Here is a 57671-nt window from a genome sequence, read left to right as displayed (position 1 = left end):
TATTATCAGTACCCACGAGTTAGGTTTAGTGCAAGATCAAATGGATAGTGCGCTGATTTTAGGCCAAGGTCAGATGCTTGCCTCGGGGGATTTGCACAGTCTAAGGGCTGCCACCTCGCTGCCAAGCCTGATTGAGTTGCACCACGTCACGCCGCTGCAATATCAACAGTTGTTAAGCCAAGCCTTATTCGCATCACTGTTAGACCCCTCAGTCGCAGACCGAGTGTGCTTAAGGGTGCCAGATGCGCTAAAAGCCAAGGTGATACAACAATTACAGGGCTTCAAGATCCATGAGTTTTCCGTGGTGCCGCCAAGTTTGCAGGATATTTTCCATTTTTATATGGCAAGTCTTTATCCCCATGGCATGCCCAGTAGTGCCGCCTTTGGTAGTGCAAAAAACGTTAAATCGGAGTTAGTGGCATGAGTCAAATCCGTCACCTCGAACAGCCGTCCAGTTTAGCGAGTTACCGTCCGCCCATGGCGTTGACACTCATTCAAGTCGTTGCGGTAAAAGAATTTAAAGACAACCTGCGTAACCGCTGGTTATGGCTTATGGCGGGCATGCTGTTGATTTTGTCCCTGTGCGTGAGCTTTATGGGCAGTGCTGTGTCGGGCAGTTTAGTGGTATCTGAGAGCGCGCAAATCTTCTCGGGTTTAGTCACGCTCGCGGTGTTTATTTTGCCATTGGGCGCCATTTTACTCAGCTACGATAGCTTTGTCGGCGAGCGGGAGTCGGGCACCTTGCTGTTGTTGCTCACCTATCCCTTGGCACGTTGGCATTTGGTTTGTGGCAAATTACTCGGCCATGCCTATGTGATCGCCACTGCCTGTTTATTGGGATTTGGCTTAACGGCGATGTTGTTAGTTGCGCTTGGGGAAGCGCATACAAGACTGGCCCTAGTGACTGGCTTTATCCATCTGATTGGCAGTGGGATTTTACTGTCATTAGTATTTGTCTTGTTAGGTTACTGCGTGAGTCTGTGTGTGCGGGAAAAAGCCAAAGCCCTTGGAGTGCTACTGTTACTCTGGTTTGTATTGGTATTGGTTTATGATTTAGTGCTCTTAACCGCCCTCGTCAGCATGGCGGAAGTGCTTAGTCGTCACTTGTTTAACCTATTGATTTTAATCAATCCGACCGATCTTTTCCGAGCATTAAATCTGCTAGCAAACCCTGCAGAGACCCTGTCGGCTAAGAGTAGCCTTGTCCTCATCGCTCAATCGGGGATGGGCATCCCTTTAATGTACGGTTTGTTTGTCGGCTGGTTAGCGGTTTTATTACTGATTTGTTGTTTTATTTTTAATCGGCAAGAGGTGTAATTACTGGATATAAGTTTGAATATTGTTCAGTAAAACAATAAGTAAACTGAGTATAGAGTCACAGTATTTTATGTTGTTAAAAGGTAAAATCAGTCATCTTGATTTGGTAGCCACAAATCACGGTTGCTCTCGGGTGAAACTGAGTTTCACTGTGTTTGCCCGTTGTTAGCGCAATCATAGTCTATTGTTTTGGCTTAGTTTTGGGCGCTTAACATGCATAAAATTACTTCATACCTAATGCTAGATGAACAGGCCAAGCAGCTTGTTGACCATGTTCATGGAACCGAGATCGGTCTGACCTTTTCAGAAACCGCCGTACTCGTGCTGTTGCTGTCATCGCCGAATGCCATTTTTACCAAGGAAGAATTACTGCAAGTGGGCTGGCCTGATCGTGTGGTCGCTCCAACCTCCTTGACTCAGTGCATCAGTACATTACGAAAAAAATTAGAGCCTTATACCGAGGTTCAACTCAAGACTGTGGCGCGCCGCGGTTATCAATTGCATGTTTCTGAACAATCCCATGTGAAAATGTTGGCGATTAACGATGCCGATGCCATCCGCGATGCCATTGTGGGTGTATCGGTTTGGACTAAGGTCGCGGGCATCATTATGCTGGGTTTACTCCTAACCTTCGTTTGGTACTGGAGTGATCACCATGCTGTGGTTAAGCATGTTGCGAAATGGAATGCCGATAAGTATATCAGCCTTAATATTGGCGGAACGTTAGGCACGGCGCAGGTGCTGTATATTGATGACGAAGAACACTTGCACCCCTCGTGGTGGCAAAAACATTTAGCACCAGAAGGTAATCATATCAATGGATTACCTTATTTTAGTGCTTTTGCGTCTACGGATGGTCAAAACTATTCAATTGCGGTTTGTCCCGCGTTAGATGCTAAGGATTGTACTGGCAAAGGCATTATCAATATCACCTCGATTGATGCTAAACCCGCGGGCCTAAGCATGGCGGAATTTATTCCGCTTAGTAAAAAGATGGAAGAGCGCATTCGTTATAACCGTGTGGTCTTGCCTGTTGATGATAAAGGGGTGGGGGAACTGCTGGAACATAACTATCACGCCGATATCTATTTTCCGGTGGCGGGTGAGTTATTGGTTCGCACAGATCTCAGCATGTCGCTGGTGTACGAGGGGCAAAGTCGAGGCAAGTTTTATTCCACCTCATGCATTACCGATCAGGACTGTTTAACCACACCGATTAAGTACACGATTCGCGGCGATTTTGAGCAATATCAAACCCAAATAGGTGACCTTAATGTGGATGTTTTCCATGTCAAAGTGTCGCAAAAAGAGCTGACCAAACCCGATGAGGTAAGCCATTCGGCCATGCAGTTTTATCGTGCGATTCGTAAGCACGATATTCGCGATGAAGATCTGTTCTACTACCGGGTTTATCAAAATAAGGACACTGCAGTCTGGATCGTCCCGCAAATGGGGCAACTGCTGGCGTGGACGCAATACACACAAGTCAAACTCTAGTCCCTACCTTACTCAAACAGCCGATAGTCATCGGCTGTTTTGCTTTTAGGAGTGTATTAAAGACTTTGCATTAACTTTCCACCATAAAGCGTGACTTTCTTTTACATCTTGGCTTATCGCCAGTTACACTGCTTCGCCTATGCTCAGTCACGACCGAGCATTTCATAAGCCAAAATACAAGAATAACAACGGAAGGAGTCTCTTATGTCGGACCGCCTGATCCCCGCCTTATTACTGTCGACGACAGTGCTAACGGGACTCTCTGCCTGTGGTGACACCACCAAGGATACCGTCGCAACTGTGAGCGGCAATGTCGCTTCAACCCAAACCAGCACTGGCCAAAATGCCGAACAAGCCAGCGCCATGCCCATTGGCATTAACCTCGCAGCCATGTCGCCCAAGGTCAAACCCGGTGATGACTTTTATACCTACGCCAATGGCGAATGGATGAAAACCACAGAGATCCCTGCGGATCGCTCAAGCACGGGGGCGTTTTTAGTGGCTTTCCAAGAGACGGAAAAACACAAGACCAGCCTGATTGCTGAGTTAGTTAAGGCCGAACACGCCGCTGGCAGCGATGATGCGCGCATTGCCGATTTCTACAAGGCGTACACTAACACTGCGGCAATCGATGCGGCGGGCATGAAGCCAATGGCGGCCGACTTAGCCCGCTATCAAGCCATTATGGATAAACAGGGCTTATCGGCAGCGCTTGGTGCCAATCTGCGCGCTGATGTGGACCCACTCAATGCCACTGATTTTTTCACCGAAAACCTCTTAGGTATTTTCGTCACCCAAGGTTTAGCAACCCCAGGTGAAGTATTACCTTACTTTCTCCAAGGCGGTTTAGGATTACCCGAGCGCGAATATTATCTGTCGGACGATCCTAAAATGGTGGAATTACGCAGCGCTTACCGCGCCTATATCGAAACCCTGTTAACGGATGCCGGAATTAGCGATGCCGCTGCCCGTGCCGAGCGCATTTTTGCCCTTGAACACAAGATCGCTGCCGCCCACGCTAGCCGTGAAGACAGTGAAGATTTCACTAAGGCATCAGGTGTCTGGAGCCGCGCCGACTTTGACGCTAAAGCCCCAGGTATCGACTGGAGCGCCTTTTTAGCCGCCGCGCAGCTGGATAAGCAAGGCAAATTTGCCGCCTATCATGCCAGTGCCATTACCAACCTCTCGGCGCTGGTGGCCTCTGAGCCGCTGGATGCGTGGAAAGACTGGCTGGTGTTCCACCATATCAACAGCCATGCGGATGTGTTGCCGTCCAATATTGATAATGCATCGTTTGCCTTTAACGGCACTAAACTGTCGGGCACGCCACAGCAACGCAGCCGTGATAAGCGGGCATTAAGTGCATTGGATGAGTATTTAGGGGATGCCGTGGGCCGCGCCTACACCGAGCACTATTTCCCTGCCTCGGCCAAGGCCGAAGTCAGCGCTATGGTCGACAATATCGTGACAGCCTTTGGCAAGCGCGTCGAAAAACTCGAGTGGATGGACCCTTCCACCAAGCAGGAAGCCTTAGCTAAGGTCGCGACCATCACCGTTGGCGTGGGCTACCCCGATAAGTGGCGTAATTACGATGCCTATGCCGTATCGCCAACCAATGCCTACGCCAATGCCATCAATGGTGAGAAGGTGGAATATGCCCATCAACTCGCCAAAATCGGCAAACCTATGGATAAGGGTGAATGGTGGATGACGCCGCAAGTCGTCAACGCAGTAAACTTGCCAGTGCAAAACGCGCTTAACTTCCCCGCGGGGATTTTACAGCCGCCATTCTTCGATGCGAAGGCCGATGCCGCCTATAACTATGGCGCGATTGGCGCCGTGATTGGCCATGAGATCAGCCATAGCTTCGATAATAATGGCGCCGCCTTCGATTCGACGGGCGCTATGCGTAACTGGTGGACGCCGGCGGACTTTGCCCAGTTTGCTAAACAAGGCGAGGCACTGGCGAAGCAATTTGATGCCTACGCGCCATTCCCCGATCTGCATGTCAACGGCAATCTGACCTTAGGTGAAAACATTGCCGACGTAGCGGGCTTAGCGGCTGCACTCGATGCCTACCATGCCTCGCTTAACGGTAAACCTGCACCGGTTATCGATGGCTTTACTGGCGATCAACGCTTCTTTATCGGCTTCGCGCAAACTTGGGCAACCAAGATGCGTGACGAAGCCCTGCGTGCCCGCGTGGCGACCGATGGTCATGCCCCTGGCATGTACCGCGCGCTAACGGTGCGTAACTTAGATGCGTGGTACACAGCATTCGATGTGAAGCCCGGCGATAAGCTGTACTTAGCACCAGAGGAACGGGTAAAAATCTGGTAAGCCTAATGCGCTAAACGAAAGGGGAACATTATGTTCCCCTTATTTATTGAATGATTCATCCGGAAGCCGATTTTGTCGATGGATTAAGTCCTGTAAGATAGCGGTTTAGCATTTTCATTGCGATTAAGGGATGAGGCATGAGTGTAGAAAACCGCTATTTTTACGAGCCGAGCAAAGGACATGGACTGGCGCACGATCCATTAAATGCCATTGTCGCTCCAAGACCCATAGGTTGGATTTCATCTCGCAATGCACAGGGGCAACGTAATCTCGCGCCCTATAGTTTTTTCAATTGTTTCAACTACAAACCACCTATCATCGGCTTTGCCAGCACAGGCTGGAAGGACAGTGTTGCCAATATTGTCGACACCGGCGAATTTGTCTGGAACCTCACCACCCGCAGCCTTGCCGAGAAAATGAATCAAACTTCCGCCATGTTACCCCGTGGGGAGGACGAGTTTGCCTTTGCTGGACTCACCCCAAAATCGGGCACAATAGTCAAAGCCGAGCTGGTGGCCGAAAGCCCAGTGAACTTTGAATGTAAGCTTTCTCAATGCATTCAATTAACTGCCGCCAATGGTGACAAGATTGATACTTGGTTAGTGTTAGGTGAAGTGGTCGCTGTACATATCGCCAAGCATTTACTCGATAGTGACGGCGTGTATCAAACCGCCCTCGCCGAACCCGTGCTGCGGGCTGGCGGCCCATCGGCCTACTATGGGATCTCGGAAGCGTTACGGTTTGATTTACATAGACCACAAGTTTAGGGGGTGCTCAGCCGCCGCAGGGCTGGGTGTTTAACCCTGCGTTGGTTTATGGTTGTGGTGTTAAAGGTTTATACATTAGTAATTAAAAGCTAAATCAACGTCGTGGGGCTTCACCCCACACCCGACCAAGAGGGGATCAACAACAATTCCCTCTTGGATCTCCCTTGCCGTCCCTAGCGAAGTTACATGCATTGATTAGTGGCTTCGTGCTTATTCGAAAATAGCTAACGCTTCCGATGGGGCGTCCCTTCCCCCCGAAAGCTACGCAGACGTCCTGTCTGCGTCACGCGATTTTCTTCAGCGCCCTTCAGCAACTTCGCAGGGAGGTGAACTTCTGTAGACTCGGTGTATTGTTTATTCCCAAAGGGTTATGCAAATCCTATTTTTTTTCTGTTAGATCCTCTTGCCCCATCCAATCCAGAGGGGATGCCAACTCGACAAAGTCTTTATATTCATCCATACCGATATCTTCGAACTGATTTCTAATATAGAGAAAATTAGCCCACAAAAGAGCAGAGGCTTGGAATGGGTTAATACCTTTAGAGTTCAATTTATGATGTTCTTCGATAAGAGCCTTGCAAGTTTTCTCTAAATCTGTGTCCACTCTTTTCGGACGTTGTTGTGTCTCATTTAGAAACGCAAAGGTAGAACGCATTGTTTTGGAACCAAAGTGAGAAGAGAAAATTTCTTTCAGATATTTAAGTAACTCAAAACAATATGAGCCTGATGTGTAAGGTATGCTCATCGGGTTATAATATGGACCGTATGTAAACTGACGATCCGCATATTGCTGTGGGTCGAAGTTCATTTCAATAAGGCGGTTATGGGAACTTGTTGGTATGTAACTTTCTATCCACTCAGCTAAATAGATAGTTTTTGTACTATCACCTTTCTGGATAACTCGTTCAAACTTGCCATTTACGATTTCTTCAAAAAGTTCATTGTCCTTTTCTTTAATACAAAGCAAAGTCGACAACATCAATATATCGAGCTTGGAACCTCTGGGCATATTTGAAATAGTCGCCAGTATTCTATCGGTGATTTGAATGGCAGTACGCGCAGAGACCTTAAAGGCCTCAAGAACAATTGATATATTTTTAAGTGTTATTTTAGCATCACTATTTGGAGGGAATACTTCAATGTTGACTCTCTTTAAATAATCCTCTGAAAGCTTGTTGGCATCGCTGTGTACGTCTAAAAAATTTTCTAAATTAGGTGACTTGAGGCTATAACGACTATTGAAGAAGCGCCCGAGGTAAATTTTAGCGTCAAAACCCTCGCCATATACCGCTTTAACGGCATGCTGCAGCTGCTCAGTGTCAGTTGCAATCACAAATACAACCCCATCAATATCAAAAATATGTTTAATGGTTTCTAGCATTTCAACAGCATAGCTAGGCCTACAGCGGTCTAATTCGTCAATAAAAATGAAAGCGGGATAGCCATTTTTTTTATGGCCTACAACAGCTCCAACCCATTCAGATACACTTTTTTTTAGGCTATCAATCGCTTTGGATTTTGCATCATGTTCATCAATAAGATACTTAACTGCTTCTGAAGCAGCAAAGCTCATATCAATAGGGTTGCCATTTTTATCTAATAGATCTTGGCCATCTTCCCCCTTGATGTGACCGATATTTTCATTGTCGTCATCTGCATTCATAATTTCGACAGGATCAATGCCGACATATCGCTTAAATAATCCTCGACCAATACCGGGGGCCGCTGCCTTTAATAAGCCGATCAACGTACGAGGAGCTTTGAATACTGGAGAATTTTTATCTTTTCCTGCTTGCTTTCTTAATTGGTCAATGATGGATGAAATAACTGTCATTAAAGGGTCATCTGAGTAGTCCTTTTTCCATGCATCTACATATACGACAGGATAATGCTCTTTTAGGTCTTCGGACCAGCGCTTGAGAAAGTAAGTTTTGCCTGCTCCCCACTCAGCATTGAGATTAAGCACATAATTCCGTTTTTTGTCATCATCAGTTCTCTGGTCATCATAACCTTGAGATGCTAGCAGTTTAGTTAGAAAAGTAGCGTACTTTTCTCTTCCTAGCTTATCTTCTGGAAAGAATTCATCATCAATAATTTTTCCTTGAGACCAATCCAAGATAACTTGCTTAACCATTTAATTATCCGAACGTTATTATTTAATAAGTTCGGAGTTTATGACTATTTATGACAGGCTGCAAAATATATTTTTGACAGTTGATTGATACATCTTTGATGTTAAGTTTCCCGCATGTATAAAAAAGCAACTTATCAAGACATCCATCAAACTTATCAATACACCCATTGTTAAATCTCATTTATCAGTAATGATTGGACTGGCAGAATCTGTTTGAGTAAAAAAGATCGGGCTGGCATAACTCTTTTTTGCTTTTAAATCAGAGTCAGAGTCAAAGTCAAAGTCAAAGTCAAAGTCAAAGTCGTGGGGCTTCACCCCTAATTTTTAATCAAGAGTCGACCAAGAGGGGGCAACAGCAATTCCCTCTGGCCTCTTTGTGAGCAAGAGCCTTACTAAACAATGTCTATATCTAACTGCCAGTACATTATCCATAACTCTCGTTCATAACGCTGCTTTACAGCACTCTCCTAGCAAATTTACATGCTTTAGTGACTGAATTTAATATAAAAAACTACCTTAATGGTGGTTTTTTAACGAGTGCTTGATTAGTATTAACTCACTTTTATCTATTCAGTAACAGAGACCCCTATGGCAAAACATATCAGCTTTGGCACGCCAGTTAACGATGCCGAGCGTTGGGCATTTAGTTTACTTGCCGAAGAGCTTCCCGATGACTATTTGCTACTAACCAATGTCGAAATCCCAACGCAATCGGGACAGGCGATGGAAGTGGATGCCCTAGTTGTAGGGGAATGGGGAGTATATGTTGTTGATGTTAAAGGTTACATGGGAAGACTGAATGCAGGACTACATGCGTGGTTACTCGATGGTCGTGATGTGGATAACAGCCTAGCTAAGGCCAATTATGTTGCCCGTGTACTCGCAGGTAAGCTCAAGCACAAAATCCCCGTGGGTGTTTATGCTCCTTGGTGCCAAGGCATGGTATTTGTTACTGGACGCAAAGGAGAGGAAATTGAGCTTGAGAAGGATGAAGGCACACTGAGTATTTACACGCCTAAGCAGATCATCGCCGCGTTAACCAAGGAATGGGGCTTAACGGCTCCACACAAGCATCCGGTAACGGAAAAGCAAAAGGAAATAGTGCTCAACACCATAGGTCAAGTGGCATTGGTGGAGCAACGCAATAATAAGATCCAAGATTTTATTAAGCTAAAATGCTTGTTTTTACAGCAAGGACTGGAGGTATGGCAGGCCGAATATCAACCTGGCGGTTGGACTGCACCTTGGTTACTGAAGATTTTATTACCCATTCAGTTCGACCACAGTGAAGAGGCTGCGGTGCATGAGCAGCGTTTACGGGATGAATTTCAACGTATGCAGGCACTATCAGGGTGCAGTGGCGTCCCCTACTGCGCACCGCTGATCCAAGACGGCGAACAATTAGTGCTGCCTATTCGCATGCCGCGTGGCTTGCCGATGAATATGCTCTCGCTCACCGAATTAACAACCTATCAATTACTTGAAATACTTCGCCGCTCTGTTTCGAGCCTACAGCAAATACATCGCCGCGGTTATACCGTTGGAGGGTGGGCGGAAAACTGCGTATTTATCTCTGAGGAGGGTGACGTTGAGTTTATTGATATTAAAGACTCTATTTCAACCTCGGCGGATATTCAGCAGTACGCGAGTCGTTTTCTTGCCCTCGCGGAACAAACGCGCCAACCACGCATTTACCAATGGTATCGACAGGCAATAGCAGGAGGCACCAATGATTTGGATGCACTGCGCAGCGATCTCAGTGCCATTATCGACATTGGCGTGTGTGATACGTTACCTCAAGCTATTGTTATCAAAGAGGGAGCAGTCATTGATCACCATTACCGCCTCGAACGCCTGATCACCGAATCCACCCATAGTCAATTGTGGCAGGCATTACACCTTCAGGGACAATATGCATGCGGATTATCAATTTATCATCAGGTCGATGCCGATTGGCCAATGCTAAGTAACCTCTATCGCAGTTTATCGAAGATATATCATCCCCATATTGAAAAGGTGTTAGCTTTTGGCCAATTGCCCGAAAGCGAAGCGCTATTTATCGCTCGAGCATGGGAGCAAGGCGACGCCATTGATACTGTGTCAAATATTGAAATAGGGCAACCGCGACAATGGTTTACTCAGTTATTGTCCGCGCTGCAATATTTGCATCGCCTTGATATTTTTCATGGTGCCATCTGCCCCAAAAACATCATTTGCCATGCTGACAAAGCGGTATTAGTGAACTTTGGGGTCGGACTCGATATTGCGGCAAGCTATTATGCGGCCCAATATGCCGATCCAACCCTATGGTCATTTGAAGGTCAGGCCGAGCGGGATCTTTTTGGGCTTGTCGCCAGTTTTATTGATGCGTTGACCCCAGCCTCCTTGAAAGGGGATATGGGGCAAAAAGGCATGATTAATGCGTTACATTCTTTTGATAAACAATGGTTTGGAGAGGAATTGTTTGATGCTTGTCACCAAGTGCTCTCCTTTGAATTCCCCTTAGATCCCAAACGCAGTTATGCCGAACAGTTTGGAATTATTGGCTAACGTTTTGTTTGGCGCTTAAGGGCGACTAGGCTGCGCAGGTAAACCGAGTTTAAGCTTTTAGTGCTAATCGTGGGGTTGGGGGGAATTTTTAGCTTTTAAATCAGAGTCAAAATCAAAGTCGTGGGGGTCTCCCCCTGATTTTTTATAAAGAGATGACCAAAGGAGGACTGCTCGTCCTATCCTCCTTGCCTATTGTTTTCACATCAGCCAAGACGCCCCTAACGGAGTTGAAAACACCTTGGGCATCAGCGTTCTTATGCTATCGCGTCAGATGCTCGTCTCTGATTCGACCTACGCTATCTCGGTATCCATGCCTCGCTCACGCAACGAACGCTAATGCCCTGCGGCAACTCCGGGGGGTTGTGAGCTGGTGTCACTTCTGTGTTGGCGGTTAATCCCCAGAGATTTGTGCCAGTCCTATCTTTTTTGCTACCGTCTTCTACGCCTATAAGCTAACTCACTTGCTCTTGAGTTCGGAGCTTTTAATTTTAATAACGATTCAATGATATTGGTTACCGTATTATCATGAAACCTTCCATGAATTGATTGAAGAAAATCATTCAACGCCTTCTCATTTTCCCATTCTAATCTCTTTGAATTTATTAGGTTATTCTCAATTTTGACTCGATAATCATATACAGAGAAGGTTTCTGATTGTACTTTTTGTAATGCAAAATATAGACTCAACAGTAGTTTAGTTTTTTCTAGTAAATAACAAGAGAATGTATCGTTATCACGATAATTAACTAGAAACTTATGCAGTTCAAAACCTGGCGTAATCAATGTGCTTTGCAATTGATAGATATTTTTATCAATAATATCAACGCCTAGAAATGACGTGATATATTCAAGAATCGTTACAAGATCTGCGATATAGTTATCTATCGAAATCACATTAGCAATAACTATTTCTCTGTTAAATATAAAATCACCACACATTTTAGGTCTGTTAATTATCAAACTAAACTTATCTTGTAATATATTGATATCTCGTAATAGCGACTCGATATTATCATCACTTGGTTCATTGATATATTTTTGATGAGATGCCGATAACTTTCGAAACTCTGACAAAAAATCATCTATAGCAGTATCAGTCAAACTAACTGAGCTCATGTTATTATTAGGGAAAATGGACTTATATAGTTTATTAATGTTGATCGTATACTCATCATCTACACAAAAAGGTGATTGACAATCAATTAGAGCATCTTCGATCATATCTCTGAATGCTCTTTTATGATGAGTATACTTTTCAAACATTAAATTTTCTGATTGGACAGTCCATTGTTTAGCTACAAACCAGATAGTAAATCCACTAACTGAAGCTACTAACATGCTAGTCCCAGCTGTAACAATGCTACCAAAGTCAGCCCAGTCACTTGAGCTATCAGACAAATACGGCAGTTTAATAGGTTTAAAGACTCCAAACTTCAAAAAATAAAGCGTTATAATAACAATAAAAAAAGCAACTGAAAAAAATAAAATACCTTTGATGTATGGCCCAATGTTATCTTTTTTTTGCATAAATTTTTATTTTCACCATATATATAGCTTCTAAAAAATTTAGCAATACCCAACTTATGTAACTATGGTACATAAGAGGAATTGCTGCGAAAGTCTGTATTACAACCTTTGGTTCAGAGCTAACTACGTACCTTGGTTTCGACTCAATCATTAGATGAACCAATATGTTACAGTAAAGAACTTACTATCATCTTATCTTTAACACTTTAATAAATCCATTTAAAACAACCGCCTTTGCTTCCTAGCCACAAAGGCGGCATGTTTTTTGGCCACAATCTAAAAAAGATAGGACATGCATAACTCTTTTGGGATTAACCGCCGACACTACCCCTACAGAAGTTCCCTCCCCTCGGAGTTGCCGCAGGGCATTTGCGTTCGTTGCGTGAGCGAGGCATGGATGCCGAGATAGCGTCAGTCGAATCAGGGACGAGCGTCTGACGCGGTAGCATAAGAACGCTAAATGCCCAAGGGGCTTTCAACTCCGTTAGGGGCGTCTTGGAGCATCCAAGGAGGATAGGACGAGCAGTCCTCCTTGGTCGGGTGTGGGGTGAAGCCCCACGACTTTGATTCATCTCGGCCGTCAGGCCGCAATGATTAACAGTCGAAAGATTGGATAGGCACAACTTTTTTGAGATTTAGGGCCAATGCCGAGATCACAGAAGTTCCCCATCCCCTCTGAATGCCGCAGGTACTGGTCCTGCTGTATTTAAAACACCCTACTGCAAAAAAACGGTATATCTGCAATCTTCTTTAGCGAAATGTTGTGTTAGGTATTTTTTCATATGAAAGATGTTGTTTTAGCGCTATGGAATATACCTAGTTTACAGATAAATAATCCCCTGACTTTCTAATCTCTAAAATCTACGTTATTACTATTCTATCAGTAAGATAAAGCGCAGAACTCACTTGATAAAATAGGTTCTGTTGTGGCAGTTTGAGTCGAAGCCACAAGCTGCTTTGTCGTATCCACTGTGGAAGGATGTTGGTTGGAATATTACTTAGGAGAAGGCCTGCTTATCGCGGTGTTCATCCTGAAAACAAATCATTAATCAATGCAGGAGCAAATATGAAAAAAGTGGTGATGATTGCTATGGCAGCAGTATTACTGGGTGGATGTTCTGTAAAAGAAAGGGCAATGAGTGGATTTCAGGTTGTGCCCTTTGATGCGTTCAAAACGAGCGAAAGCAATCCCAATCAGCGTATTTATAAGGAGCCGGGCGTTGACCTGCGCCAGTACAATCAGGTGTTACTCGATCCATTACAATTTATTCGTCAAGAGAATGGCCAGTGGTATCTATTAACGGCTAATGAGCAGAATGAGATTGGCCGTTATTATCATACGAAGTTTAAAAATGAATTGACGAAAAATGGAGTCAAGGTTGCGACTGAGTCAGGCCCTGGCGTGATTAGAGTTCAAGCGGCGGTGACGAATTTTGATTTAACTCGACCAGAGCTTAAATTACGCGATCTATTACCGGCGAAGATTGCCATTGATGTGACAAAAGAGGCGATCGGTATGGAGCCTTACTTGCTGAAGGTCGGCAGCATGTCGCAGTTGCTTGACTCACAAAGCGGCAAGTTGCTAGTTCGAGTATTAGATGCTCGCGAGAGTGATGATACCATCCAAAAAGATTCTCCTATTACAGCAAGCGAACTGGAAAAGATGATTGATAAGTGGGCTGCAGGCCGGGCGAAACAGTTAGCCGACAATTTGGGTAAATAATTCAAGCTGTATGTAATATTTGGGCTTAATACATCCGTTATAAAAATAAACCTCAGCCAAAACTGGGGTTTATTATTTGTGTATTACAGATAGGCGAACCCGCACACTATGGACACTAACAGAGGCGGTGGAAAACGTGGCTATGACAATGGGGGTTGATGGTTTAGTTGCAGACTGTTTTGCGGGCGTAGCATCAAACGTCCTTGTTTAATACGTTATAAAAACACCACTGGAGATTTGCGACTGCAATGTTAAGGCTGGGCGGCATTTTTAGGGTTCTATCTCTATTTTAGGGCGCTGAGCACTACAACATTGATCCTGTAAAAAATGCACGAGTCCTTGTAATAATTGATAATCAGGTACGCAGTACAATACTCTTCCCTCACGGCGCTGCGAGATAATCCCCGCTGAAACTAAGGCGCTAATATGATGTGAGAGTGTAGAACCTGGAACCTGCAACTCTTCCTGTAATTGCCCCACGGCAACGCCCTCATAGCCCCCCTTAACTAATATTCTGAACAGGGCAAGACGAGTAGGATGTCCTAGTTCTTTCAATACTTTAGCTGCATTTTCAATATTCATATTGATACTGTTGTTTTCGTTTATGCCATCAATTTATTCGATAATACCAGAATTATCTATTTTTGAACGGCCTCAAAAAGCGTCATCAGTTGCCGCTGGGTGAACTTTATCCGCAATTGATACTATGCTCACACTATATTTCTGCATTTATGGAAATTTGGTATTGAAAATCCAGCTCTCAATAACTATTATTCTAGAAAATTCGAAATGTTTTGAGGTTAAAAATGAATCCAGAGCTCATCACTATGCTAAAAGAAACGGCAAATATGTTTGCGTTTCTTGCACTTGAGTTAACCTTGTTATTCCTCGTGATAAGTTATCTCGTTGGTATGCTGCAGGAGTTTGTTACCCCTCAAAAAGTACAATCCATTTTGAGTTCGCGTAATGGCAAAGGTTATTTAATTGCTGCACTACTTGGATCTATCACGCCATTTTGCTCTTGTTCAACGATCCCATTTTTAAAAGGTCTACTCAGGGCTCGTGCGGGTTTTGGTCCAATGATGGTGTTCCTATTTGCTAGCCCATTGTTGAATCCGATTATTATTGGATTATTTGTCGTCACTTTCGGCGTTAAAGTTGCAGTTTTTTACTTTGTGATGGCAATGGGAGTATCTGTGATCGCGGGTTTTACACTGGAAAATCTGGGATTTGAAAGATATATCCGTAAAGAGGCCTACGAACAACAAGAGTTAGGCGCATCTGCTGGGAATAATAACCAATCTTCTGCTCCATCCTCCTGCTGTGGTACAACACCCGCGGTGGCTGCATCTTCTTGTTGTGATACAACACCGGCGCCAGTTGCATCCTCTTGTTGTGATACAACACCCGTGGTGGCTCCATCTTCTTGCTGTGGTACAACACCAGCACCAGTTGCATCTTCTTGCTGCGATACAACACCCGCGCTGGCTGCATCTTCTTGTTGTGGGGTAACATCTGAGCCTGTTGCATCCTTATGTTGTGACGATAGTTCGTCAATTTTACCGCCGCAGGTGCGCACAGAGCATCGTTGGTTACGCGTTTGGCGCACAACGTGGAATGACTTTAAGCAAGTATCACCCTATCTTTTTGTTGGAGTGTTACTCGGCTCATTTATCTATGGCTTTATCCCAACAGAATTCATTGTTAACTACGCAGGCGAAGCCACTTGGTATGCTATCCCTCTTGCGGCGGTTATTGGCATTCCTCTTTATATTCGCGCCGAAGCGGTTATCCCGCTCAGCGCGGCATTAGTCCAAAAAGGTATGGCGATGGGTTCTGTCATGGCATTAATCATCGGTAGCGCCGGTGCCAGCATCACAGAAGTGATTTTGTTAAAATCAATCTTTAAAAATCAAATGATTGCTGCATTTCTAGGTGTTATTTTAGCTATGGCTATCGCCTCCGGATTTCTTTATGGTTTAGTCTTTTAAATAAAGCCTCCTACCCACATTAAACCTAATACGCTTTTGATGTGTCTTTAAGTGGTGCTAATAAAGAGGCTTGGGGAGTAACCAAGTCGTAGATATAGACGTTGTTCGACAAGGACTCTCGTTCGTGAGTCGGTTAAAAAAGCGATCAAACCTAAAAGCAAAACCCCAGTTTTCACTGGGGTTTATTGTTTGAGCTTAGGTTGGCAAAGGTTATCCTGCCAAGCTAATCAATGCGTTATTTGATAAACGCGAAGGCATCGCCGTAGAGATGGGCTTCTTCAACACCCATTTCGCGGAAGATTTCGCGGGCGGCACCGACCATATCGAAACGTCCTGCGATATAGATGTCATAGCCATTGAGGCTAATAAAATCCTGTCTGATTTGCGCGAGCAGATTGGCGGTTTTGCCTTGCCAGTTTGCTGGGGCCTCTTCAATAACGGGCACAAAATGCAACCAAGGGTGAGCGTCGTGCCATGCGCGGGCGATGCTTTCGTAGTACATGGCATCTTGGGTGCGGCAACCCCAATATAAGGTTGTTTCGACCTGTTGGCCGAGGGCGATTTGTTGCTCGACAATACTCTTTATGTAAGAGAAGCCTGTGCCACCGGCGATCAATAAACGTGGGCGCAGGCTGTCGTGGCGTAGGTGAGCGTTGCCACCTGGCGCTTCGATGTCGATATGCGTGCTATTACGCAATCTTTCAACCACTTGCATTGGATAACTTTCGCTGACTGCCGCACCAATATGAAGCTCAATCACTTCGGCATTAGGGGCTGACGCGATAGAGAAGGGACGTTTGTCTTTTTCACCCATCACAACACACAGGTATTGTCCCGCTTGAAACTCCAAGGGGGTATCAGGCTTTAACCACACCTGATATACGGCGTCGTTAAAGGGGGTTACTTTCTCTATCTTACAACGTATGGTTTTCATCAAACTTCCTTTGCACCTTTTTATTTTGTTAGAGGTGTCGCATTAGGGCCATTCGCGGCCAATTCGCTTGGCTTAAGTGGGTACGTCGTGCTTAAGCTGAATTATAGGGTTGGGCTGTCGTCTATGCCTAACTCATCCCAGATTGAGTCGATCTTTTGCTTAACCTTAGGGTCCATCACAATCGGCGTGCCCCATTCGCGGGTGGTTTCGCCTTCCCACTTATTGGTGGCATCGAGACCCATTTTTGAGCCTAAGCCCGCTACAGGGGAGGCAAAGTCGAGGTAATCGATAGGGGTGTTATCGATCATCACGGTATCGCGTTTCGGGTCCATACGGGTGGTAATGGCCCAAATCACATCGTTCCAGTCGCGACAATTGACATCGTCATCCACCACCACAATAAATTTGGTATACATAAACTGGCGCAGGAAGGACCAAGCGCCCATCATCACCCGTTTAGCGTGGCCAGGATATTGTTTACGAATCGAGATCACCGCCATCCGGTAAGAGCAACCTTCGGGTGGAAGGTAAAAATCAATAATTTCAGGATATTGCTTACGCAAAATCGGCACAAACACTTCGTTGAGTGCCACACCTAACATGGCGGGTTCATCCGGTGGACGGCCAGTATAGGTGCTGTGGTAAATCGGATCTTTACGGTGAGTAATATGAGTCACGGTAAAAACGGGGAATTTATCCGTCTCGTTGTAGTAACCCGTGTGGTCGCCGTAGGGGCCTTCTTCGGCCATTTCGTTAGGGTCGATATAACCTTCGAGGATAATCTCGCTGCTGGCGGGCACTTCTAAATCACAGCTTAAAGCTTTGCAGACTTCGGTGCGCTCGCCGCGCAGTAATCCTGCGAAGGCGTATTCGCTCATCGCATCGGGTACTGGGGTGACCGCGCCTAAAATAGTCACAGGATCTGAGCCTAAGGCAACCACCACTGGGTAACGCTCGCCGGGGAATTGTTCTTTAAAATCAGCAAAATCAAGCGCGCCACCGCGGTGTGATAGCCAGCGCATAATGAGCTTATTCTTACCGAGCAATTGTTGACGGTAGATGCCTAGGTTTTGGCGACTCTTACGCGGCCCTTTGGTGATGGTTAAGCCCCATGTGACCAGCGGCGCCACATCGCCTGGCCAGCAATGCTGAATAGGTAGCTGGGTTAAATCGACTTCATCACCAGTTTTAACCACTTGTTGGCAGGCGGGATTACGCACTGTCTTGGGCGGCATATTCAAGGCTTGCTTGAACATAGGAATTTTTGCAATTGCGTCTTTAAAACCGCGTGGTGGCTCAGGCTCTTTTAAAAATGCCAGCAGCTCACCGACTTCGCGCAGGGCGAGCGGGTCGTCTTTACCCAGTGCCATGGCGACACGTTTGGGGGTACCAAAGAGGTTGGCCAGCACTGGCATGGAGTGATTTGTGGGATTTTCGAACAGGAGTGCAGGGCCTTTGGCGCGCAGAACGCGATCGGCGATCTCTGTCATTTCTAAATGAGGATCAACGGGGTAGCTAATGCGTTTGAGTTCGCCATTGGCTTCCAGATGATCAATAAAGCTGCGTAAATCCTTAAAACTCATGTGGAAATAGCCTCTGCAGTGGAAATCCGTGTGGCGCGCACTATAGCATTTTTCTGTTTTAGGGTTAACCTATTCAGTGATCTTCAAGCTTTGGAAGCGTAAAATGCTTGTCTTAGGTCGATGTTTATTTGACCCGTGCCCGGTATCTCGAGGTTTATATGACGCTATCTTCATTCCTTGCTAAAGATAAATGCCTTCAACTTCAATCCGTTTACTTAAGTAAACCGGTTGTGCCTTGGCATAAAACAGGCTTGGCCCTGTCTTTACTCGGCGCATTGTTGATCGGTGGTCTTGCCGCGCCAGATTGGGCGGTTGCGGGGGATCGAGGCACAAATGATCGCTATAGCGAGAGTTATGGGCGCCAAGATAATCACTATAAAAAGCATCATAAACATAGTGATAGCTATCGTTACTATCGCCCATATTACCGTCCCTATTATCCTTGGGGATTGGGTTTAGGAGTTGGCTTAGCGACGGGCTGGAACCTTGGCTATGGCTGGAATGATGGGATATGGAATGACGACTGGCGTTGGAATCGCGAGCGTTACTGGCATTCGCCTTATTCGGGCATCGGTTTGTCGATCCCGACGGGCTATGATGATACGCCAGTGGCCATTTCTGCGCCTGTGCGTGTTACCACCAGCATGCAATATTCGCCGAGCGAAGGTCGGATGGTGTCGAATATGCCAACCAATAGCGCAACTATAATGTCTACGGCCTCGACGGCGAGAGCATCAACCGTCTCAGCGGAGCCAACTGCCGCGGTTCCCCGGGTGCGGGCGGCGCGCAGTGTGTCGAGTCTGCCGAGCAATGCCAGAATAGTGCAGCAAGATGGCCGTACCTTATATGAATGGCAAGGCACGCTTTATGCCTTTGATTGGAATAGCCAAACCTATCAAGAGCAGTTAGTTAAGTAATCCATTTTTATCAACGCTTTATAACAGGAGCCCCGAGTGGGCTCCTGTTTTTTCAGCCTGTAGTCGCTTTATTGAATCGTGTAGAAATTACTTGCAGCTGCCCAATGCCAGTTTTAGTTTCTACGCTGCGCACCATGGTATTCGGTGGCATTCAATTGGTCGCCTGCAGATTCATTTCCTTAACCCCGTTGAATGGTGATATCGGCGATGTAGCCATGTTCTGTGGCGAGTAGCGCCTGTTTGAGCATGCCCGCGGCTTCATCGGCGGACATAAAGCTTGAAGTGTCTACCGATTTGCCACTGCTTGGCCAAAAGCCGGTATCCATACCGCCGGGATAAACGGCAATCAACTTCATAGGGCTTTGCTTTAGCTCCAAACGCACCGATTCAATAAAGCCCCTAACTGCCCATTTTGCAGCGCAGTAGGTTGACTCGCCCGCCTTAGCGGCAAGGGCGGCGGTAGACATGACCACAACAACTGTGATTGCTTGATTTTTATAGCGTTTCACCAGCTCGCGCACTAATAGAATGGTTGAAGTGACATTGTTATTCAGCAGTGTTTGGATCTCGCGCGCGCTTTGGTTTTCAAGGGCACCAAAGTAACCAGTGCCAGCGCAGTGGATAACAGTATTTGGCGAGTCGGTGAGGCCATCAAACAGCGCTTCGACACTTGCTTCATCACTTAAGTCTGCAGCAATCGCCGTAATCGCTTGTTGTGAAAATGGACTGAGGGCATTGGCCACAGTATGCAGGCGGTTGGCATCGCGGCCAGTTAAGGTGAGTGCTTGGTTATCCTTGGCATAGAGTGCAGCGAGTGCGGCGCCTAAACCACTGCTTGCGCCAGTAATCAGTATCATCTTTACCTCTTAATTCTATTAGGAAATATCTGATTCGATGATGGTGAATAAGGGGTGATCGAAGGCGACCTCATCCCCCTCCTTCACCCAAATCGCGCCAATAATGCCATCGCGCTGGGCCTCGATGGGATTTTGCATCCGCATGGCTTCGATAATGCAGAGTATGTCTCCCTGGCTCACCCTTTGGCCCACGCAAACTAATGGTGCATCTGCGAGGTTTTTCGCAGCATGAAAGGTGCCCACCATGGGCGATACTTGCACAAAGCCTTCAATCACAGGCATGGCATTGCGGGATTGAGTGGGCTTTGGGAGCGGTACCGAGGATTGTGTGGAACTTATCGCGCCAGCTTGTGCACTCGCAGGATGCGGGCTGTAGCGCGTAATGCGGATAGACTCCTCGCCTTCGGTAATCGCTAGCTCTGCAATCCCAGATTCTTGTACTAATTCAATCAGTTTTTTAATTTTCCGCAGGTCAACGGCCATCGTTTGATACTCCCTGTGCCAGCTTTTACTGTCCGTATTAGGTCGCGGATTTCAGTCTTTTTATCGCTGCCGCTAAGGCAAATTCATAGCCTTGGGCGCCAAAGCCGCAAATCACCCCAATCGCCTTATCGGACAAATAGGAGTGGTGGCGGAAAGGTTCGCGGGCATGAACATTGGATAAGTGCACTTCGTAAAAGGGAATATCCACCCCAAGTAGCGCATCACGCAGGGCAACACTGGTGTGGGTAAAGGCCGCGGGGTTGATAATGATCATCTGCGCATCGGTGGCATGGATAGCGTTGATCAGCTCAAATTCGGCGTTCGATTGAATATGTTCAAGCTGCACGCCAGCAGCCTGAGCTTGCTCGCTTAGTAGGGCCACAATATCAGCTAAGGTTTGATGACCGTAAACACTGGGCTCGCGGCGGCCAAGGAGATTCAAATTGGGGCCATTGATGAGCAGAACTTTATGATTCATTACGCTTTCCTTTTACGACATGCCTTAACAGATGGAATGTCATTAACTTAACCTGTTCGGGCGGATTTTGCATTATGAATGTCGATACCGCTTAAGTAGGTTTAATCCAACTTTAATTGGCGCATAGCCTTAGTGGCGCCGCGTTGCTTTTTGGTGTCTAAGCGTTTGGTTTGGCTGCTTTTGGTTGCACGGGTGGGGATACGTTTTTTGGCGACTTCCGCGACACTGGCAACTAGTGCAATAAATTGCGCCAAGGCGGTTTGTCGATTGGCATCTTGGCTGCGACTCGCCTGGCATTTGATGATGATTTTGCCACTGGCAGTAATCCTATGGTCGGCTTTTTGCAACAGGCGCTGCTGATAAAACTCGGGTAATGAGGAGTTTTTAATATCAAAAATCAATTGCGCCGCGGTGGACACTTTATTCACATTTTGTCCGCCAGCCCCACTTGAGCGGATAAATTGCCACTCGATTTCATTTTCAGGAAGTTCCACACGGTTTGAGATTTTTATCATGGCAGACTTAGGCATGGATTGAGAAGCTGGCAATAACTGCTTATGGCTTTTCAATAGATTTGTTATCATCGGGCGCATTCTTGCAGGGCAGGCGTGGTTGCTTGTTCGCAAAGTTGCCCGTTCGCAAAATAGTGTTCTCGTTTCGGAGTGCCTTTATGTTATGCCAAATCCCCGATATTGCTAAGGGTGTTATTAGTCTTTTTGCTAGTGGTCGACTCTCTTCTTCCGATTATCGGACTCGTTTACAGCCAGCAATTAAAAGTTACCGCAAGGATTGGGGGCAGGTTTGCCTGTATATTGAGGCCGACGTTTTACTTGAAGGTTGGGAATTTGAATCGTTAACGGGCAGTGGCGAAGTGCAACTGCCTAATTTTGAAGCCCTAGTTTTTGTGGGCGGCCCCGATTGGGTGGGTAATGCGGTGCGGTTACTCGGTCCCTTTATGCAGGGCGAGGTGGCTTGGTTCCCCTTGGAGCAAAAAGCCAAAGCGATCGCTTGGATTGCTAAACGTTCAACGTTTTAATGGCCCAGTGGGTATAACTGATAGGGAATGAATGATGTCTTTTTTGAAATTTATGACGGTAAAACCGAGCGCTAAACTGGGTGCGATGGGCTTAGTGTTGGCCCTTACTGCGGGCTTAAGCGCCTGTGCGCCAGAGGTCGGCAGTGACGCTTGGTGTAAGCAAATGAAGGAAAAACCTTCGGGTGATTGGACGGCAAATGAAGCCGCTGATTACGCCAAACACTGCGTATTTAAGTAAATATTTCAGGTGAATAGCATCACAGCTTGGCTCGTGCTGACTTGCAAGCTGTGAACTTATGTTTAAAATGACTGTCAGATATTTGCACCAACCCTCTCTGAATTGTTAATAGGTGATATTTGATTTCGACCGTTAAGCCATTCTTTAGCCGAATGGTGACCCTACTGATAGCCATTATCGTGCTGCAATTTGCGGGCGCGAATTTGGGTGCCCATCAGTTACATGCGGGCAATGGCGTCGAAGAAACTGAAAATCATCCCCATCTGCAATTTAGTGCTCCCGTAACTACCTTAGTCCAATGTTTGGATTGTGTTTGCCCAACTGAACAAACATTTGGGTCTCATTCCGAGATGTTTGGCGAAGCCGCACTCAACGAAGGGATCTCAGCAGCAAGTGCGAGTGGTCACTCACATTTAGTACAAATTACAGAAATTCAAGATTTTGATCTTTGCCTAGACTGCCAATGCCACGGTGGTCATCTGGCTTTGCTATCCCATTCTGAAAACCAATCCCTAACAGCACTTGAAACGGCCTACGTGCCAACGGATTTAACCTATTTCCCGCCTGATCAATTACCTAAATATCGTCCACCCATCGTTTAACTTCCAATATCTGTTTATCGTTGGCTGCGCTTCGTAAGTGCTTGCCGTAATGAGCCTTTTTATTTATCCCCAAGCATCGATTTCTGGCCTTTTACGGCCTAGCTCGCGCTAGCGCATTGAGCTTAATCGACATTTTGCTTAAGGGATGCATTCGATTGGTACTTATACGCCTATTGCGTGGGGCCAATCCTATTTAGATATTGTTAGGAATTGCGATGAAGAAAACCATTATCGCCCAAACACTGTTTGGCCTGTTGAGCACGTTAGTGCTCGCTGCTGGACAGGTTTCCCAAGCTGTTGCAGCAAATTCAGTTTTACCAGCCCAAGCACCAATGGCTGTTGGTCCTTTATTGGCCGAAGGCGATCAATTAACCTCCGAAACTCAAGTATCTCTCGACCAGTGGCTTCCCGAGTTACTCAAGCAAATTAATCAGTTACCGGAAGTGCAGGCGCAAATTGCTCGGCAGCAACAGGCAGAGCTTGCCATTGCTGCGGCGGATCGCGCCGTTTATAACCCTGAGCTTGGACTCAATTACCAAAATTCGGAAACCGATACCTACACCGTTGGCTTGAGCCAGACCTTAGATTGGGGAGATAAGCGCGGCGTGGCAACTCGCCTTGCACAACTTGAAGCCCAAATTCTGTTAGCGGACATTCGCTTAGAGCGTAGCCAAATGTTGGCTGAGCGTTTATTGGCATTAGCCGAGCAGGCGCAAGGCCAAAAGGCGCTGACCTTTGCAGAGCAGCAATTAAGGTTCACCCAAGCACAACTCAATATTGCCGAGCAGCGTTTTGCGGCGGGGGATTTATCCGATGTTGAGTTGCAACTGCTTAAACTCGAACTGGCAAGCAATACCGCCGATTATGCCTTGGCCGAACAAGCCGCTTTAGTCGCCGATGGTAAAGTGATTGAGTTACTTGGGGTTGATAAGCTCAAGTTTAGGGAGTTTATCTCTGAAATTGGCCAATTTGTGTCGATGATTTCACCCAAGGCGGAATTACCTGCATTAACCAGTGCCCATCAACAGGTGTTGTTGGCTAAGGCCAATGCCTTGAAGGTTAAGGCGGACACGGCGGCGGATCCCACCATCAACCTCGGTCTCGAGCGAGAAGGGAGTGATAACAAGCTTGGCATTGGTGTGGCTATCCCTTTGCAGGTGCGTAATAACTACAGTGAGTTACAGTCTGTTGCCGACAAAGGCATCGCCATCGCGGAGCAAAACTACCTTGCCCGTGAGCGAGTGCTAACGGCCAAACAGGCACAATTTAACAATGCCTTACCCCGTTTATTAGCACGTTATCAAGATTGGCGTGAGCGAGTTGAAGCCTCAGGAAGTAAAGCCGCTAAATCCTTAAGTGAACAGTGGCGTTCGGGGGATATGAGTACCAGTGAGTATTTACAAAGTCGGCGTCAGCTTGCGGCCAGTTATTTGGTCGGTTTAAACCTCGAAACGGCGATTTATCAGAGCTGGTTAACCTGGATGGGGGACAGCGGTCAACTGCTGCCTTTTATTGACACCTTTCCATCCACTTCAACCACTAACGCCGTGCCAGCAAAGTCAATCGTGAGGTAACACTAATGAATTCAACTACTCAGAAATCTTTTTTCCATTCTTTAGGCAATCTGTCTGCCACGGGCTTCACATCGGTGTTTACACCTTCCCGTTTAGCACTGGCGCTGATGCTCACCTCGTTAACCTTGATTGCGCCCACGCCTACGTTTGCTGGAGAAGGCCATGATCATGCTGCTGAAAAGCAAGTTAACGACACCGCTAAGAATACCGCTGCCGAGCAAGCACATGATGACCATAGCGAGCAAGCGCTAACTTTTACGCCTGCGCAGTTGGAGTTGGCGGGAATTCGCCTGTTACCCCTGAGCAGTGACAGCTTAAGTCTTACCAATTTAAACCTCGATGTTCGGGCGACGGCCACGTTAGTGGTTGACCGTGATAAAACGGCAACCTTAGCGCCACAGCTAGATGTGCGTGTTCAAGCGCGCCATGTGGTTCCCGGCCAAGAGGTGAAAAAGGGTGAGCCTTTACTTACCTTGGGTGGCGCAGCCGTTGCGCAGGCACAGGCGGACTACATTAATGCCGCTGCCGAATGGAGTCGAATCAAGCGCATGAGTGAAGGTGCGGTTAGCGTCAGTCGGCGGATGCAGGCGCAGGTGGATGCCGAACTTAAACGGGCTATTTTAGAGGCCATTAAGATGACGCCCGCGCAAATTCGTGCACTGGAATCGACGCCTGAAGCCATTGGCAGTTATCAATTACTGGCGCCTATCGACGGTCGGGTGCAGCAAGATATCGCCATGCTGGGGCAAGTGTTTAGCGCTGGCACGCCATTAATGCAATTGACCGATGAGTCGCACCTTTGGGTGGAGGCCCAGCTAACGCCCGCACAGGCGGTTAATGTGAATGTGGGCTCTCCAGCGTTGATTCAGGTGGGAGATAAAACCTTAGCTGGCAAAATTATCGGCCGCTCCCACGAGCTGGATAGCGTAACACGCACCGAGCAAGTGTTAGTCAGCATGCCAAACCCTGATCATATTTTGCACGCCGGGCAATTTGCTGAGCTGTACTTTGCCGATGCCTCTCAAAATATTGCCGATGCTGCACAAAACAGGGCTGCGGCGAGTGGCGGGTCAGGTATTTCATCGGGGATTGTTCTGCCCGATGCAGCGTTAACCCGCAGCAGCGACGGTGATTGGCAGATCTTTATTCAGTATGAGGATGGTTTTGAAGCCATTGAGGTGGAGCTGGTACAGCGTCAGCGTGGCTTGAGTTTAGTGCGCGGCAGTGAGCTCGATAAAGCGCAGCAGGCACAGCTAAAAGTAGTGGTAGAAGGCGCATTTTTCTTGGCCTCGGAGCAGGCTAAGGCCGGTTTTGATATTCATGCCCACTAATTGCGATGCCTATAACTGTGCCTATGGTTCTCGCTTAAGGAATTCTTATGTTGCAAAAAGCAATCGAAGCCGCGATTAAAAATCGGCTATTAGTGGTGTTGGCGCTGCTGGCGGCGGTCGCTGCCAGTGTGGCCATGTTGCCCAAATTGAATCTCGATGCCTTTCCCGATGTCACCAACGTACAGGTGACCATCAATACCGAGGCTGAGGGCTTGGCCGCCGAAGAGGTAGAAAAACTCATCAGTTATCCGGTCGAATCGGCCATGTACGCCTTGCCAGCGGTGACTGAAGTGCGTTCGTTATCGCGCACTGGCTTGTCCATCGTGACCGTGGTATTTGCTGAGGGCACGGATATTTACTTTGCCCGTCAGCAAGTGTTTGAGCAGTTACAGGCGGCGCGGGAGATGATCCCAAGCGGGGTGGGTGTGCCAGAAATTGGCCCTAACACCTCTGGATTGGGGCAGATTTATCAATATATTTTGCGGGCAGATCCAAGTGCAGGCATCAATGCCGCCGAGCTGCGTAGTCTTAACGACTACCTCGTCAAACTTATCTTGATGCCCGTTGGCGGCGTGACCGATGTGTTATCTTTTGGCGGCGAAGTTCGCCAATATCAAGTGCAGGTCGACCCTAATAAGTTGCGTGCTTATGGCTTGTCGATGGCGCAGGTGAGTGAGGCGCTCGAAAGCAATAACCGTAACGCTGGTGGCTGGTTTATGGATCAAGGCCAAGAGCAATTAGTGGTTCGAGGCTATGGTATGTTGCCTGCCGGAGAGGCAGGGCTTGCCTCGATTACCCAAATTCCACTCACTGAAGTACGAGGCACGCCTGTGCGAGTGGGTGACATTGCAAAGGTCGATTTTGGCAGTGAGATCCGCGTAGGTGCCGTGACTATGACGCGCCGTGATGAGGCCGGTCAGGCGCAAGCCTTGGGCGAAGTGGTCGCGGGCGTAGTGCTTAAGCGCATGGGCGCTAACACTAAGGCGACGATTGATGATATCGATGCGCGGATTAATCTGATTGAACAGGCGCTACCGAAGGGCGTGTCCTTTGAGGTGTTTTACGATCAAGCGGACTTAGTGGATAAGGCCGTTACCACAGTGCGCGATGCGCTGTTAATGGCTTTTGTGTTTATTGTGGTTATCTTGGCGCTGTTCCTTGTGAATATCCGCGCCACCTTGCTGGTGCTACTGTCGATTCCCGTTTCTATTGGTTTGGCGCTGATGGTGATGTCTTATTACGGACTGTCGGCCAACCTGATGTCCCTTGGCGGTTTGGCGGTAGCCATTGGTATGTTGGTCGATGGCTCTGTGGTAATGGTTGAGAATATTTTCAAGCATTTAACTCAGCCGGATCGCCGCCATTTAACACTGGCCAGAGCGCGTGTTGATGGTGAAGCCGACCCTTACCATGGTGATGAGGATGGTAGTGCTCACACCGTTGAAGCGGATAACAGCATGGCCGTGCGCATTATGCTGGCGGCGAAAGAAGTGTGCAGTCCTATCTTCTTCGCAACGGCGATTATTATTGTGGTGTTTGCGCCGCTATTTGCCTTGGAAGGTGTAGAAGGCAAGCTGTTTCAGCCGATGGCCGTCAGCATTATTTTAGCGATGATTTCTGCCTTGCTAGTGGCGCTAATTGCGGTGCCAGCCTTGGCGGTATATCTGTTTAAACGTGGGGTTGTGCTCAAAGAAAGTGTGATCTTAAGGCCGCTGGATAACGCATATCGCAAACTGCTCAGTGCAACGTTAGCGCGCCCTAAAATGGTGGTGATCAGTGCGGTTATTATGTTTGTCATGAGCATGGCATTACTGCCTAGACTCGGCACCGAGTTTGTGCCCGAGTTAGAGGAAGGCACGATTAACCTGAGGGTGACGCTGGCACCGACCGCGAGCCTTGGCACTTCCTTGGATGTGGCGCCAAAGCTTGAGGCCATGCTGCTGCAATTCCCCGAGGTGGAATATGCCTTGAGCCGTATCGGAGCGCCAGAATTAGGCGGCGACCCTGAGCCTGTGAGCAATATCGAAATTTATATTGGCCTTAAACCCATCGAAGAGTGGCAATCGGCTAGCTCGCGTTTAGCGCTGCAACGTTTAATGGAAGAAAAGCTCAGCGTCTTCCCCGGCCTGCTACTCACCTTCTCACAACCGATTGCGACGCGGGTCGATGAGTTGCTTTCGGGGGTGAAGGCGCAGTTAGCGATTAAACTCTTTGGTCCTGATCTCGCGGTACTCTCAGAAAAGGGGCAAGTGTTGACCGATTTGGTGGCGAAAATCCCTGGTGCTGTGGATGTGTCCCTCGAGCAGGTAAGTGGTGAGGCGCAGCTGGTGGTGCGGCCAGATCGCGCACAACTTGCCCGTTACGGTATCAGTGTCGATCAAGTGATGACACTCGTTAGCCAAGGCATTGGTGGCGCCAGCGCCGGACAAGTGATCGACGGTAACGCCAGATACGACATTAATTTACGCCTTGCCGCCGAGTTTCGCAGCAGTCCGGATGTGATTAAGGATTTGCTGCTGAGTGGTACCAATGGCGCAATTGTGCGCTTGGGTGAGGTGGCCAGTGTTGAGGTGGAAATGGCGCCGCCGAATATTCGCCGTGACGATGTGCAGCGCCGTGTGGTGGTGCAAGCCAACGTGGCGGGGCGGGATATGGGATCTGTGGTCAAAGATATCTATGCGTTGGTGCCTCAGGCCGATTTGCCCGCAGGATACACAGTGATTGTCGGTGGTCAGTACGAGAACCAACAGCGAGCACAGCAAAAGCTGATGTTGGTAGTGCCAGTCTCTATCGCTTTAATTGCCTTGCTGTTGTACTTCTCCTTTGGCGCGGTGAAGCAGGTCTTATTGATCATGGCGAACGTTCCTCTGGCATTAATTGGCGGTATCGTTGCGCTGTTTGTCAGCGGCACTTATCTGTCAGTGCCAAGCTCCATTGGCTTTATCACGCTGTTTGGGGTGGCAGTGCTCAATGGTGTGGTGTTAGTGGATTCGATAAACCAGCGCAGGCAGAGCGGCGAGTCGCTCTATGACTCGGTTTATGAAGGCACTGTGGGACGATTACGTCCGGTGCTGATGACGGCCTTGACCTCCGCCTTAGGGTTAATTCCGATCTTAGTATCATCGGGCGTGGGCAGTGAAATCCAAAAGCCGCTGGCGGTGGTGATTATCGGCGGGCTGTTTAGCTCTACGGCACTGACCTTATTAGTATTACCGACCTTATATCGCTGGTTATATCGTCACGATAAATTGCCTGACTAGTTGGCCGTTAAGCCTTGGCGCGATTTTGTGGTAAGGCTTAACGTTAAAGTTTAAAAATCAGCGAGCTATAGTGTGCGATATAGGCTAGGCTTAACGCTGGTATTAAGGATAAGTATCTCTGGAGAGAGTATGATCGCAGTCATTTTTGAAGTCGTTCCCACGAAAGAAGGAAAGGAAGAATATCTGCACGTAGCCGCTGAAATGCGCCAGTATTTAGAAGGCCGCAAGGGATTAATTTCGATCGAACGTTTTCAGAGCTTAACCGATGAGGGCAAGGTGCTAAGTCTATCGTTTTGGGAAGATATGGCCTCTATCACCCAATGGCGTAATCAAATGGCCCACAGTATTGCCGAGCAAACTGGGATTGTGCCATGTCTGTTTAACGCTTATCGGATCCGTGTCGCAGAAGTGGTGCAAGACTATAGCGAAACCGTGCACGAGGCCGCCGAGTAACCGAGACCTATTGGTTAAAAACAAAACCCATCGCAGTCGATGGGTTTTTTATGCTCAACAATCTGCCTAAGTGAGTTTTAAGGCTTATTTTTGCTGTTGTGCTTTGAGCAGATCGCGGATCTCTGATAACAGTTCTTGATCTTTGGTTGGTGCTGGTGGCGCCGGAGGTGCTTCTTCTTGTTTACGTTTTAAGCTGTTAATAGCCTTTAATCCCATAAAAATCGCGAAGGCGATAATGGTAAAGTCGATAACGGTTTGGATAAATTTACCGTAGGCAATCACCACCGCTGGCGCATCGCCTTGGGCGGCGAGCAGTACAACACTCAAATCACTGAAATTTACACCACCTAAGATAATCCCAATTGGCGGCATAATAATATCGGCGACAAAGGATGAAACTATCTTGCCAAAAGCGGCACCAATGATAATACCCACCGCCATATCGATTACGTTGCCACGGGACGCAAAAGCCTTGAATTCTTGAATTAAGCTCATTAGGTTTCCTCCGGAAATAAGATTAAATGTTAAACTTTATTGCGATAAATGTATCAGGAAAACCTTAGGGGCTTTTGCTGCCTGCTACCTGGACAAGCTTATAGGGGCTTAAGGATTAAGGCAATTCTGAGATTAAGGATTTATCTTGCGGACACTGGCTTTACATTGTCAGTGTTACAATTGTTGAATTTGGCGTGGATTAGCATGTCCTTGCTGGTCAATAAATTCTGGCACTTCCAATACCTGTGATCCCCAGCGTTTAAATAGAGCTGTATAGATAAACTCGATAAAGACACGATATTTGCGTGGTAAATAAGCGCGCTTAGGATAACTGAGCACCACTTTGGTTTGCACCATTGGATAATCGTCAAGGAGTGGCACTAAATAGCCTTTTTCTATCGCCTCTTGGGCAATAATCGATGGCACCGCCGTAATGCCAAGTCCGGCAATGGCCGCTTCGCGGGCGATGGTGACATTATTCACAGTTAATTGCGTCACAGGTTCAATCACCACCCAAGATTTGCCATCAAATAACTTCCATGCTCCTTCGATGTGGGCTGACTGTAAGCGAATGGCTTTATGCTTTGCTAAATCCTGCGGCACTTTTGGCGTGCCATGTTCGGCTAAATATTTGGGACTGGCCATTAAGGATTTATAGGCATTAACCAAGGAATAGCTCTGAAGGCGGCTATCGTGGGAATCGGCAATTTGGAACAGTAGATCGATACCTTCTTCTATCACATCGACTTTGCGATTAGTGAGTTCTGCATCAATGGTGATATCAGGGTAAAGCGTTAAAAACTTGGCAAAAATCGGACCGAGAAACAATTGCCCTAATTCGATAGGACAGACAATTTTTAGGTTGCCTTTGATTAATTGCTGGTGGGCACTGAGCTGATTTTCGGCGCTTTGAAGATCACTTAAGATCTTGTTGATTCGATTGTAATAACTTGAGCCAGCTTCAGTGAGTTTGAGGGCACGAGTGGTACGGAATAACAACTGAGTACCCGTATCGGCCTCAAGTTCGGCAATTTTGCGACTGACTGTCGCCTTAGTCAGTCCGAGGGCTTTGGCTGCGCCCGTAAAGCTACCTTGCTCGACGACCTGAGCAAATATCTGCACGCGATTGAGATCCATGATTGTTACACCAGTGAAACAGTGGGTTGATTTTTAACTATCTAATAAACTTGGTGAGACAGTAGTACACTAGGACTCACTAATCAAGGAGTCATTCATGTCCAAAAGTAAACTCATCATCGCCGCGCCATTATTACTCGCCGCCATCGCGGGTGGCGGTTATTACTGGTGGACTCAAGTTCGTTTTATTGAAACGACAGATAATGCCTATGTTGAGGCAGATATCTCCCATGTGAGTGTAAAAGTGCCGGGTTATGTGGTGTTATCCGATGTGACAGATAACCAGCACGTACGTAAAGGTGAGTTATTAGCCCAGCTCGAAGATAACCAATTTATCGCCAAAGTAAGCCAAGCCGAGGCATCACTCGCCAGTGCGAAGGCCGATCTGCAAACCTTAGCCGCTAAAGTTGAGCTACAGCACGCCTTGATCAGCCAAGCGAGCGCCGCCGTGGTCGCAGCGCAGGCGGATAACATCCGTGCAGAGCAGCAGTTAAGTCGTGCCAAAAAGTTAAAAGTCAGCAATTACAGCTCACAGGACGATGTGGATCAATTGCAAGCGGGGTTTGATGCTGCGGCGGCGCACCTCGATGAAGCCAAGGCACTGCTGGTGGCGAAACAACGCGAGCTTGCCGTGTTTAATGCTCAGCTTAATCAAGCCCGCTCCGTGGTTGAGCAGGCCGATGCTACATTGGCGCTGGCTAATATCCAACTTAATGATACCCGCGTAACAGCGCCCTTTTCTGGGGTGATAGGCAAACGTGGCGCTATGGTGGGGCAGTACGTGCAGCCCGGCCAGGCACTCTACAGTTTGGTTCCGGATGGGGCAGTGTGGATCACGGCGAACTTTAAAGAAACCCAGATCCAACATATGCAACCCGGACAAGTGGTACAGGTGAGTCTCGATGCGTTTCCCGACAAGACCTTTACTGGTGTTATCGATAGCCTGTCTCCGGCATCCGGAGCCAAATTTAGTCTACTGCCCGCCGAAAATGCCACGGGTAACTTCACTAAAATCGTGCAGCGTATCCCAGTGCGGATCCGTTTAGAGTTAACTGAGGATGCTCGGATCGTGCCGGGCTTAAGTGCGGTGGTGAAGGTTGATACTTCGTCCAATCCAACGGCTGCGATTGCAGCGACTTTAGGTCGTTAAGATGAGTGCCGTCGGAGCTGACACTGCACCTGCAATGGCGATAGCAACAACAGTTAGTGCGCCGAGTGCATACGAGCGCGGCAGTCGTCGTTCGTGGATTGCCGTTTTTGGTGGTTTGATCGGTGCCTTTATGGCGATCCTCGATATTCAAATTACCAATGCCTCGATGAAGGAGATTCAAGGTAGCCTTGGGGCAACGCTCGAAGAAGGCAGTTGGATTTCAACGGCGTATCTGGTTGCCGAGATGATCGCTATTCCGCTCTCAGGCTGGTTAAGCACTGGGTTGTCGGTACGGCGTTATCTGCTCTGGACCACTGCGGCTTTTATTTTTGCTTCTATTCTTTGTTCTATCTCGTGGAACTTGGAGTCTATGATCGCCTTTCGGGCGTTGCAGGGCTTCTTTGGTGGCGCGCTGATCCCGCTGGCATTTCGGTTGATCTTAGAATTTTTACCCGAGAATAAACGTGCTGTAGGGATGGCGCTCTTTGGCGTGACGGCTACCTTTGCGCCGTCGATTGGCCCAACCTTAGGCGGTTGGTTAACTGAGCACTTTAGTTGGCATTACCTGTTTTATATCAACGTGCCACCCGGTTTACTGGTGATGGCGATGTTGGCCTATGGTCTCGAAAAACGACCTGTGGTGTGGGATAAATTAAAAAATGCTGACCTTGCTGGCATTGTCACTATGGCGCTGGGGATGGGTTGCCTTGAGGTGGTGCTTGAGGAGGGAAACCGTAAAGATTGGTTCGGTTCGGATTTGATCCGCAATCTCGCCATTATTGCCGCGGTGAATTTAGTGCTGTTTGTGTGGATCCAACTTAAACGTAAAGAGCCTTTAGTGAATTTACGCCTGCTCGGTAAACGTGATTTTGTGCTTTCAACCGTGGCGTATTTTTTACTGGGGATGGCACTCTTTGGCGCGATCTATTTGATCCCACTGTATTTATCGCAAGTCCATGATTACACACCGCTGGAAATCGGCGAGGTGATTATGTGGATGGGATTTCCGCAGCTACTCGTTTTGCCATTAGTGCCGCGTTTAATGCAGCGTTTCGATGGTCGTTACTTGGCCGCCTTTGGCTTTTTTATGTTTGCCCTTAGTTATTATATGAACAGCCAAATGACTGCCGATTACGCAGGGCCGCAGATGATTGCCTCTCAAGTAGTACGCGCCTTGGGTCAGCCGTTTATTTTAGTGCCTATTGGAATGCTGGCGACGGCCCATTTAAAACCCCATGAAAACCCATCGGCCTCAACGGTGTTAAATGTGATGCGTAATTTAGGCGGCGCCTTTGGTATCGCGCTGGTGGCGACCTTAACCGATAATCTATCCCGCAACCATTTAGCACATGTGAAGGAGTCTTTGCCTGCAGTTAGTGCTCAGGCACAGGATTATTTAAACCAGAGCGCGAGTCTGCTGCAGATGGGGGGCTCTGATCCTTACACCGCCGCCGCGCAGGCTAAAGCATTATTGGCGAAAACTATGAGTCAGCAGGCGTATATACAAGCCTATAATGATGTGTTTTTTATTATGGGAGCCTTGTTGCTAATTGCCGTAGTGGCTGTGCTGCTCATTCGTAAACCCCAGAGCCAAGCGGCCCATGATACGGTAATCGATTAAGGCTTAGGTTTTGTTGTTAGTTCTCATTAACTCCTTGCGCCTTAATTCTCCCCCAGCATTAAGGCGCTTTTTTATGCGCTAAGCACTGTGGTAGACTCGCAGGTCCCTTCGATTGTTGTAGAGACGCATCTATGCCGATACAAAATTCCATTCAGTGGCAAAATCTGTCATTTAATCAATTAAATGCCAATACTTTGTACGACATTCTCAAGTTACGTGTTGATGTGTTTGTGGTCGAGCAAGCCTGTGCTTACCCTGAACTAGACGATAAAGATAGGCATCCTGAAACTCTGCATTTAATGGGTTTATCGCCACAGGGTGAATTACTTGCTTATGCCCGAGTTTTACCGCCGGGGCTGAGTTATCCTGAGGCAAGCATTGGCCGCGTGGTGATATCTCCAGCGGGACGTGGGCAAGGATTGGCAACACCTCTTATGCAGAATGCAATTGATGCTGCGCTCAGCACTTGGCCTGCTGCGGGTATCCAAATTGGTGCTCAGGATTATCTGAAAAGCTTCTACCAAAAACTCGGCTTTAGCGCCTGTTCCGAAATGTATTTGGAAGATGGTATTCCCCATATTGATATGCGCTATCAGCCTAAGTGATCTGGTTTTAACTAGCTGAATTTACTCTTATTAAGGAAATCAAATGACTACAGTTACGGACTATAAAATCAATCAACAACAACTCGTGTGCGTTGCGAGCTTTTTAGCTAAGGAAGGCAAAACTGAGGCCTTGATTGCTGCACTCGCCTCGCTTATCCCCGACACACGCCGTGAAGCGGGCTGTATCCGGTATGAGCTCAATGTCAGCCGTGATGAACCGCGCCGCGTGACTTTTGTTGAGAAGTTTGTCGATATCACCGCGTTCGATGAGCACTGCGCTAAGGATGCCATTCAGCATTATTTCCATCAGGTGATGCCCGAGTTGGTTGAGTCCTTCCATGTGGAAACCTATCACCAAGTCATCGCCTAAGTGGTTTACCGTCACATCGCTTAATAAACGCTAAGTCTTCAGCAGAATGTATTAATTTACATTAGCTTTGCAGTTTATAGTATTGTAACAAGAGATTTTATTGGTTAGCTTCCTGTTTTAATGTTGCACTGTGGCAACAAATTTTTAAACAGTAACTAACTTGTGGATGTATACAATGCTAAAAAAATGGACAGTGGTACTTATCCCCCTTGCGCTTCTTGGTTTAAGTGGCTGCGCATCGACACATGATGAAGACCCTAAGACAGTCGCTAAGGAGTGTAACAAAGTCACATCTACTGGTTCCAACATTGGACGTTGCAAGAAATAATATCTTGCACCTTGAGTCTATAAGCATGTTCAGTATGAGCTGCGTTCATCGCATCGCTAGCCTGTTTTTCGTAACCGGATTACTCGCTTCTGGGCGTCTTGTCCGACATTTATTGACGGTTATTTACTCCTAAAACGTTTAATGAACTTCATTAGGCGTTTTGTTTTTTAAAGCGAAGGTGGCGATAAATGCTTTAAAGGTAAGCTGCAATGAAAGGGATACATTCCGATTCATCAATTGATGGCGTTAGCTTTAAATGTAGATTTGATATGTTGTAAATATTTAAAAGACGGTATGAGCCGTTTCAGTTTTCCGATTAGAAGAGGCCATTGCTTTAGGGCTTGGTCCATTAGCCATCAAGGGCTATTGAAGAGGGATGAGGCATTACACTGTGTTGTAATGCCTAAATTCAGCGAAACGCTCCAGTACTATGAGTCACTTTGCCGTTTGATATATCTGCGTTCGATTTCTTTCAAACGACTATTAAAGTCTTCTAAATGCGCTAACATTTCAGCTTCGGCTTTGGCTTCATCTTTTTCGATAACAGCTTGAACTATTGCATCATGTAGGCCTAAAGGATGGATTTCATCCGTTGGCGGTTCAAATTTTATCGTTTGATTTTTAAGTAAAATTAGCAGTGATTTCACGATTGCCTCTAAGAAGCGATTGCCAGACATCTCTGCTAACAAATAATGCACTTCGGAGCGTAAGGCGACAGTATCCGGATAAGCGTGCGAATCATTCTCGTGTCGTAAAGCTTCGTGTAGCGCTATTGCCTGTGTTGGTGTGCAATTTTTAGCTGCCATTCTTGTTACTTGAGGCTCAATCAAAATGCGCGCTTGGCATAATTCGGGGAGTGATAGCTTTCCCATCATAAACATATCATGGCAGGCGTCACTTAAACGTTCAAATGTCAGATGTTTTACAAATGCGCCGCCTGTTGCGCCTTGGCGAATTTCCACTAAGCCGCCCGCTTCAAGACTCTTAATTGCTTCTCTGACAACCGTACGGCTGACTTGGAATAATTCTATGAGTTCGCGTTCGGATGGTAGTTTATCTCCAGCTTTATAATCACCACCTAAAATAGCGTTTTTCAGCTGTTGTCCAACTTCACTAGATGCTTTTATCTGCTTAATTGGCTTGAAGTTATGCACTAGTCTGCCCCTCTATATGCTTAGTTCAGGCATCTTAACATAAAAGTACTTTTTAGGCAGAAATTGTACTCTCGCTTTCTCTACATTAGTGATTAAAAAACATTCACTTTTGTTGATCGATGTAACATCTTGATAGATTTCGCAACTTATTTCTCATATTCGTTCAATCATTATTGTTGATAAAGGTTATACGTCATACATTTGTGTGAGATGGTTTTGAGTCTATTTCTTAACCAGTATAGACATGTTGAACATGTCAACTCATAACAGGAAGATGATGATGAAAATGAAATATTTATCTTTTTTTGTGCTATCTGCTCTTTCTGTATCTGTATTTGCAGATACGACTATTGACAAAATGTTTAGTGAAGGGACGGTTAAAGGAGAGTTGAGGTTATTTGATTTTACGCGTGATTTTGATGGTGCAACGAATAAAAAACATGATACGTCATTAGGTGGGTTGTTTTATTATAATACCGCTAAAGTTAACGGTATTAGTTTTGGTACTAGCTTTGCCTCTGCTAATCCAATTTGGACTAATGATTCTGATAGTGTTTATGGTTTAGTGGCTCGAGATAAAAATGGCGACCATGATAGTGTCAATCGATTGCAAGAATATTTTATTCAAGGTGATTGGTGGAATACTAAATTTAAACTTGGGGCTCAAGAATTAAGAACCCCCATGATGAACCCACATGATATTAGAGCAATTCCAAGAACATTTCGTGGTTTTTCAGTTGAAAATAATAGCGTAAATAATCTTACACTTTCCGCACTGTACATTACTGATTCAATGGGATGGTCTGATAACAGTTTTATCTCCGTTAAAGAAGCTGTACAAAGTGAGTTGGCAAGATCGGGTGTGATTACTGAGGTGGCAGATAACCCTGTTTATGCTCTGGGTGCTAAATATCAGTTACCTTTCGAAGCGGTCAAAACCGAGGTTAATCTTTGGCATTACCGCATGGAAGATGTTTTTAATCAAACCTATGCAAAAGTAAAATTCTCCACTGACATCAGTGCGGTTAATTTTTATCTCACTCCATCTTACTTAACTCAGAAAGCAACGGGTGATGAAACTGGCGGCCCACTAGACACATATCAATATGGTTTCCATCTCGGTGCCAAGTTTGCTGGTGCTGATATCACTTATCTATATGCTAAAACTGGTGATGACACTGTGCTCACTCCATGGGGAGATGAAAAAGTGGTTATTCAACAGGTATATCAATCTGCGCGTGCTGATGAAGAAGTCAATGCATTAAAACTAGCCTATGATTTTGAGAAACTGGGCCTTAATGGATTAGAGGCCTATGCATATTATGGGCAATATGATGTGCCAGAGGATAAGGGAAGTGATTTTAGCGAAATGAACTATTCAATTAGTTATAAGTTCTCCGGGGCTCTTTCTGGTTTGGGGCTGAAAGCTCGTTATGCCACTATTGATTTTGATCAAGGTGAGAATTTCAATGATGTTCGGTTCTATATTAACTATAAATTTACTTTAGGTCATTAGTACTGAAAACTGCTCCCCTGTAACTTTTTAAGGGTATACCATTGTTTTGGGTATGCCCATTTTTTCTTGTGAAAATAAATTTAAATTAATTTTTAATTAGATAATTAAAATTAGAGTGTTTATCTATTAAATGGTGAGTTTGAAAATAGTCTGAAGTTGCTTATTTAATAAGGTTAGTTTTTCCATAGATTAAATATTTTGTGAAGTACTGCAAAGATGTTGCTAATACCTCTTTTTATGTATTGTCATATGTCATACATTTAATTGTCGATTGATTGGGTGTTCTTAAGTCAACGCAGCGGTTTTAGCTTCTAAATACACGTAAAAAATCTGGGCACGAATAGACCCAGCACCATTGTGAGTGCAATACCACTCGCAATGAGGGCAAAGGAGTATCAAATGAGTAATAAATCGAAAGAAATTGATCAATACACAGCGAGTGTGCTTCAAAACGGGATCTCTCGAAGAAGTTTTCTGACTCGAGCGGCAATGGGCAGTGGTGGTTTAGCTTTTGCCTCTTTAGGAATGGGGTCTGCCAGTGCTGCACCACTGCAAGTAGGCGCCGAATGTGCCGAGATTGGCGGTGCAACCTTAAGTTTTTTACCTAAACCTAAACCGATTGCAGATAAAGATATCGCAACGACTCAAACCTTTGACGTTGTTGTTGTCGGTGCCGGAGCTTCCGGTGTTCCTGCCGCCTTATCTGCCAGAGAAAACGGCGCCACAGTTGCCTGTTTACAAAAACAAGCCATTCCTGTTTCACAGGGAAACACTGGTTCTGGCATCGATCTTAAAAATAGTGATAAAGCAGCTATTGAGGCGTTAGTAAGCCGTTTGATGGCTGATAATGCTCACCGCTCGCATCCTGGTTTATTAAGACAATGGGCTTACAACTCCGGTGAAGCTGTCACTTGGGTGATTGATCGAATGAAACAAAGTGGTGGCCAAGTGGTCGATCAGGGTACCAAGGTACAACATGGTATTCGAGGTATTGCGGACCAATCTGACCGTTTAAATTTTGTGACCTCATTCTGTGGTCCTAAACCCTACACAACCGGTGATGGTATTCGTGCACTGGCAAAAACAGCGGAAAAGGCGGGTGTTAAATTCTTCTTTAACACTCCTGCAAAACAACTGATCCAAGACGAATCAGGCAAAGTGATCGGTGTTATTGCTCAAACTCGTGATGGTAAGTACCACAAATACATGGCGAAGAAAGGGGTCATTCTGTCTTCTGGTGATTACCAAAATAACAAGGCCATGTGTGATTTCTTTATTCCAGATCTGAAAAACTTTGAACGCAAACAAATGGACCGTACGGGTGATGGCTTTGCCATGGCGTATTGGGCCGGTGGGGTTATTGAACCTGTTGGTCATACCAAAATGTTGCATGACTTCGACGCGGGTCCTGCTTCAATGTGCGATATGCCTTTCTTAGCCGTTAACCGTAAAGGCGAACGCTTCGTTAATGAAACAGTTGAAATGTCATTAATGAATAACTACCTGAAAGATGAGTATAACGCGGGACATTACTCTCAGGTATTTGATTCGGATTACATGACACAAGCGAAGGATTGGCCTGGTCATCTTTATTCTCCAGAGGAGCTTAAGGTTTATATGCCTGAAGTGCCCGGCGAGAAAAAAGGTGTATTCCCTTCTTTGACCAATACCTACGCCGCCAACACCTTAGAAGAATTAGCTGTGAAGCTAGAATGTGATCCCAAAACCTTTGTTGCAAGCGTGAATCGTTACAACGAATTGTGTAAGAAAGGCAAAGACGAAGATTTTGGTAAACCGGCGAGCAAAATGGTTCCGGTGCTTAAGCCACCATTTTATGGCATTCACCGTCGTATGAGAATTTCAACCTTATGTTCAGGAATTCTGGTGAACGAAAATCATCAAGTACTGGATGCGGATGGTAAAGAAATTCCGGGCCTCTTCATTGTGGGTAACTTAGGTGCTGGCTTCTACGGTGGTGTTGATTACCCATTAACGGTATTCGGCCTGTCTCTGGGACGTTGCTATACCTTTGGTTATTTAGCAGGCAAATACGTCGCAAAACTTTAAGCGCCAAATTATCAATAGTGGCTGCTTTTTATTGGCATCCAGTGACATGAAGGATGGAATTTAAAATGAAGAATCTCACCATTATTTTTGCCCTTGTTTTGGGTATTTTCGCAGCAAGTGCGATAGCAAAAGATAATGTTTTACTTGATCAAACCCATGCTGCAAAAGGAATAAAATGTAACAGTTGCCATGGTACTGAGGCTCGTCAAGCTGTAACTATGCTGAAATGCGTACAGTGCCATAATACTGAAAAATTAGCGCTAAAAACCGAAAACGTGAAACCGACTAATCCCCACAATAATCGCCATTTTGCGACTGAAACAGATTGTGCGAAATGTCATCATATTCACCAAAAATCAGAAAACTACTGTGTAGGATGTCATCCACGGTTTGACCTAGTCACGCCATAGCAGTTGAGTTGTACCAAGCGCATTTAAAGCTTCTCGACACAAAATGCCAGTTGACCTTAACTGGCATTTCATTTTGCTTGTTTGATGGCCTTAAATCTAAGGAGCTCCACTTTTGCTGGCACCTTAAGTCGATTTCCCCCTCGTTATACACCCAATCTTCTTCGGTTAAGTTGTCAGTTTTTAAGCCAAAAACAGATGGGTAAAAAAATAACTATACACATATGTTTTTTCGTATATATAATTTCGCATATGTTTAATGGCTATTTTGGAAGCGCTCAATGCACCCCGTCACTTTTTTTAAAGCCCTTGCCGATGAGACTCGGCTGAAATGTTTATTACTCATTCAGCGCGAAGGGGAGTTGTGCGTCTGTGAGTTGATGGCGGCGTTATCGGAAATTCAACCCAAGGTTTCGCGCCACTTGGCTCAGTTGAAAAAAGCTGGTTTGTTGGTTGATAGGCGTCAAGGGCAATGGGTGTTTTATCGGATTAATGCTGAACTCTCACCTTGGTGCCAGCAGGTGCTTGCCCGAACCAGTGATGATAACGACATCTTTTTGCAGGATAACCTGCGTAATCTCTGTCAAATGGGTGGCCGACCTGAGCGAGCCAAAGCGTGTTGTTAACGTCAATCTTGAAACGTACTGCATTGGAGTAAGGGATGGCTGCTACAGAGGCTGTTGATCTACCCCCCCATTTTAAAGTGCTTTTTTTATGCACACATAATGCTTGTCGAAGCATTTTAGCGGAGGCCATTGCTCGGCAACTGGCATTCGGTTTACCACTGACCTTTATGAGTGCTGGCAGCGCTCCTTCGGGCAAGGTCCATCCCAAGACCCTGAAACAACTACAAGAACAGGGTTACTCAACAACAGGGCTTAGCAGTAAAAGTTGGGATGTGTTAGCGGATTTCTCGCCGGATTTGGTTATCACAGTTTGTGATAGTGCTGCGGGCGAAACGTGCCCTTTATGGCTAGGGAATACACTGAAATTGCATTGGGGATTACCCGATCCAAGTCAGCAGGTCGCTGAACGCCAAGATGTCGCTTTTTTAAAAGTTATCAGATTGTTAGAGGATCGGGTAAGTGCTTTGCTGCGAGTTGATTTAAAGGCCGAGCCAAGGGTTTTATCGGCAGCATTACAGCAAATTGTACTTGCCCATCCGTTAGTTGATTAAGAGGTTTATATGGGAATTTTTGAGCGTTATTTAAGTGTTTGGGTCGGGTTGAGTATTCTTGCAGGGGTTGTGTTGGGGAATGTTGTCCCTAATGTATTTGCTGCTGTAGCCGCGCTTGAATATGCCCATGTTAACTTAGTCATCGCCCTGTTTATCTGGGTGATGATTTATCCCATGATGGTACAAATTGATTTTTCCGCGGTGAAAAATGTCGGCAAAGCGCCGAAAGGATTGATATTAACCCTTTTCATCAACTGGTTAGTTAAGCCATTCACTATGGCATTGTTAGGCTGGTTATTTTTCAAGTTGGTATTTGCCGACTGGGTTGATCCGCAAACCGCCAGTGAATATATCGCGGGAATGATATTACTCGGTGTAGCGCCTTGTACTGCAATGGTGTTTGTGTGGAGCCAACTTACTAAGGGTGACCCTAACTACACCTTAGTGCAAGTCTCTGTAAACGATATCATTATGGTGTTTCTGTTCGCGCCACTGTCGGCATTATTGCTTGGCGTTAGCGATATTCAAGTGCCATGGCAAACCCTTTTAATTTCCGTTGTCCTCTATGTGTTATTGCCTTTGATTGCGGGAGTCATGACCCGTAAACGCCTTGAGGCTCGTAATGATGCGAGTGCTGTGCCGCAGTTACTGGCAAAGCTTAAACCTTGGTCTGTGATCGGTTTATTAGCCACTGTCGTGCTGTTATTTGGTTTTCAGGCAGAAACCATTATCTCCCAGCCACAAAACATACTTTTGATCGCTATTCCTTTGATTATCCAGAGTTATGGCATCTTTATTTTAACCTATTGGTTAGCCTTAAAACTGAAACTAACCCATGCGATTGCGGCACCGGCGAGCATGATAGGTTCTTCTAACTTTTTTGAGCTGGCAGTCGCTGTGGCCATTTCATTATTTGGTCTGCACTCGGGGGCGGCTCTCGCGACTGTGGTTGGGGTGTTGGTTGAAGTGCCAGTAATGTTGTCGCTGGTGTATTTTGCTAATCGCACGCGGCACTGGTTTCAATCTTAAATAATCGCATGATGTAAGTTGATATCGCATTAGGGATCAATATGTTCCAAATATTTACTGATTTTGCGACTTGGCTAGTGTACGGCGTGTTTGGCTTAGAGGTGGGTTCGGCCTTGGGCGGCGCTGTGCATTTTTTTGTTGAAGATGTCAGTAAAATTTTCGTATTACTCCTCGTCATGATTTATGTGATTGCCTTGCTGCGAGCTTCCTTAGACGTTGAGCGAGTGCGAGATTATTTAGCGGGAAAAAATAAAGGCGTAGGTTATTTATTGGGGGCGATTTTTGGCGCCATCACGCCTTTTTGCTCTTGTTCAAGCATTCCGGTGTTTTTAGGGTTTACCTCGGCCGGCATTCCCCTTGGGATCACTATTGCCTTTTTGATTACTTCCCCTTTGATTAACGAAGTCGCCGTATTGCTGCTGATGAGTTTACTCGGCTGGAAATTTACCTTGCTCTATGTGGCGGTAGGTATGACAGTGGGTATGCTTGGCGGAGTGTTGTTAGATGCGATGAAGACCGAACGTTGGTTGCAATCCTTCGCCGCTGAAGCCCTCGTCCGTGGACGACAGATGGCGGCATCTGATGATGTGTCTACCGCTGCGCGGGTCTTATCTTTATCTGAGCGGCATCAATTTGCCAAAGCTGAGGCGATTGAGATTTTTGGCCGCGTCTGGAAGTGGGTCATTATCGGCGTAGGTCTTGGCGCAGCCCTGCACGGTTTTGTACCAGAAGGGTGGATCGAAACCCACTTAGGCCAGGGCCAATGGTGGTCTGTGCCTGTGGCCGTATTAATCGGCATTCCCCTTTATTCGAATGCGACCGGCATCATCCCTGTAATGGAAAGTCTGCTGGCGAATGGTTTGCCTATTGGCACTACGCTGGCGTTTTGTATGAGCACAGTGGCGGCCAGTTTTCCTGAATTTATTTTACTCAAACAAGTCATGCAGTGGCGCCTGTTGGCGTTGCTGTTGGTTGTGCTATTGACGGCATTTACGTTAGTAGGTTGGATGTTTAATTTTGCAGCACCTTATCTTTAAGGAAATAACATGAAACAAGTCATAGTATTAGGTAGTGGTTGCGCTAAATGTAGTAAAACCGCCGAGATGATTGCGGACATATCAGAAGAAATGGGCATAGATGTGATTGTGAAAAAGGATGCAGATCCGCAAACCCTGTTGAAATTTAACGTAATGAAAACCCCGCAGTCGTGATCGATGGTGAGTTAATCCACAGCGGCTCAGTGCCGACCCGAGATGGAATTGAAGGATGGTTAAGGGAGTAGATTAGCAGCCATTTTAGTCAATCAAGGCTTGCTTTTGGCCTAGCAATAATCGGCGTAAACAAGATGTGCCATTGTCATCCATTAGGGTTGGCAATGGCGGTGTCATCGCTTAAGTAAAAAGTCAGTCTTATTCATAACATATTAAAAAATTAACGATATAAAACTCACAATCAACATACTGGAATATCATCATGGCAATCAAAATCGGCATTAATGGTTTCGGGCGAATGGGGCGTTTGGCTTTACGTGCGGCGTGGGACTGGGATGAGGTGGAGTTTGTGCAGATCAACGATCCCGCAGGCGACGCCCATACATTGGCTCATTTACTCGAGTTTGATTCTGTCCATGGCCGCTGGGGTTATCCCGTGACGGCGAATGCCGATGCGATTCAGATCCAAGATAAAACTATTCGCACCACGCGCAATAAAGCCATTACCGATACCGATTGGTCTGGTTGCGATGTAGTGATTGAAGCGTCCGGCGTGATGAAAACCAAAGCCTTATTACAAGCCTATTTAGATCAGGGGGTTAAGCGGGTGGTTGTCACTGCTCCCGTGAAAGAAGAGGGCGTGTTAAATGTGGTGATGGGGGTGAATCATCAGTTATACGATCCGGCCATACACCCAATCGTCACAGCTGCCTCGTGCACCACCAATTGCCTTGCGCCTGTGGTGAAAGTGATCCACGAGCAGATCGGCATCAAACACGGATCGATGACCACGATCCACGATATTACTAACACGCAAACGATTCTCGATGCGCCCCATAAGGATTTACGCCGTGCCCGCGCCTGTGGTTTGAGTTTAATCCCAACGACTACTGGCAGCGCGACGGCGATTACCCATATTTTCCCTGAGCTTAAGGGCAAGCTAAATGGCCACGCCGTGCGGGTGCCGCTCGCTAACGCATCTCTTACCGACTGCGTATTTGAGCTTGAACGCAGCGTCACAGTAGCGGAAGTGAATGCGCTGCTACAATGCGCTGCCGAAGGTGAGCTTAAGGGTATTTTAGGCTATGAAGAGCGGCCGTTAGTGTCGGTTGACTATAAAACCGATCCGCGTTCGAGCATTGTCGATGCGCTCTCGACCATGGTGGTGAATGGTACTCAACTTAAACTTTATGTGTGGTATGACAATGAGTGGGGATATGCCAACCGTACGGCAGAACTCGCTCGCTTAGTCGGCCAGCTTGATTTGCCGCGCTAGGAGAGTTCAATGTCTGCCGCCAAGCCCTTTGAACAACTGATGCAATTGCCCGCTGCCGTGCGGCAATATTTGCTGATCACCTTCAATTATTGGAGCTTTACCTTAACCGATGGTGCACTACGGATGTTGGTGGTGCTGCATTTTCACCAGCTTGGCTACAGTCCGCTGGCGATCGCTATGTTGTTTCTGTTCTATGAGATTTTTGGCGTAGTGACTAATCTGCTTGGCGGCTATCTCGGTGCGCGTTTAGGGCTGAATCGCACCATGAACTTAGGGCTTGGCATGCAAGTGTTTGCTTTAGCTATGTTGTTAGTGCCGGCGGCGAGTTTACCCTTATGGCTTGCTGGTGTGCCTTGGGTGATGGCGGCGCAGGCCTTATCTGGAGTTGCTAAAGATCTCAATAAGATGAGTGCCAAAAGCGCGATAAAACTGCTAGTGCCAAAAGGCGAGCAGGGCAAGCTTTACCAGTGGGTTGCCTTATTAACAGGTTCTAAAAATGCCCTTAAGGGGGCGGGATTTTTCCTCGGCGGTATGTTGCTCGCCTTATTCGGATTTGAGTTAGCGATTGCCATTATGGCGAGCTTGCTCGGGCTTGTATGGCTACTCAGTGTGGTGATGCTGAAGAAGGATTTAGGTAAAGCCAAGAATAAACCCAAATTTACGGAGATTTTCTCTAAAAGTCGCAGCGTGAATATTCTCTCAGCGGCACGATTATTCCTATTTGCCGCTAGAGATGTGTGGTTTGTGGTAGCGCTGCCTGTTTATCTTGCTAGCAAATTTGCGTGGGACCATTGGGCGGTAGGGGGCTTTTTAGCTGTGTGGGTTATCGGCTATGGCATAGTACAAGCTCTCGCGCCTAAGATCACAGGTAATCAACATCAAGGTTTAGGAGTCGGTGCTGCACCCGATGGCCGCAGTGCGTTAATTTGGGCCAGTTTGCTGGCCTTTGTCCCCGCGCTGATTGCCTGTGCGATGCAGTTCAGTTTTTATCCTGAGGCCAGTTTGTTGTTGGGCTTAATGCTGTTTGGCGCTCTATTTGCGGTGAACTCGTCGTTGCATAGTTATTTGATTGTGAGTTACTCCAGTGAAGATGCGGTGTCGCTGGATGTGGGCTTCTATTACATGGCTAATGCTATGGGGCGTTTAGTCGGCACTGTGCTTTCAGGCTTAGTGTATCAAGCCTATGGTTTAGCAGCCTGTTTGTGGATTTCGAGCATTTTTATCGGCATCACAGCGGTGATTTCGATTAAATTACCTCGGCAAGTCGTGGGTAAGGATTAATGCAAATGTGGGCTAATTCAAATGCGGTCTAGGGCATCAATCGATTGCTACAAGCGGCTAAGGTTACCGCTGGGATTAAGGTACCTAGGGCGCAGTATGGGTCTTAGTCTACGTTTATTGCTTGGCATTGCCTTTCCGCTTTTTGCCGCACAAACGCAGCCCGCGTTGATTCAGGCATTAAATCCCGCCGCAGATTGGAAAGGCTCAGCCAATATTACCCAAGCATTTAGCGAAATAGCCCTTAAAAATGAATACGATAAAGATAAACATCGCGTGCGCAAATGGCATGTTCCTGTACGAGTATTTATTGAACATCAAGTGGGCGACAAGGCGCTGCATACTCAATTAGTGCAGATGCACTTAGCGCACTTAGCCGAGATTACGGGTCACGATATTCAATTGGTGGATGTATTATCAGAGGCAAATCTGCACTTAGTGTTTACCCGTCAATCTCTGTGGGTCGATGACATCATGCGTTTAATGGGGCCAAATGCGGCGAAGAATGTCCACGGCTCAGTGTGTATGGCCAAGTTTGCCCTTAACGCAAACAGTGAAATCGATCGGGCTTGGGTAATTATTCCCGTCGATCAGGCAAAAATGCACGGTAAGTTAGTGGCTTGTGTAGTGGAGGAGATCACCCAAGTGCTCGGGCTGCCCAATGATTCTGAAAAAGTATTCCCTTCCATTTTTAACGATAAAACCCCGCAGGATTTACTCACTGGGCTCGATTATATTTTGCTGAAATTGCTCTACAGTACTGAAATTAAAGCCGGTATGACGACAACAGAAGTACAGCCCATCATTCAAAAACAACTTATACAATGGCAGCGTGATGGCACGCTGAGTGATGCTGATAAAACCGTGCGCCAAGGTCAGCTATATGGACTACTTGGCTATTGATCCCGACGGTTTTCCATCTAAAGTGGATTTTACTCATTGTTTACTAATTATTCCTTTTTCTTTTAGGAATAAGGGCATAGTCTATCTTTAGATGAAAAAATAGGCTGGAGGCAGATTATGCAAATGACATTGCAGTTTTTAGGTGCAGCTCGGGAAGTCACTGGTTCTTGTCATTTAGTCACAGTGGCAGGGAAGCACCTGTTGCTCGACTGCGGCTTAATCCAAGGTGGTAAGGTGGATGAATTACGCAATCACGAACCTTTCGTCTTTGATCCGCAAGCCATTGCCGCCGTTGTGCTCAGCCATGCTCATATCGACCATTCTGGGCGTTTACCACTCTTAGTCAAAGCGGGTTTTGATGGCCCAATCTATACCCATAAAGCCACAGCAGAGCTGTGCGCGATCATGCTGAAAGATGCGGCCATGCTGCAGGTGCGCGATACCGAAAGGACCAATAAAAAGCGCGCTAAACATGATCTTGCTCCCCTAGAGCCACTTTTCACCGTTGAAGATGCCGAACAGGCCATCAGCCAATTTGTGCCGTTGGAATACGGCCAAGTAACTCGGGTTATCCCCCATGTGGATATTTGCCTCTCAGATGCGGGGCATATTTTAGGTTCTGCCTTAGTCGAGCTGTGGTTAGGCGAAGGTAAGTTCCAGAAGAAAATCGTTTTCAGTGGCGATCTTGGTCGGGCGGGCATGCCCATTTTGCAAAATCCCACCCTAGTGGATACGGCGGATTTAGTATTAATGGAGAGTACCTACGGCAATCGTTTTCACCGCAGTTGGAGTGATACTCTTGCTGAGTTAAAGGACATTTTTGCCAAGACAGTCAACGAGGGTCAAGGCAATATCTTGCTACCGGCTTTCTCGGTTGGGCGGGCACAGGAATTACTTTATCTCTTTCACTTATATGCTAAGGAATGGAAACTCGACCGCTGGAAAATTTGTCTAGATAGCCCAATGGCGATTGAGGCAACCCGTGTCTATGTCAACAATTATCCGTTAATGGATGAGGACTTTAAGCGCTTTACCCATCAGCATCCGGGGCAACACCCATTGCTATCGAATGTGGAGTTTATTCAAACCACGGAAGAATCCATCGCCCTTAACGAGGTGCATAAAGGATTGATTATTATCGCTGGTAGCGGCATGTGTAACGGCGGTCGTATTCGCAGCCACCTTGAACATAATCTGTGGCGGCCAGAATGTGATGTGATTATTTGTGGTTTCCAAGCACTTGGCACACCGGGTAGGGCCTTAGTCGATGGTGCGAAGGAGCTTACTATCCATGGCAATAGCGTCAACGTTGCGGCTAAGCTACATACTGTGGGGGGCTTATCTGCCCATGCGGACCAGGCAGAGTTGTTACGTTGGTATCGGCATTTTGAAGAGCAGCCCCCTTTGGTGCTGGTTCATGGCGAGGCCGAAGCCCAGCAGGGATTAGTGAAGGTCATGAGTCAAGATCCTAAAACCAAACCTAAGGCACTGGCTATTGCCACCCGTGGCGATAAGTTGGATTTAACCGCTTTACCCAAATTAGTCTGGGTGACTGCTTAAGCGTTTGGCCCACAACCCTAACTGAGTTGCGGGCTAATCTTCAGGAGTTAGTCAGAGTTATTATCAAATTCAGTATCGTCTAGTAACTCGAGGCTCGGGTCGATACTTGGCACATCTTTAAATAAACGGGTGAAGTGGCGTTGCACCCCTTTCAAATCAATACCTGCGAGTCCTGAGGCGAAACCAAACCAAGCATACAAGCCGCTGAAGTTGTCGAACATTGGCGGCAGATACTTAGGTGGCGTGAGTATCCCTTCTTGGCATGCTTGATAGAGAACGGGAATATCCTCAATAGCGAGTTTGCCTAAAAACAACATGGGGATCAGTTCGGGTAAGCCCGATGTGATGGCGCTGCGGATAAAGTTGATGTTTTCGACATAACCACGCACATAGGAAATATCTTTGGTAAAAAAGCTGCCGCCTTCGACCATGCCACCGCGAAATACCCTTTGGGTTACCCGATAACTATCTTTGGCGCTCAGGTTTAACTCTCTAAAATAATTAAACACTTCGATAAAATCGGCACCATTTTCTGCCATATCTACAGCCGCAACACGATCGCTAATGCGGCGGGCTCGGCCAGGGTTTGAGCTCAGAGTGAGCATTTCGAGTAAGACGGCAAGGCCTTCTTGCGTTGCTGCTACGCGGGGAGAACCAACACTGAGCCAAGTGGCATGGGGCTGAGCTCGGCCATTCAGGGTGGTGCCCACATGCACCCACCCTTCATGGACTTCGTACACATTAAGATCAGACTCGCTGAACATGGCTTTGCTGTTGAGTTTGACCGTATCGCCACCGACTGCTGCATCGGACACAATACCGTCACTCAAACGCACCCGCATATCATCACTATGGAAGTATTTTTCGAGTCGCTGGCTTAGCACATTCACAGCTTCTGGGGCGCTAATGATTTTAGGGTGATGCTTATTCATATGCCGAGCAGCAGGCAGCGAAAAAATATAACTAAGCTTATCGCCCAGTTGCCGCAGGGTGTGGCGATCACCATGTAACCTGTGGCTAGCGCTGCCATAGAGTTCTTGGCTAAGTTTACCAAAAGTTGGGGTTCCCCTATGACCCAGCATATCGACAACAAGACGATATTGGTCAACGTTGGCGACTAACAGCTTACCCAACTTGTCTTTTTTGCCCAAACGGCGGTGGATATCATTCTTAAGAGAAAGTAATTCGGCTTGTGTTTTTGCCGGATCGAAGGGTAAGGCAATGTTTTGATAAAAGTCTTGTTTAATTGCAGGGAGAACAGTGCCTTTACTGGAAAGAAAACGCTCTTCCATTTCCCGTGGCCATTTGATGGCATCCAAAATCTTAATCGGGGTTTGAATGCGGATCAGCTCATCGGAAAAGCGGCGTAAATCTTCTTGGTATTGGGCTAACGACTCTGACATTCCCGAAATCCTATTGCTACTTGGGCGATAAAAATTAGTTTAATCATAGCCGTAAAGCGATTGTATTTATAGGTTTCTTCCTTTAACAATATAATATTGCCGATTAAACCCGTTCTCCGCTATCGGTTAAATGAATTATTTTGGTGTGGTACGGGTTAGTTTTGCGCGAGGGAAGTGTAGATTTTTTCTGTAACACACTGTTAAAGATGGATTTATTACTATGGCTTAAATACTACTTTGTTGATCTTGGTTATTCTATGAAGTTTGTGGGAGGAAGTGGTGCCTGCAATGTGCTATTTGAGCGTGAGAGAGCACTATCATGAATAGAGCAATATCATGAATAGAGTGCCACAGTGCTTAAGCTGTGGAGTCGAGTTTAACGATTACGGATAAAAGTTCAGACGTTTAAAAGTGGTAAAAGTAGGTTTGAAGATCACAGTTAATTTCATCACCCAGCCCAAATGAGCTGGGTGAAGGTTTTAGTTAACTGCGGTGAGTATTAAACGACCTCACATCTTATGGGAACGGTAAGCTTAGAATAAGTCGTCATCTCCTAATGCACGTCGTAATTCGGCGCGTTCGAGGTAATCTTCCAAGCGTTTCTTTATTTCACGCTTATGTTGCATTGCCTCTGCCGCTTTGCTGTTTCTAGGGGTGGTCATTGCCTCAATTTCAGTATCGTTGGGCACGACTTCAGTAATATGAGCCATAACGAATTCCTCATGTTGTTCCTAACGCCTTTCTATCTAAAAAGAGTGTGGCAGAAAAGCAAAAAATTTTGTGTATAAATGCAAAATTTTCTTCCCATGCGCCAATATGCGATTCCTATGGTATCGGCCGATTAGCGTGGAGATTCGAGGCTACTTCAGCTTTTGCTGAATTTGTGATTTAGCGCATAAGGCTATCTGTTTGTGTTTAAGTTAACTCTTGCTTAAATAGCCAGATAAACTTGAATTTGCCCAAAAATCGAACAACACTTGGGTGAGACAACACAAATGTAACTGTGCTAGGGAAGCCAATATGGACACGGATCGTTTTCCCGAATCTTTCGGCCCTCCAAAAAGTTTTTTTATCAGTGTGGTTCGTTCAAGTTGGCTAATGTTAGTTGCTGCGCTCACACTTATGGGCATTTCTTGGTTTGTTCTTCAAGAATATCTTCGGGAACGGGGCGAAGAACGATTTAACAACAATGTTCAGGAGTTATCTGAGGCCGTTAGCCGCAGAATGATAGCTTATGAGCAGGTTTTGCGTGGCGGAGTGGGGCTCTTTTTATCTTCCCGTGGCGTGACTCGGAGTGAGTGGCAAACTTATGTCGCTAATGCGCGTTTATCTGATTATTACCCTGGAATTCAAGGCTTAGGTTTTGCTGAGCTCGTTACGCCAGCCACCTTGGATGAGTTTACGCAGCAAGTCCAACAGGAGGGGTTTGGTGATTTTCGAGTTACCCCTATAGGTGAACGGGAACTTTATTGTGTTATCAAGTACTTAGAGCCATTTGATTGGCGAAATCAGCGGGCATTTGGTTTTGATATGTGCTCCGAAGCGACTCGTCGTTCCGCTATTTTAAAAGCCATTACTTCGGGATTGCCCAAGGTTTCAGGCAAAGTCACATTGGTGCAGGAAACGCCCGATAATACTCAGGCTGGCGTGTTAATGTACGTCCCTTTATATCGTGGTCAGCCCATGACTGACGTAGAACGCATGCAACAGGCGATAGGTGTTGTTTATGCGCCTTTTAGAATGGATGATCTAATGCAAGGCATTATGGGAAAACGCTTCTCCGGCCTTAAACTGGCCATTTATGATGGTTCAGAGGCAAATCATACCCATCTCATGTTTAGCTCAGATCCAAAGCTCCCTTCTTCTAAGGATGTTTTTTATCAATCACAATTAGAAACCATGGAAGGGCAGGTCTGGCGAATCGATGTTTCTTCAGAGTCACGGTTTATTTCGAGCGCTGAACAAACTTGGAGTGTTTGGCTGCAAGTGATTGGCTGCGCCTTTATTCTTGCCTTATTTTACGCTGTTATCGGTATGGCTCGGAATCGATATCAAGAGTCGATGTTAACGGCCGAATTAATTGCCAATGAAAAACGCTTTCGTCTAGTCATTGAGGCATCTCCCAGCGCGCTATTCATGGTGGATAAAACTGGAGTAATTACCTTGGTCAATACCCAAGGGGAGCATCTCTTTGGCTATACAAGGGAGGAGTTACTGGGGCGCTCAATTAATATGTTATTACCTGAAACGCTCAGGGAAATTCATCAACAACATCTTTCTCATTATTTGGTTCATCCCATCGCGAAGAATATGTCGATGCGTGATGATCTCCTCGGCTGCTGTAAAGATGGTACTCCTTTAGCGGTTGAAGTCGGATTAACACCTGTTCACTTTACTAATGGGATCTATATTTTAACGACGATTAACAATATCTCTGAACGTAAACGGATTGAAGCGCAGCGTATAGAGCATATGGCTGAGTTGGAGCGCATTAATCAAGAGTTAGATAGATTTGCTTATATTGCCTCCCATGATTTGAAGTCTCCTCTACGGGGGATTGAGCAGTTAACCACTTGGTTAAGTGAGGATCTTGTCGATAACACCAATGAAAACGTTCAAAAATACTTAGGACTCATTCAAAACCGTATCCAGAGAATGGTGCTATTACTCGACGGTTTACTGACATTTTCCCGTATTGGGCGAGTTGATAATGAAATGGTTGAAGTTGACAGCCGACAACTTGTTGAAGATATGTTTGCTTTGGTGGCTCCACCGCAAGGATTTGAATTAGTACTCGAAGGTGATTTTCCGCAATTTAAAACGGTTAAAACCTTACTAGAGCTGGTGGTTCGGAATTTACTTAGCAATGCGATTAAACACCATGATAGAGGTTCTGGCGTGCTAAAGGTGTTATGCGAAACTAAAAATGCCTATTACTGGTTTAGTGTTGTTGATGACGGTCCCGGGATTTCCAGTGAGTTTCAGCTAAAAGTGTTCGAAATGTTTCAAACGCTAAGACCACGAGATGAGGTGGAAGGAAGTGGGTTAGGGCTATCGCTCGTTAAAAAGACGGTTGATAGTCTTGGCGGCAAAATTCAACTCGAATCAGTGGGTCGAGGTTGTTGTTTTAGATTTAGCTGGCCTATGCACATAGTCAACAAGGAGGGGATATGAGTAATAGTAATCACTATAAACCCGTTACCATTCTGTTGGTTGACGACGACGACGTGGATTATATAGCAGTACAGAGGGTGATGAAGCGATTGCGGCTGCTAAATCCTCTGGTGCGCGCGCGGGATGGGCTGGAAGCGCTAACTATTCTCACCAATACGGAGACCATAAAAGGCGCTTATTTGATCTTGCTTGATCTCAATATGCCGAGAATGAACGGTTTTGAATTTCTTGAGCATATTCGTAACGATCCCATTTTGTCCTCTTCAGTGGTGTTTATGCTGACGACTTCCCGTGCTGATGAAGATCGCATGAAAGCCTACAGTCATCATGTCGCTGGCTATATGGTGAAAACGGATATGAAATATAGTTTCCATAATATTTTTAATATGTTGGAAGGCTACTTGCGCATCGTAGAACTACCAAGTGTATAGGGTGTGTCTATGGATTTACTACTGATCGATGATGATGAAGTTGATAGAACAGCTATTATTCGGGCGCTGCGACAATCCAAACTCGCCTTTAATGTGGTTGAGGCGAATTGTGCTTTTGATGGCTTAAATCTTGCGTTACAGCGTCATTTTGATGGAATTTTACTCGACTACTTATTGCCCGATGCCAACGGCTTAGAGGTGCTGATCAAACTTAATTCGATGACTCAAGAGCAAACGGTTGTGGTAATGCTGAGCCGTTATGAAGATGAAAAACTCGCACAGCGTTGTATCGAATTAGGGGCACAGGATTTTTTACTTAAAGATGAAGTTAATTCAAGAATTCTCTGTCGTTCAATTCGTTACGCTAAACAGCGAGCCTCTATGGCGCTAGCCTTGAGGAATAGCCATGAAAAACTTAAAGAGCTAGCTGAACACGATTCTCTCACCAAATTAATGAATCGATATGGTTTTGAGCTGTGCTTAAATCGGGCAATCGCAAGGGTAAAACGCAGTAATGATTTGTTAGCAGTGATCTTGCTCGATCTGGATGATTTTAAAGCAATTAACGATACTCTTGGTCACCAGACTGGTGATATTTTGTTAGTGAAGGTCGCATCGAGATTGAGCACAGTGTTGCGGGATGGGGATGTGATTGCTCGCTTAGGTGGGGATGAGTTTGTCGTGCTAGTGACAGACAATGACTATAAATATTTTCCCATGATAGTGGCAAACCGCTTGCTTAAAGCCTTTGAGGAAGTGTTTTGTCTCGGAGATAACGATGTGATGATCGGCGCTAGCATCGGAGTGGCTTTTTATAATGAAGCGGCCTCCGATAGCTCCGAGTTAATGAAATGTGCTGATATTGCGATGTATCGTGCTAAAAAAATGGGACGTAACCAGATCCAGTTTTATTCCGAGGCGTTAGATAAAGAGGTGCGCTATCGCAATCATATTGAATCTAGTTTGAGAATAGCCTTAAGGCTGAATCAGTTTAAGGTTTATTATCAAGTACAAGTTGATGCTCAAACACATCAAATGGTGGGGATGGAGGCACTGATCCGCTGGTTGCATCCTGAAGATGGCTTGATTTCACCAGACCAATTTCTGCCCATTGCTGAAGAAATAGGGCTGATGGAGGAGATCGGTGATTGGGTCTTGTTCGAAACCTGTCGTCAGGCCCAGTATTGGCTTAATCAATTAGCGCCAACTGGACATCGCTTCACCATTGCAGTGAACTTATCAGCATCTCAAATTGGTCATGTCGACTTATATGAGAAAATTGCCCATGTTCTAAAAGTGACAGGGCTAACACCTGGCGCGCTAGAGTTAGAAATTACTGAAAACTGTTTAATTGAAGAGCCCCACGAGCATGCGAAGATCCTCGATAAAATAGCCCAACTTGGAGTGCGATTCGCCTTGGATGATTTTGGTACGGGATTTTCATCTCTTGAGCACATTAAATTGTTTCCTATCAGTGTGCTAAAAATCGATAAAAGCTTTATCGCTTCCTACGATAAGGATGAAAAGGACACTCGTTTGCTCAGTGCACTGCTTAACTTTGCCTATGGTTTTAACGTTACCTCCGTTGCCGAAGGGATTGAAACTCTTGAACAAGCAGAGTTTTGCACGGTAAGACATTGTAATTTATTGCAGGGATACCTCTTTTCTCGCCCCTTAGAGGCAAGTGAGTTTGAGGCAAAATACATCACGCCGTTACTTTCTAAATTGTGAAGGTTATCTTACGTTTGGCTTAGGCTTGGGTTTTCGTCTGGTGAGGAATATTTTCTTGCTTTACACTGAGCAATAGACAACTATCTGCGCCCCTTTCTGATGCAATGTGCTCAGAGAATCAATTTACTGTGTTTAACTTGGTCATTTAGTAATGAAAATCGGTATTTTATCTCAGTTTCCTGAATTGTATTCCACCCGCCGTTTAGTGGCTGCCTGCGAGAGTCGTGGTCATGAGGCCGTGGTGATTAATACCTTGAATTGCTACATGAATATTAACTCCATCAAACCTAGCATCCACTATCAAGGGCAAGAATTAACGGGATTTGATGCGATTATTCCACGCATTCATGCCAGTGTGACTTTTTATGGCTGCGCAGTGGTGCGTCAGTTTGAAATGATGGGCGTATTTGCAGCCAATGACTCTATCTCGATTGCGCGCTCACGGGATAAGTTACGGGCACTGCAATTACTTTCGCGTAAAGGCATTGGTATGCCTATCACTGGATTTGCCAATAAACCGAATGATATTCCCGATCTGATTAATATGGTGGGCGGGGCTCCTTTAGTGATCAAGTTGCTCGAAGGTACACAGGGGATCGGTGTGGTGTTAGCCGAAACTAAAACCGCTGCCGAGAGCGTTATTGAAGCCTTTTTAGGACTCAAAGCCAATATTATGGTGCAGGAGTATATTAAGGAATCTAACGGCAGTGATATTCGCTGTTTTGTGGTGGGCGATAAAGTGGTCGCATCGATGAAGCGACAAGGTCCTGAGGGCGATTTTCGTTCTAATCTGCACTTAGGTGGCTGCGGTGAAAAAGTGAAAATCACTCCTAAAGAGCGCAAGATGGCTGTCGCCGCAGTAAAAGCAATGGGATTAGTGGTCGCTGGGGTCGATATTTTACGTTCGAATCGTGGTCCGCTGATCCTTGAAGTGAACTCAGCTCCTGGCATTGAAGGTATTGAGCAAACTACGGGTATTTCGGTGACTGAACCTATCGTGGAATATATTGAGAAAATGGTATTGGCCCAAAAATCGAATCGTCCAGTGATTGCTTAACTAAAACGCCGCGATTAACGCGGCGTGTTTCTTAGTGCTTTATTTTATAAATCAAAACCATAGGAATAGCCTAAAGCGATTTTTGCATCGTCATCGGTCAGATCGGTATCAGACACCATAAAAGAGACTGTGCCTATGCTGGTATCAGCGCTGAGCGTCACGTTGTAATCGGCGTAGTTATCTTCCGCAAACCAAGCCTCAACCACATCGCCCGTGGAGTAGCCATAGTGGAATGACAGGCTAAGTTTCTCGGTTAACGGGAAAGATGCTGTGGCTGCAAGGTAACTCATATCTTTGTTATCAAATGGCTCTGCCGCTACGTCATCACCCGCATTGATCACGTGGGAATAACTGAGTTCGACCCACTTCCAAGTGATGGTACCGTGGAGTTCACCAAAATCGATACTGCCTTCGGCATCGGGATAGGCATAATAGAGGTAGCCAAAATCATAGCTGAGATCGTCGGTGATATTGCCACCGTAACCTGCATAGAGGTCTAACTCGTAGCTTGTGTCATTGCCAAAATCGACATTTGATGCCCATGTGCCCGCATAGAATCCTGAGTCATGACTGTAGTCAATACCGCCTTGGATAGCGACCGCATCATTGGTTTGAGTTACCCCGCGCCATAGATAGTTTGAGGTGCCACCAATATTGCCAGACACCGCCGCAAAGGCGCTATTGGTTAATAATAATCCCGTCGATAATGCCAAAACGCTGTACAGTGATTTTCTCATACTCATCCCCTCGATTGACTTATTTATCGATTCACTCATGCCACTTAAATACCGCGGCATTGGTGCATCATGGTTTTTTCTGATAAGGGATTTGCTAATCACATGCCATTTTTAAAATTACAATAAAAACAGTCAATTACAAATTTATTGTTAATAAAATGTTTTAAAGTGCTCAAGGATGGAGCAGGTGACGCACTGTGGCTGTGCAAAAAATGTTCTGGCAACTGTAGGGGTTAGCTAAAAAAAAACGCCTCACATAGGA

Annotated in this window: 50 protein-coding genes and 1 pseudogene (1 of these 51 running past the window's edge); 36 read left to right on the top strand and 15 right to left on the bottom strand. The window is 46.2% G+C overall.

Annotation, left to right across the window (positions count from 1 at the left end; genetic code table 11):
* The 5 genes from H9J30_RS16145 to H9J30_RS16125 form a co-directional block, all read left to right on the top strand.
* On the top strand, positions 1–424 hold the end of the coding sequence (locus H9J30_RS16145) for an ABC transporter ATP-binding protein (RefSeq protein WP_240131922.1). 623 nt of this gene lie to the left of the window's left edge; 424 of the gene's 1047 nt are visible here — the last part of the coding sequence; its start codon lies off the left edge, out of view; its stop codon occupies positions 422–424.
* On the top strand, positions 421–1317 hold the full coding sequence (locus tag H9J30_RS16140; RefSeq protein WP_240131921.1) for an ABC transporter permease: 897 nt from the start codon (positions 421–423) through the stop codon (positions 1315–1317). The genes H9J30_RS16145 and H9J30_RS16140 overlap by 4 nt, the downstream gene beginning before the upstream one ends.
* Before the next feature lie 213 nt (positions 1318–1530).
* Complete coding sequence (locus tag H9J30_RS16135; RefSeq protein ID WP_240131920.1) at positions 1531–2814, top strand: winged helix-turn-helix domain-containing protein; 1284 nt, start codon at positions 1531–1533, stop codon at positions 2812–2814.
* A gap of 204 nt (positions 2815–3018) precedes the next feature.
* Positions 3019–5154, top strand: a complete 2136-nt coding sequence (locus tag H9J30_RS16130) for a M13 family metallopeptidase (RefSeq protein WP_240131919.1) — start codon at positions 3019–3021, stop codon at positions 5152–5154.
* 137 nt (positions 5155–5291) lie between these two features.
* On the top strand, positions 5292–5921 hold the full coding sequence (locus tag H9J30_RS16125) for a flavin reductase family protein (RefSeq protein WP_240131917.1): 630 nt from the start codon (positions 5292–5294) through the stop codon (positions 5919–5921).
* Between the two features lie 379 nt (positions 5922–6300).
* Here the strand turns inward: H9J30_RS16125 and H9J30_RS16120 are convergent, their stop codons facing one another.
* Positions 6301–8055 (bottom strand): KAP family P-loop NTPase fold protein, encoded by a 1755-nt coding sequence (locus tag H9J30_RS16120; protein WP_240131916.1) that lies wholly within the window; start codon positions 8053–8055, stop codon positions 6301–6303.
* A 588-nt stretch (positions 8056–8643) separates the two neighbouring features.
* Between H9J30_RS16120 and H9J30_RS16115 the strand changes: the two genes are divergently transcribed.
* Positions 8644–10605, top strand: coding sequence for an NERD domain-containing protein kinase family protein (locus H9J30_RS16115; RefSeq protein ID WP_240131915.1), 1962 nt, complete (start codon positions 8644–8646; stop codon positions 10603–10605).
* A 429-nt stretch (positions 10606–11034) separates the two neighbouring features.
* Here the strand turns inward: H9J30_RS16115 and H9J30_RS16110 are convergent, their stop codons facing one another.
* Positions 11035–12132: a DUF2976 domain-containing protein gene (locus H9J30_RS16110; RefSeq protein WP_240131914.1), complete on the bottom strand. Its 1098-nt coding sequence runs from the start codon at positions 12130–12132 to the stop codon at positions 11035–11037.
* Between the two features lie 1066 nt (positions 12133–13198).
* Between H9J30_RS16110 and H9J30_RS16105 the strand changes: the two genes are divergently transcribed.
* Positions 13199–13855 (top strand): DUF3313 domain-containing protein, encoded by a 657-nt coding sequence (locus H9J30_RS16105; RefSeq protein ID WP_240131913.1) that lies wholly within the window; start codon positions 13199–13201, stop codon positions 13853–13855.
* A gap of 270 nt (positions 13856–14125) precedes the next feature.
* Here H9J30_RS16105 and H9J30_RS16100 read toward each other — a convergent pair whose 3' ends face one another.
* Positions 14126–14437, bottom strand: coding sequence for an ArsR/SmtB family transcription factor (locus tag H9J30_RS16100; RefSeq protein ID WP_240131912.1), 312 nt, complete (start codon positions 14435–14437; stop codon positions 14126–14128).
* Positions 14438–14661: 224 nt separating this feature from the next.
* Here H9J30_RS16100 and H9J30_RS16095 point away from each other — a divergent pair, with 224 nt between their 5' ends.
* Positions 14662–15846 carry a permease gene (locus H9J30_RS16095; RefSeq protein ID WP_240131911.1) on the top strand — a complete coding sequence of 395 codons (1185 nt, stop codon included), beginning with the start codon at positions 14662–14664 and terminating at the stop codon, positions 15844–15846.
* A 235-nt stretch (positions 15847–16081) separates the two neighbouring features.
* Here H9J30_RS16095 and fre read toward each other — a convergent pair whose 3' ends face one another.
* Positions 16082–16780 carry an NAD(P)H-flavin reductase gene (gene fre / locus H9J30_RS16090; RefSeq protein WP_240131910.1) on the bottom strand — a complete coding sequence of 233 codons (699 nt, stop codon included), beginning with the start codon at positions 16778–16780 and terminating at the stop codon, positions 16082–16084.
* A gap of 101 nt (positions 16781–16881) precedes the next feature.
* Positions 16882–18363: a 4-hydroxy-3-polyprenylbenzoate decarboxylase gene (gene ubiD / locus H9J30_RS16085; RefSeq protein WP_240131909.1), complete on the bottom strand. Its 1482-nt coding sequence runs from the start codon at positions 18361–18363 to the stop codon at positions 16882–16884.
* Between the two features lie 158 nt (positions 18364–18521).
* Here ubiD and H9J30_RS16080 point away from each other — a divergent pair, with 158 nt between their 5' ends.
* Complete coding sequence (locus tag H9J30_RS16080; RefSeq protein WP_240131908.1) at positions 18522–19280, top strand: hypothetical protein; 759 nt, start codon at positions 18522–18524, stop codon at positions 19278–19280.
* Between the two features lie 179 nt (positions 19281–19459).
* Here the strand turns inward: H9J30_RS16080 and H9J30_RS16075 are convergent, their stop codons facing one another.
* From H9J30_RS16075 to arfB, 4 genes are all read right to left on the bottom strand, one after another.
* Entirely contained in the window at positions 19460–20137 is a 678-nt protein-coding gene (locus H9J30_RS16075) for an SDR family NAD(P)-dependent oxidoreductase (RefSeq protein ID WP_240131907.1), read from the bottom strand.
* A gap of 18 nt (positions 20138–20155) precedes the next feature.
* Complete coding sequence (accB, locus tag H9J30_RS16070) at positions 20156–20620, bottom strand: acetyl-CoA carboxylase biotin carboxyl carrier protein (protein ID WP_240131906.1); 465 nt, start codon at positions 20618–20620, stop codon at positions 20156–20158.
* A 37-nt stretch (positions 20621–20657) separates the two neighbouring features.
* A complete protein-coding gene (aroQ, locus tag H9J30_RS16065; RefSeq protein ID WP_240131905.1) occupies positions 20658–21098 on the bottom strand; it encodes a type II 3-dehydroquinate dehydratase in 441 nt (146 codons plus the stop codon).
* A 101-nt stretch (positions 21099–21199) separates the two neighbouring features.
* The gene (gene arfB, locus H9J30_RS16060) at positions 21200–21628 is read right to left on the bottom strand and encodes an alternative ribosome rescue aminoacyl-tRNA hydrolase ArfB (RefSeq protein ID WP_240131958.1); all 429 of its coding nucleotides are present in this window, start codon (positions 21626–21628) and stop codon (positions 21200–21202) included.
* Positions 21629–21768: 140 nt separating this feature from the next.
* Between arfB and H9J30_RS16055 the strand changes: the two genes are divergently transcribed.
* The 7 genes from H9J30_RS16055 to H9J30_RS16025 all read left to right on the top strand — a co-directional run bounded on the left by H9J30_RS16055 (position 21769) and on the right by H9J30_RS16025 (position 29592).
* Entirely contained in the window at positions 21769–22134 is a 366-nt protein-coding gene (locus H9J30_RS16055; protein WP_240131904.1) for a SpoIIAA family protein, read from the top strand.
* Positions 22135–22168: 34 nt separating this feature from the next.
* Positions 22169–22372: a DUF3012 domain-containing protein gene (locus H9J30_RS16050; RefSeq protein ID WP_240131903.1), complete on the top strand. Its 204-nt coding sequence runs from the start codon at positions 22169–22171 to the stop codon at positions 22370–22372.
* A 152-nt stretch (positions 22373–22524) separates the two neighbouring features.
* On the top strand, positions 22525–22974 hold the full coding sequence (locus H9J30_RS16045; RefSeq protein ID WP_240131957.1) for a hypothetical protein: 450 nt from the start codon (positions 22525–22527) through the stop codon (positions 22972–22974).
* Between the two features lie 215 nt (positions 22975–23189).
* Positions 23190–24548 carry a TolC family protein gene (locus H9J30_RS16040; RefSeq protein WP_240131902.1) on the top strand — a complete coding sequence of 453 codons (1359 nt, stop codon included), beginning with the start codon at positions 23190–23192 and terminating at the stop codon, positions 24546–24548.
* Positions 24549–24553: 5 nt separating this feature from the next.
* Positions 24554–25879, top strand: coding sequence for an efflux RND transporter periplasmic adaptor subunit (locus H9J30_RS16035; RefSeq protein WP_240131901.1), 1326 nt, complete (start codon positions 24554–24556; stop codon positions 25877–25879).
* Positions 25880–25926: 47 nt separating this feature from the next.
* A complete protein-coding gene (locus H9J30_RS16030) occupies positions 25927–29139 on the top strand; it encodes an efflux RND transporter permease subunit (RefSeq protein ID WP_240131900.1) in 3213 nt (1070 codons plus the stop codon).
* 129 nt (positions 29140–29268) lie between these two features.
* Positions 29269–29592: an antibiotic biosynthesis monooxygenase family protein gene (locus tag H9J30_RS16025; protein WP_240131899.1), complete on the top strand. Its 324-nt coding sequence runs from the start codon at positions 29269–29271 to the stop codon at positions 29590–29592.
* A gap of 84 nt (positions 29593–29676) precedes the next feature.
* Here the strand turns inward: H9J30_RS16025 and mscL are convergent, their stop codons facing one another.
* Both mscL and H9J30_RS16015 read right to left on the bottom strand, forming a co-directional pair.
* Positions 29677–30087 carry a large-conductance mechanosensitive channel protein MscL gene (gene mscL / locus H9J30_RS16020; protein WP_240131898.1) on the bottom strand — a complete coding sequence of 137 codons (411 nt, stop codon included), beginning with the start codon at positions 30085–30087 and terminating at the stop codon, positions 29677–29679.
* 174 nt (positions 30088–30261) lie between these two features.
* Positions 30262–31224 (bottom strand): LysR family transcriptional regulator, encoded by a 963-nt coding sequence (locus tag H9J30_RS16015; RefSeq protein WP_240131897.1) that lies wholly within the window; start codon positions 31222–31224, stop codon positions 30262–30264.
* Positions 31225–31321: 97 nt separating this feature from the next.
* On the opposite strand from H9J30_RS16015, the gene H9J30_RS16010 reads away from it, so the two are divergent.
* The 4 genes from H9J30_RS16010 to H9J30_RS15995 all read left to right on the top strand — a co-directional run bounded on the left by H9J30_RS16010 (position 31322) and on the right by H9J30_RS15995 (position 34970).
* A complete protein-coding gene (locus tag H9J30_RS16010; protein ID WP_240131896.1) occupies positions 31322–32374 on the top strand; it encodes an HlyD family secretion protein in 1053 nt (350 codons plus the stop codon).
* A 1-nt stretch (position 32375) separates the two neighbouring features.
* Entirely contained in the window at positions 32376–33995 is a 1620-nt protein-coding gene (locus tag H9J30_RS16005) for a DHA2 family efflux MFS transporter permease subunit (RefSeq protein ID WP_240131895.1), read from the top strand.
* Positions 33996–34144: 149 nt separating this feature from the next.
* Positions 34145–34600, top strand: coding sequence for a GNAT family N-acetyltransferase (locus tag H9J30_RS16000; RefSeq protein WP_240131956.1), 456 nt, complete (start codon positions 34145–34147; stop codon positions 34598–34600).
* Positions 34601–34643: 43 nt separating this feature from the next.
* Positions 34644–34970, top strand: a complete 327-nt coding sequence (locus H9J30_RS15995; protein ID WP_172590899.1) for a putative quinol monooxygenase — start codon at positions 34644–34646, stop codon at positions 34968–34970.
* A gap of 756 nt (positions 34971–35726) precedes the next feature.
* Here H9J30_RS15995 and H9J30_RS15990 read toward each other — a convergent pair.
* Entirely contained in the window at positions 35727–36452 is a 726-nt protein-coding gene (locus H9J30_RS15990; protein ID WP_240131894.1) for a FadR/GntR family transcriptional regulator, read from the bottom strand.
* A gap of 286 nt (positions 36453–36738) precedes the next feature.
* Between H9J30_RS15990 and H9J30_RS15985 the strand changes: the two genes are divergently transcribed.
* From H9J30_RS15985 to H9J30_RS15930, 12 genes and pseudogenes are all read left to right on the top strand, one after another.
* The gene (locus H9J30_RS15985; protein ID WP_240131893.1) at positions 36739–37968 is read left to right on the top strand and encodes an OprD family outer membrane porin; all 1230 of its coding nucleotides are present in this window, start codon (positions 36739–36741) and stop codon (positions 37966–37968) included.
* Between the two features lie 399 nt (positions 37969–38367).
* Positions 38368–40035, top strand: coding sequence for an FAD-dependent oxidoreductase (locus H9J30_RS15980; RefSeq protein WP_240131892.1), 1668 nt, complete (start codon positions 38368–38370; stop codon positions 40033–40035).
* A gap of 65 nt (positions 40036–40100) precedes the next feature.
* Complete coding sequence (locus H9J30_RS15975; protein WP_240131891.1) at positions 40101–40445, top strand: cytochrome c3 family protein; 345 nt, start codon at positions 40101–40103, stop codon at positions 40443–40445.
* Positions 40446–40723: 278 nt separating this feature from the next.
* Entirely contained in the window at positions 40724–41068 is a 345-nt protein-coding gene (locus tag H9J30_RS15970) for a metalloregulator ArsR/SmtB family transcription factor (RefSeq protein WP_240131890.1), read from the top strand.
* Between the two features lie 35 nt (positions 41069–41103).
* The gene (locus tag H9J30_RS15965) at positions 41104–41619 is read left to right on the top strand and encodes an arsenate reductase ArsC (RefSeq protein WP_240131889.1); all 516 of its coding nucleotides are present in this window, start codon (positions 41104–41106) and stop codon (positions 41617–41619) included.
* A 9-nt stretch (positions 41620–41628) separates the two neighbouring features.
* Positions 41629–42648 carry an ACR3 family arsenite efflux transporter gene (gene arsB / locus H9J30_RS15960; protein WP_240131888.1) on the top strand — a complete coding sequence of 340 codons (1020 nt, stop codon included), beginning with the start codon at positions 41629–41631 and terminating at the stop codon, positions 42646–42648.
* 41 nt (positions 42649–42689) lie between these two features.
* Positions 42690–43685 carry a permease gene (locus H9J30_RS15955; protein ID WP_240131887.1) on the top strand — a complete coding sequence of 332 codons (996 nt, stop codon included), beginning with the start codon at positions 42690–42692 and terminating at the stop codon, positions 43683–43685.
* Between the two features lie 9 nt (positions 43686–43694).
* A pseudogene (locus tag H9J30_RS15950) lies at positions 43695–43930 on the top strand (thioredoxin family protein).
* A gap of 191 nt (positions 43931–44121) precedes the next feature.
* Positions 44122–45135: an ArsJ-associated glyceraldehyde-3-phosphate dehydrogenase gene (locus H9J30_RS15945; RefSeq protein WP_240131886.1), complete on the top strand. Its 1014-nt coding sequence runs from the start codon at positions 44122–44124 to the stop codon at positions 45133–45135.
* A gap of 9 nt (positions 45136–45144) precedes the next feature.
* Positions 45145–46416, top strand: a complete 1272-nt coding sequence (gene arsJ / locus H9J30_RS15940) for an organoarsenical effux MFS transporter ArsJ (RefSeq protein WP_240131885.1) — start codon at positions 45145–45147, stop codon at positions 46414–46416.
* A gap of 96 nt (positions 46417–46512) precedes the next feature.
* Entirely contained in the window at positions 46513–47316 is an 804-nt protein-coding gene (locus H9J30_RS15935; RefSeq protein WP_240131884.1) for a DUF2927 domain-containing protein, read from the top strand.
* A 117-nt stretch (positions 47317–47433) separates the two neighbouring features.
* A complete protein-coding gene (locus H9J30_RS15930) occupies positions 47434–48876 on the top strand; it encodes an MBL fold metallo-hydrolase RNA specificity domain-containing protein (RefSeq protein ID WP_240131883.1) in 1443 nt (480 codons plus the stop codon).
* Positions 48877–48923: 47 nt separating this feature from the next.
* On the opposite strand, the gene H9J30_RS15925 is transcribed toward H9J30_RS15930, so the two are convergent.
* A complete protein-coding gene (locus tag H9J30_RS15925) occupies positions 48924–50279 on the bottom strand; it encodes a flavohemoglobin expression-modulating QEGLA motif protein (RefSeq protein ID WP_240131882.1) in 1356 nt (451 codons plus the stop codon).
* A 533-nt stretch (positions 50280–50812) separates the two neighbouring features.
* On the bottom strand, positions 50813–50989 hold the full coding sequence (locus tag H9J30_RS15920) for a PA3496 family putative envelope integrity protein (protein ID WP_011070882.1): 177 nt from the start codon (positions 50987–50989) through the stop codon (positions 50813–50815).
* A 310-nt stretch (positions 50990–51299) separates the two neighbouring features.
* Between H9J30_RS15920 and H9J30_RS15915 the strand changes: the two genes are divergently transcribed.
* From H9J30_RS15915 to rimK, 4 genes are all read left to right on the top strand, one after another.
* Entirely contained in the window at positions 51300–53453 is a 2154-nt protein-coding gene (locus tag H9J30_RS15915; RefSeq protein ID WP_240131881.1) for a CHASE domain-containing sensor histidine kinase, read from the top strand.
* Positions 53450–53884, top strand: coding sequence for a response regulator (locus H9J30_RS15910; RefSeq protein WP_240131880.1), 435 nt, complete (start codon positions 53450–53452; stop codon positions 53882–53884). Before H9J30_RS15915 ends, H9J30_RS15910 begins: the two co-directional genes overlap by 4 nt.
* A 9-nt stretch (positions 53885–53893) precedes the next feature.
* The gene (locus tag H9J30_RS15905) at positions 53894–55615 is read left to right on the top strand and encodes a putative bifunctional diguanylate cyclase/phosphodiesterase (protein ID WP_240131879.1); all 1722 of its coding nucleotides are present in this window, start codon (positions 53894–53896) and stop codon (positions 55613–55615) included.
* Positions 55616–55766: 151 nt separating this feature from the next.
* Entirely contained in the window at positions 55767–56672 is a 906-nt protein-coding gene (gene rimK, locus H9J30_RS15900) for a 30S ribosomal protein S6--L-glutamate ligase (RefSeq protein ID WP_240131878.1), read from the top strand.
* A 44-nt stretch (positions 56673–56716) separates the two neighbouring features.
* On the opposite strand, the gene H9J30_RS15895 is transcribed toward rimK, so the two are convergent.
* Positions 56717–57409, bottom strand: a complete 693-nt coding sequence (locus H9J30_RS15895; RefSeq protein WP_240131877.1) for a TorF family putative porin — start codon at positions 57407–57409, stop codon at positions 56717–56719.
* Positions 57410–57671: the final 262 nt, after the last annotated feature.

This window comes from Shewanella cutis (assembly GCF_022410515.1).
In the GTDB taxonomy this organism is placed as follows: Bacteria; Pseudomonadota; Gammaproteobacteria; order Enterobacterales; family Shewanellaceae; genus Shewanella; species Shewanella cutis.
The sequence above is the reverse complement of the archived record's forward strand: the minus strand, read 5'-3'. Positions and strand labels throughout refer to the sequence as shown.

Excerpts from the sequence above, each read along its gene's own strand:
- H9J30_RS16120 (WP_240131916.1), bottom strand. The coding sequence starts at position 8,055 with ATGGTTAAGCAAGTTATCTTGGATTGGTCTCAAGGAAAAATTATTGAT.
- H9J30_RS16130 (WP_240131919.1), top strand. The coding sequence starts at position 3,019 with ATGTCGGACCGCCTGATCCCCGCCTTATTACTGTCGACGACAGTGCTA.
- H9J30_RS15980 (WP_240131892.1), top strand. The coding sequence starts at position 38,368 with ATGAGTAATAAATCGAAAGAAATTGATCAATACACAGCGAGTGTGCTT.
- H9J30_RS16030 (WP_240131900.1), top strand. The coding sequence starts at position 25,927 with ATGTTGCAAAAAGCAATCGAAGCCGCGATTAAAAATCGGCTATTAGTG.
- H9J30_RS16005 (WP_240131895.1), top strand. The coding sequence starts at position 32,376 with ATGAGTGCCGTCGGAGCTGACACTGCACCTGCAATGGCGATAGCAACA.
- H9J30_RS15970 (WP_240131890.1), top strand. The coding sequence starts at position 40,724 with ATGCACCCCGTCACTTTTTTTAAAGCCCTTGCCGATGAGACTCGGCTG.
- H9J30_RS16025 (WP_240131899.1), top strand. The coding sequence starts at position 29,269 with ATGATCGCAGTCATTTTTGAAGTCGTTCCCACGAAAGAAGGAAAGGAA.
- H9J30_RS15985 (WP_240131893.1), top strand. The coding sequence starts at position 36,739 with ATGAAATATTTATCTTTTTTTGTGCTATCTGCTCTTTCTGTATCTGTA.
- H9J30_RS15925 (WP_240131882.1), bottom strand. The coding sequence starts at position 50,279 with ATGTCAGAGTCGTTAGCCCAATACCAAGAAGATTTACGCCGCTTTTCC.
- H9J30_RS15920 (WP_011070882.1), bottom strand. The coding sequence starts at position 50,989 with ATGGCTCATATTACTGAAGTCGTGCCCAACGATACTGAAATTGAGGCA.
- H9J30_RS16035 (WP_240131901.1), top strand. The coding sequence starts at position 24,554 with ATGAATTCAACTACTCAGAAATCTTTTTTCCATTCTTTAGGCAATCTG.
- H9J30_RS16095 (WP_240131911.1), top strand. The coding sequence starts at position 14,662 with ATGAATCCAGAGCTCATCACTATGCTAAAAGAAACGGCAAATATGTTT.
- H9J30_RS15995 (WP_172590899.1), top strand. The coding sequence starts at position 34,644 with ATGACTACAGTTACGGACTATAAAATCAATCAACAACAACTCGTGTGC.
- arsJ (WP_240131885.1), top strand. The coding sequence starts at position 45,145 with ATGTCTGCCGCCAAGCCCTTTGAACAACTGATGCAATTGCCCGCTGCC.
- H9J30_RS16125 (WP_240131917.1), top strand. The coding sequence starts at position 5,292 with ATGAGTGTAGAAAACCGCTATTTTTACGAGCCGAGCAAAGGACATGGA.
- H9J30_RS16110 (WP_240131914.1), bottom strand. The coding sequence starts at position 12,132 with ATGCAAAAAAAAGATAACATTGGGCCATACATCAAAGGTATTTTATTT.
- H9J30_RS16015 (WP_240131897.1), bottom strand. The coding sequence starts at position 31,224 with ATGGATCTCAATCGCGTGCAGATATTTGCTCAGGTCGTCGAGCAAGGT.
- H9J30_RS15915 (WP_240131881.1), top strand. The coding sequence starts at position 51,300 with ATGGACACGGATCGTTTTCCCGAATCTTTCGGCCCTCCAAAAAGTTTT.
- H9J30_RS15965 (WP_240131889.1), top strand. The coding sequence starts at position 41,104 with ATGGCTGCTACAGAGGCTGTTGATCTACCCCCCCATTTTAAAGTGCTT.
- rimK (WP_240131878.1), top strand. The coding sequence starts at position 55,767 with ATGAAAATCGGTATTTTATCTCAGTTTCCTGAATTGTATTCCACCCGC.
- arfB (WP_240131958.1), bottom strand. The coding sequence starts at position 21,628 with ATGCCTAAGTCTGCCATGATAAAAATCTCAAACCGTGTGGAACTTCCT.
- H9J30_RS16040 (WP_240131902.1), top strand. The coding sequence starts at position 23,190 with ATGAAGAAAACCATTATCGCCCAAACACTGTTTGGCCTGTTGAGCACG.
- H9J30_RS16140 (WP_240131921.1), top strand. The coding sequence starts at position 421 with ATGAGTCAAATCCGTCACCTCGAACAGCCGTCCAGTTTAGCGAGTTAC.
- H9J30_RS15910 (WP_240131880.1), top strand. The coding sequence starts at position 53,450 with ATGAGTAATAGTAATCACTATAAACCCGTTACCATTCTGTTGGTTGAC.
- ubiD (WP_240131909.1), bottom strand. The coding sequence starts at position 18,363 with ATGAGTTTTAAGGATTTACGCAGCTTTATTGATCATCTGGAAGCCAAT.
- H9J30_RS16105 (WP_240131913.1), top strand. The coding sequence starts at position 13,199 with ATGAAAAAAGTGGTGATGATTGCTATGGCAGCAGTATTACTGGGTGGA.
- H9J30_RS16050 (WP_240131903.1), top strand. The coding sequence starts at position 22,169 with ATGTCTTTTTTGAAATTTATGACGGTAAAACCGAGCGCTAAACTGGGT.
- H9J30_RS16080 (WP_240131908.1), top strand. The coding sequence starts at position 18,522 with ATGACGCTATCTTCATTCCTTGCTAAAGATAAATGCCTTCAACTTCAA.
- H9J30_RS15955 (WP_240131887.1), top strand. The coding sequence starts at position 42,690 with ATGTTCCAAATATTTACTGATTTTGCGACTTGGCTAGTGTACGGCGTG.
- H9J30_RS15895 (WP_240131877.1), bottom strand. The coding sequence starts at position 57,409 with ATGAGAAAATCACTGTACAGCGTTTTGGCATTATCGACGGGATTATTA.
- H9J30_RS16115 (WP_240131915.1), top strand. The coding sequence starts at position 8,644 with ATGGCAAAACATATCAGCTTTGGCACGCCAGTTAACGATGCCGAGCGT.
- H9J30_RS16010 (WP_240131896.1), top strand. The coding sequence starts at position 31,322 with ATGTCCAAAAGTAAACTCATCATCGCCGCGCCATTATTACTCGCCGCC.
- H9J30_RS15945 (WP_240131886.1), top strand. The coding sequence starts at position 44,122 with ATGGCAATCAAAATCGGCATTAATGGTTTCGGGCGAATGGGGCGTTTG.
- H9J30_RS16055 (WP_240131904.1), top strand. The coding sequence starts at position 21,769 with ATGTTATGCCAAATCCCCGATATTGCTAAGGGTGTTATTAGTCTTTTT.
- H9J30_RS16045 (WP_240131957.1), top strand. The coding sequence starts at position 22,525 with ATGGTGACCCTACTGATAGCCATTATCGTGCTGCAATTTGCGGGCGCG.
- H9J30_RS16135 (WP_240131920.1), top strand. The coding sequence starts at position 1,531 with ATGCATAAAATTACTTCATACCTAATGCTAGATGAACAGGCCAAGCAG.
- H9J30_RS15930 (WP_240131883.1), top strand. The coding sequence starts at position 47,434 with ATGCAAATGACATTGCAGTTTTTAGGTGCAGCTCGGGAAGTCACTGGT.
- fre (WP_240131910.1), bottom strand. The coding sequence starts at position 16,780 with ATGAAAACCATACGTTGTAAGATAGAGAAAGTAACCCCCTTTAACGAC.
- accB (WP_240131906.1), bottom strand. The coding sequence starts at position 20,620 with ATGGCCGTTGACCTGCGGAAAATTAAAAAACTGATTGAATTAGTACAA.
- aroQ (WP_240131905.1), bottom strand. The coding sequence starts at position 21,098 with ATGAATCATAAAGTTCTGCTCATCAATGGCCCCAATTTGAATCTCCTT.
- H9J30_RS15905 (WP_240131879.1), top strand. The coding sequence starts at position 53,894 with ATGGATTTACTACTGATCGATGATGATGAAGTTGATAGAACAGCTATT.
- H9J30_RS15975 (WP_240131891.1), top strand. The coding sequence starts at position 40,101 with ATGAAGAATCTCACCATTATTTTTGCCCTTGTTTTGGGTATTTTCGCA.
- H9J30_RS16075 (WP_240131907.1), bottom strand. The coding sequence starts at position 20,137 with ATGATACTGATTACTGGCGCAAGCAGTGGTTTAGGCGCCGCACTCGCT.
- mscL (WP_240131898.1), bottom strand. The coding sequence starts at position 30,087 with ATGAGCTTAATTCAAGAATTCAAGGCTTTTGCGTCCCGTGGCAACGTA.
- H9J30_RS15935 (WP_240131884.1), top strand. The coding sequence starts at position 46,513 with ATGGGTCTTAGTCTACGTTTATTGCTTGGCATTGCCTTTCCGCTTTTT.
- arsB (WP_240131888.1), top strand. The coding sequence starts at position 41,629 with ATGGGAATTTTTGAGCGTTATTTAAGTGTTTGGGTCGGGTTGAGTATT.
- H9J30_RS16100 (WP_240131912.1), bottom strand. The coding sequence starts at position 14,437 with ATGAATATTGAAAATGCAGCTAAAGTATTGAAAGAACTAGGACATCCT.